The sequence below is a fragment of the Streptomyces sp. NPDC052299 genome (assembly GCF_040679335.1).
Lineage (GTDB): Bacteria > Actinomycetota > Actinomycetes > Streptomycetales > Streptomycetaceae > Streptomyces.
On sequence record NZ_JBFAUP010000005.1, the window covers coordinates 280,902 to 338,065 of the forward strand.

General features: G+C 72.3%; 48 protein-coding genes (1 of these 48 only partly in view). 15 read left to right on the forward strand and 33 right to left on the reverse strand.

Annotated elements, in window-relative coordinates; all coding sequences use genetic code 11:
- Window positions 1-2,424, reverse strand: the 5' portion of a protein-coding gene (gene ppdK / locus AB0L33_RS11185) for a pyruvate, phosphate dikinase (RefSeq protein ID WP_365679925.1). Its footprint begins 288 nt before the window's first position; 2,424 of the gene's 2,712 nt are visible here — the first part of the coding sequence; its start codon is at window positions 2,422-2,424; its stop codon lies off the left edge, out of view.
- A gap of 418 nt (window positions 2,425-2,842) precedes the next feature.
- Window positions 2,843-3,991, reverse strand: coding sequence for a tRNA dihydrouridine synthase DusB (dusB, locus tag AB0L33_RS11190; protein WP_365679927.1), 1,149 nt, complete (start codon window positions 3,989-3,991; stop codon window positions 2,843-2,845).
- A gap of 141 nt (window positions 3,992-4,132) precedes the next feature.
- On the opposite strand from dusB, the gene bla reads away from it, so the two are divergent.
- Together bla and AB0L33_RS11200 are read left to right on the forward strand one after the other, a co-directional pair.
- Window positions 4,133-5,053, forward strand: a complete 921-nt coding sequence (bla, locus tag AB0L33_RS11195) for a class A beta-lactamase (protein WP_365679929.1) — start codon at window positions 4,133-4,135, stop codon at window positions 5,051-5,053.
- Between the two features lie 15 nt (window positions 5,054-5,068).
- The gene (locus AB0L33_RS11200) at window positions 5,069-6,550 is read left to right on the forward strand and encodes an MFS transporter (RefSeq protein ID WP_365679931.1); all 1,482 of its coding nucleotides are present in this window, start codon (window positions 5,069-5,071) and stop codon (window positions 6,548-6,550) included.
- Here the strand turns inward: AB0L33_RS11200 and AB0L33_RS11205 are convergent.
- Window positions 6,520-7,410 (reverse strand): helix-turn-helix domain-containing protein, encoded by an 891-nt coding sequence (locus AB0L33_RS11205; protein WP_365679933.1) that lies wholly within the window; start codon window positions 7,408-7,410, stop codon window positions 6,520-6,522. The two genes, AB0L33_RS11200 and AB0L33_RS11205, sit on opposite strands and share 31 nt — an antisense overlap.
- 166 nt (window positions 7,411-7,576) lie before the next feature.
- Here AB0L33_RS11205 and AB0L33_RS11210 point away from each other — a divergent pair, with 166 nt between their 5' ends.
- Window positions 7,577-8,998 carry an MFS transporter gene (locus AB0L33_RS11210; protein WP_365680142.1) on the forward strand — a complete coding sequence of 474 codons (1,422 nt, stop codon included), beginning with the start codon at window positions 7,577-7,579 and terminating at the stop codon, window positions 8,996-8,998.
- A 76-nt stretch (window positions 8,999-9,074) separates the two neighbouring features.
- Here AB0L33_RS11210 and AB0L33_RS11215 read toward each other — a convergent pair whose 3' ends face one another.
- Window positions 9,075-9,302 (reverse strand): DUF6243 family protein, encoded by a 228-nt coding sequence (locus AB0L33_RS11215; protein ID WP_365679936.1) that lies wholly within the window; start codon window positions 9,300-9,302, stop codon window positions 9,075-9,077.
- 245 nt (window positions 9,303-9,547) lie between these two features.
- Complete coding sequence (locus AB0L33_RS11220; protein WP_365679938.1) at window positions 9,548-10,930, reverse strand: glycine--tRNA ligase; 1,383 nt, start codon at window positions 10,928-10,930, stop codon at window positions 9,548-9,550.
- Between the two features lie 143 nt (window positions 10,931-11,073).
- On the opposite strand from AB0L33_RS11220, the gene AB0L33_RS11225 reads away from it, so the two are divergent.
- The 4 genes from AB0L33_RS11225 (at window position 11,074) to AB0L33_RS11240 (ending at window position 14,280) form a co-directional block, all read left to right on the forward strand.
- Entirely contained in the window at window positions 11,074-12,027 is a 954-nt protein-coding gene (locus AB0L33_RS11225) for a metal ABC transporter substrate-binding protein (RefSeq protein ID WP_365679941.1), read from the forward strand.
- Window positions 12,028-12,101: 74 nt separating this feature from the next.
- Window positions 12,102-12,884, forward strand: coding sequence for a metal ABC transporter ATP-binding protein (locus AB0L33_RS11230; protein WP_365679943.1), 783 nt, complete (start codon window positions 12,102-12,104; stop codon window positions 12,882-12,884).
- Between the two features lie 2 nt (window positions 12,885-12,886).
- A complete protein-coding gene (locus tag AB0L33_RS11235; RefSeq protein WP_365679945.1) occupies window positions 12,887-13,780 on the forward strand; it encodes a metal ABC transporter permease in 894 nt (297 codons plus the stop codon).
- A gap of 65 nt (window positions 13,781-13,845) precedes the next feature.
- The gene (locus AB0L33_RS11240) at window positions 13,846-14,280 is read left to right on the forward strand and encodes a Fur family transcriptional regulator (RefSeq protein ID WP_365679946.1); all 435 of its coding nucleotides are present in this window, start codon (window positions 13,846-13,848) and stop codon (window positions 14,278-14,280) included.
- Between the two features lie 39 nt (window positions 14,281-14,319).
- On the opposite strand, the gene AB0L33_RS11245 is transcribed toward AB0L33_RS11240, so the two are convergent.
- From AB0L33_RS11245 to leuA, 7 genes are all read right to left on the reverse strand, one after another.
- A complete protein-coding gene (locus AB0L33_RS11245; RefSeq protein ID WP_073965271.1) occupies window positions 14,320-15,138 on the reverse strand; it encodes an isoprenyl transferase in 819 nt (272 codons plus the stop codon).
- 19 nt (window positions 15,139-15,157) lie between these two features.
- Window positions 15,158-15,904, reverse strand: coding sequence for a DNA repair protein RecO (recO, locus tag AB0L33_RS11250; protein ID WP_073965270.1), 747 nt, complete (start codon window positions 15,902-15,904; stop codon window positions 15,158-15,160).
- 59 nt (window positions 15,905-15,963) lie between these two features.
- Window positions 15,964-16,635: a response regulator transcription factor gene (locus AB0L33_RS11255; RefSeq protein WP_365679949.1), complete on the reverse strand. Its 672-nt coding sequence runs from the start codon at window positions 16,633-16,635 to the stop codon at window positions 15,964-15,966.
- The gene (locus tag AB0L33_RS11260; protein ID WP_365679951.1) at window positions 16,632-17,939 is read right to left on the reverse strand and encodes a histidine kinase; all 1,308 of its coding nucleotides are present in this window, start codon (window positions 17,937-17,939) and stop codon (window positions 16,632-16,634) included. Before AB0L33_RS11260 ends, AB0L33_RS11255 begins: the two co-directional genes overlap by 4 nt.
- Window positions 17,940-17,971: 32 nt before the next feature.
- Entirely contained in the window at window positions 17,972-20,077 is a 2,106-nt protein-coding gene (locus AB0L33_RS11265) for an MMPL family transporter (protein WP_365679953.1), read from the reverse strand.
- Window positions 20,078-20,226: 149 nt separating this feature from the next.
- Window positions 20,227-20,904, reverse strand: coding sequence for a TerB family tellurite resistance protein (locus tag AB0L33_RS11270; protein WP_361018401.1), 678 nt, complete (start codon window positions 20,902-20,904; stop codon window positions 20,227-20,229).
- A 209-nt stretch (window positions 20,905-21,113) separates the two neighbouring features.
- Window positions 21,114-22,901 (reverse strand): 2-isopropylmalate synthase, encoded by a 1,788-nt coding sequence (gene leuA / locus AB0L33_RS11275; RefSeq protein WP_365679955.1) that lies wholly within the window; start codon window positions 22,899-22,901, stop codon window positions 21,114-21,116.
- A 315-nt stretch (window positions 22,902-23,216) separates the two neighbouring features.
- Between leuA and AB0L33_RS11280 the strand changes: the two genes are divergently transcribed.
- Both AB0L33_RS11280 and AB0L33_RS11285 read left to right on the forward strand, forming a co-directional pair.
- Window positions 23,217-24,293 carry a M4 family metallopeptidase gene (locus tag AB0L33_RS11280; RefSeq protein WP_365679956.1) on the forward strand — a complete coding sequence of 359 codons (1,077 nt, stop codon included), beginning with the start codon at window positions 23,217-23,219 and terminating at the stop codon, window positions 24,291-24,293.
- Between the two features lie 25 nt (window positions 24,294-24,318).
- Window positions 24,319-24,585 carry a protealysin inhibitor emfourin gene (locus AB0L33_RS11285; protein WP_365679957.1) on the forward strand — a complete coding sequence of 89 codons (267 nt, stop codon included), beginning with the start codon at window positions 24,319-24,321 and terminating at the stop codon, window positions 24,583-24,585.
- A gap of 25 nt (window positions 24,586-24,610) precedes the next feature.
- Here the strand turns inward: AB0L33_RS11285 and era are convergent, their stop codons facing one another.
- From era to AB0L33_RS11320, 7 genes are all read right to left on the reverse strand, one after another.
- Window positions 24,611-25,585, reverse strand: coding sequence for a GTPase Era (era, locus tag AB0L33_RS11290; RefSeq protein ID WP_365679958.1), 975 nt, complete (start codon window positions 25,583-25,585; stop codon window positions 24,611-24,613).
- A 92-nt stretch (window positions 25,586-25,677) separates the two neighbouring features.
- Complete coding sequence (locus tag AB0L33_RS11295; protein WP_018103262.1) at window positions 25,678-26,040, reverse strand: cytidine deaminase; 363 nt, start codon at window positions 26,038-26,040, stop codon at window positions 25,678-25,680.
- A 61-nt stretch (window positions 26,041-26,101) separates the two neighbouring features.
- Entirely contained in the window at window positions 26,102-26,455 is a 354-nt protein-coding gene (locus tag AB0L33_RS11300) for an MmcQ/YjbR family DNA-binding protein (RefSeq protein WP_265544456.1), read from the reverse strand.
- Entirely contained in the window at window positions 26,452-27,747 is a 1,296-nt protein-coding gene (locus AB0L33_RS11305; protein ID WP_365679959.1) for a hemolysin family protein, read from the reverse strand. The genes AB0L33_RS11300 and AB0L33_RS11305 overlap by 4 nt, the downstream gene beginning before the upstream one ends.
- Entirely contained in the window at window positions 27,744-28,241 is a 498-nt protein-coding gene (ybeY, locus tag AB0L33_RS11310) for an rRNA maturation RNase YbeY (RefSeq protein WP_365679960.1), read from the reverse strand. The genes AB0L33_RS11305 and ybeY overlap by 4 nt, the downstream gene beginning before the upstream one ends.
- Before the next feature lie 9 nt (window positions 28,242-28,250).
- Entirely contained in the window at window positions 28,251-29,303 is a 1,053-nt protein-coding gene (locus tag AB0L33_RS11315; RefSeq protein WP_365679962.1) for a PhoH family protein, read from the reverse strand.
- Window positions 29,304-29,424: 121 nt separating this feature from the next.
- A complete protein-coding gene (locus AB0L33_RS11320) occupies window positions 29,425-30,531 on the reverse strand; it encodes a PfkB family carbohydrate kinase (RefSeq protein ID WP_365679964.1) in 1,107 nt (368 codons plus the stop codon).
- A gap of 303 nt (window positions 30,532-30,834) precedes the next feature.
- On the opposite strand from AB0L33_RS11320, the gene AB0L33_RS11325 reads away from it, so the two are divergent.
- Window positions 30,835-32,187 (forward strand): MFS transporter, encoded by a 1,353-nt coding sequence (locus tag AB0L33_RS11325; protein ID WP_365679966.1) that lies wholly within the window; start codon window positions 30,835-30,837, stop codon window positions 32,185-32,187.
- On the opposite strand, the gene AB0L33_RS11330 is transcribed toward AB0L33_RS11325, so the two are convergent.
- From AB0L33_RS11330 to hrcA, 9 genes are all read right to left on the reverse strand, one after another.
- Complete coding sequence (locus AB0L33_RS11330) at window positions 32,151-33,143, reverse strand: adenosine deaminase (protein ID WP_365679967.1); 993 nt, start codon at window positions 33,141-33,143, stop codon at window positions 32,151-32,153. The two genes, AB0L33_RS11325 and AB0L33_RS11330, sit on opposite strands and share 37 nt — an antisense overlap.
- A 26-nt stretch (window positions 33,144-33,169) precedes the next feature.
- Window positions 33,170-34,078: a ribonuclease Z gene (locus tag AB0L33_RS11335; RefSeq protein WP_365680144.1), complete on the reverse strand. Its 909-nt coding sequence runs from the start codon at window positions 34,076-34,078 to the stop codon at window positions 33,170-33,172.
- Window positions 34,078-34,437 (reverse strand): histidine triad nucleotide-binding protein, encoded by a 360-nt coding sequence (locus AB0L33_RS11340; protein WP_329025086.1) that lies wholly within the window; start codon window positions 34,435-34,437, stop codon window positions 34,078-34,080. Before AB0L33_RS11340 ends, AB0L33_RS11335 begins: the two co-directional genes overlap by 1 nt.
- Before the next feature lie 277 nt (window positions 34,438-34,714).
- On the reverse strand, window positions 34,715-37,933 hold the full coding sequence (locus AB0L33_RS11345) for a PDZ domain-containing protein (RefSeq protein WP_365679969.1): 3,219 nt from the start codon (window positions 37,931-37,933) through the stop codon (window positions 34,715-34,717).
- Between the two features lie 123 nt (window positions 37,934-38,056).
- Window positions 38,057-38,467 (reverse strand): hypothetical protein, encoded by a 411-nt coding sequence (locus AB0L33_RS11350; protein WP_365680146.1) that lies wholly within the window; start codon window positions 38,465-38,467, stop codon window positions 38,057-38,059.
- A 192-nt stretch (window positions 38,468-38,659) separates the two neighbouring features.
- A complete protein-coding gene (locus AB0L33_RS11355) occupies window positions 38,660-39,406 on the reverse strand; it encodes a 16S rRNA (uracil(1498)-N(3))-methyltransferase (protein ID WP_365679971.1) in 747 nt (248 codons plus the stop codon).
- The gene (locus AB0L33_RS11360) at window positions 39,403-40,476 is read right to left on the reverse strand and encodes a nitronate monooxygenase (protein WP_365679973.1); all 1,074 of its coding nucleotides are present in this window, start codon (window positions 40,474-40,476) and stop codon (window positions 39,403-39,405) included. The genes AB0L33_RS11355 and AB0L33_RS11360 overlap by 4 nt, the downstream gene beginning before the upstream one ends.
- A 109-nt stretch (window positions 40,477-40,585) precedes the next feature.
- Window positions 40,586-41,722: a molecular chaperone DnaJ gene (dnaJ, locus tag AB0L33_RS11365; protein WP_365679975.1), complete on the reverse strand. Its 1,137-nt coding sequence runs from the start codon at window positions 41,720-41,722 to the stop codon at window positions 40,586-40,588.
- Window positions 41,723-42,739, reverse strand: a complete 1,017-nt coding sequence (gene hrcA / locus AB0L33_RS11370) for a heat-inducible transcriptional repressor HrcA (protein WP_018103247.1) — start codon at window positions 42,737-42,739, stop codon at window positions 41,723-41,725.
- A gap of 186 nt (window positions 42,740-42,925) precedes the next feature.
- Between hrcA and AB0L33_RS11375 the strand changes: the two genes are divergently transcribed.
- The 3 genes from AB0L33_RS11375 (at window position 42,926) to AB0L33_RS11385 (ending at window position 47,566) form a co-directional block, all read left to right on the forward strand.
- Window positions 42,926-43,648, forward strand: a complete 723-nt coding sequence (locus AB0L33_RS11375; protein WP_365679977.1) for an MBL fold metallo-hydrolase — start codon at window positions 42,926-42,928, stop codon at window positions 43,646-43,648.
- Window positions 43,649-43,757: 109 nt separating this feature from the next.
- Complete coding sequence (locus tag AB0L33_RS11380) at window positions 43,758-44,576, forward strand: DUF3097 domain-containing protein (RefSeq protein ID WP_365679979.1); 819 nt, start codon at window positions 43,758-43,760, stop codon at window positions 44,574-44,576.
- A gap of 116 nt (window positions 44,577-44,692) precedes the next feature.
- The gene (locus AB0L33_RS11385) at window positions 44,693-47,566 is read left to right on the forward strand and encodes a hypothetical protein (protein WP_365679981.1); all 2,874 of its coding nucleotides are present in this window, start codon (window positions 44,693-44,695) and stop codon (window positions 47,564-47,566) included.
- Window positions 47,567-47,627: 61 nt separating this feature from the next.
- Here the strand turns inward: AB0L33_RS11385 and hemW are convergent, their stop codons facing one another.
- The 4 genes from hemW to lepA form a co-directional block, all read right to left on the reverse strand.
- A complete protein-coding gene (hemW, locus tag AB0L33_RS11390) occupies window positions 47,628-48,869 on the reverse strand; it encodes a radical SAM family heme chaperone HemW (protein ID WP_365679983.1) in 1,242 nt (413 codons plus the stop codon).
- A gap of 45 nt (window positions 48,870-48,914) precedes the next feature.
- The gene (locus AB0L33_RS11395; protein ID WP_365680148.1) at window positions 48,915-50,807 is read right to left on the reverse strand and encodes an ATP-binding SpoIIE family protein phosphatase; all 1,893 of its coding nucleotides are present in this window, start codon (window positions 50,805-50,807) and stop codon (window positions 48,915-48,917) included.
- Window positions 50,808-51,027: 220 nt separating this feature from the next.
- Window positions 51,028-52,917, reverse strand: a complete 1,890-nt coding sequence (locus tag AB0L33_RS11400) for a long-chain fatty acid--CoA ligase (RefSeq protein WP_365679985.1) — start codon at window positions 52,915-52,917, stop codon at window positions 51,028-51,030.
- 215 nt (window positions 52,918-53,132) lie between these two features.
- Window positions 53,133-55,007, reverse strand: coding sequence for a translation elongation factor 4 (lepA, locus tag AB0L33_RS11405; protein ID WP_365679987.1), 1,875 nt, complete (start codon window positions 55,005-55,007; stop codon window positions 53,133-53,135).
- Between the two features lie 214 nt (window positions 55,008-55,221).
- On the opposite strand from lepA, the gene rpsT reads away from it, so the two are divergent.
- Complete coding sequence (rpsT, locus tag AB0L33_RS11410; protein WP_018103239.1) at window positions 55,222-55,488, forward strand: 30S ribosomal protein S20; 267 nt, start codon at window positions 55,222-55,224, stop codon at window positions 55,486-55,488.
- 349 nt (window positions 55,489-55,837) lie between these two features.
- Here rpsT and holA read toward each other — a convergent pair whose 3' ends face one another.
- Window positions 55,838-56,833 (reverse strand): DNA polymerase III subunit delta, encoded by a 996-nt coding sequence (gene holA, locus AB0L33_RS11415; RefSeq protein ID WP_365679989.1) that lies wholly within the window; start codon window positions 56,831-56,833, stop codon window positions 55,838-55,840.
- A gap of 83 nt (window positions 56,834-56,916) precedes the next feature.
- Here holA and AB0L33_RS11420 point away from each other — a divergent pair, with 83 nt between their 5' ends.
- Entirely contained in the window at window positions 56,917-57,162 is a 246-nt protein-coding gene (locus AB0L33_RS11420) for a hypothetical protein (protein ID WP_073965243.1), read from the forward strand.
- Window positions 57,163-57,164 lie beyond the last annotated feature (2 nt).

Sequence of the window (57,164 nt, forward strand, 5' to 3'; positions counted from 1 at the left end):
GGACGCCTCCACGTCGTCGCGGGAGAAGCCCCACACCGTCTGGGTCAGGTCGTTGGTGCCGAAGGAGAAGAACTCCGCCGCCTCCGCGATCTGCCCGGCGGTCAGCGCGGCGCGCGGCAGCTCGATCATGGTGCCGATCTTCAGCCCGAGGTCGGTGCCGGTGGCGGCCTGGACCTCGGCGATGACCAGGTCCGCCTCCTCGCGGACGATCTCCAGCTCCTGGACCGTGCCGACGAGCGGGATCATGATCTCGGCGCGGGGGTCACCCTTGGCGTTCTTGCGGGCGGCCGCCGCCTCGGCGATGGCCCGCACCTGCATGGCGAACAGGCCGGGGATGACCAGTCCGAGGCGCACCCCGCGCAGCCCCAGCATCGGGTTCTGCTCGTGCAGCTTGTGCACGGCCTGGAGGAGCCTGAGGTCGTTCTCGTTGGCGTCCTTGCGGGCCTCGGCGAGGGCCACGCGCACCGAGAGCTCCGTGATGTCCGGCAGGAACTCGTGCAGCGGCGGGTCGAGGAGCCGGACGGTGACCGGCAGCCCGTCCATCGCCTCGAACAGCTCGACGAAGTCCGCCTTCTGGAGCGGGAGCAGCTGCTCCAGGGCGGTCTCGCGCTCCTGGTCGGTGTCGGCCAGGATCAGCTTCTCGACCATCTCGCGGCGCTCGCCGAGGAACATGTGCTCGGTGCGGCAGAGGCCGATGCCCTGGGCGCCGAAGCGGCGGGCGCGCAGGGCGTCCTCCGCGCTGTCCGCGTTGGCCCGCACCCGCAGCCGGCGCACCCGGTCCGCGTACGCCATGATCCGGTGCACGGCGGCGACCAGCTCGTCGGCGTCGTCGGCGCCCGCGTGCATCCGGCCCTCGAAGTACTCGACCACCGGGGACGGCACGACGGGGACCTCACCGAGGTACACCTTGCCGGTGGAGCCGTCGACGGAGACGATGTCGCCCTCCTCCACGACGATGTCCCCGACCGTCAGGCGCCGGCGCTTGGTGTCGACCTCGATCTCCTCCGCGCCGCAGACACAGGTCTTGCCCATGCCCCGGGCGACGACGGCGGCGTGCGAGGTCTTCCCGCCGCGCGAGGTGAGGATGCCCTCGGCGGCGATCATGCCGTCCAGGTCGTCCGGGTTGGTCTCGCGGCGGATCAGGATGACCTTCTCGCCGGACCGGGACCACTTGACGGCAGTGTACGAGTCGAAGACCGCCTTGCCGACCGCCGCACCGGGCGAGGCGGCGATGCCCCGGCCGAGCCGCCGGGTCTTCGCGGTGTCGTCGAAGCGCGGGAACATCAGCTGGGCGAGCTGGGCGCCGTTGACCCGCTGCAGGGCCTCGGCCTCGTCGATGAGCCCCTGGTCCACGAGCTGGGTCGCGATGCGGAAGGCGGCACCGGCGGTGCGCTTGCCGACCCGGGTCTGGAGCATCCACAGGTGGCCGCGCTCGATGGTGAACTCGATGTCGCAGAGGTCCTTGTAGTGGGTCTCCAGCGTCTCCATGATCTTCAGCAGCTGGTCGTACGACTGCTTGTCGATCGTCTCCAGCTCGGCGAGCGGCACGGTGTTGCGGATGCCCGCGACGACGTCCTCGCCCTGCGCGTTCTGGAGGTAGTCGCCGTAGACGCCCTGGTGGCCGCTGGCCGGGTCACGGGTGAAGGCGACGCCCGTGCCGGAGTCGGGGCCGAGGTTGCCGAAGACCATCGAGCAGACGTTGACGGCGGTGCCGAGGTCGCCGGGGATGCGCTCCTGGCGGCGGTAGAGCTTGGCCCGGTCGGTGTTCCACGAGTCGAAGACCGCCTTTATGGCCAGGTCCATCTGCTCGCGCGCGTCCTGCGGGAAGTCGCGGCCCGCGTCGCGGGCGACGATCTTCTTGAACTCCTTGACCAGCTTCTTCAGGTCGCCCGCGTCCAGATCCACGTCGACCTTGACGCCCTTGGCCTCCTTCGCGGCCTCCAGCGCCTCCTCGAAGAGTTCGCCGTCCACCCCGAGGACCGTCTTGCCGAACATCTGGATCAGCCGGCGGTAGGAGTCCCACGCGAACCGCTCGTCCCCGGCCTGGGCGGCGAGGCCCACCACGGAGGCGTCGGAGAGGCCGATGTTGAGGACGGTGTCCATCATCCCGGGCATCGAGAACTTGGCGCCGGAGCGCACGGAGACCAGCAGCGGGTCGTCGGCCTGGCCGAGCTTCTTGCCCATCCGCGCCTCCAGCGCGTCGAGGTGCGCACTCACCTCGTCGCGGAGGGCGGCCGGCTCCTCACCGCTGTCCAGGTAGACCTTGCACGCCTCGGTGGTGATGGTGAAGCCGGGCGGGACGGGGAGCCCGAGGTTGGTCATCTCGGCGAGGTTGGCCCCCTTCCCGCCGAGGAGGTCCTTCAGATCCTTGTTGCCTTCGGTGAAGTCGTAGACGAACTTCTGCACATCTTTGTTTTCCGACACGGTCTCGACTCCTCGAAGACGCGGTGGCTGCCCTGACGGCGAGGAACATACCCAGATCGAAGGTGCCTGGGTACGTCCGCTTGCGCGTCGTACGGCCGTAACCACCCGTCCGCCAGCAGATCGAAAGTCGGCTGTCCGAAAGGCATTCGGAATGGCGCGTTCAGGAGTCGTACGCAGGATGACGCAGCGCGCACCGGAACCCCTGCTTCGGTGGCTGAAAGTGATCGAAGCGTCGATCGGTCAAAGTACGGCCGAGTGGCACCCAGTGCCACCCTTTGAGAAGTGCAGCCCCGAATTTCACGCTCATCTGAGCGCGCAGCGTCTCAAGGTGGCGAGAATCACTCGATAGAGGGGCCGCTCGGATGAGCGAAAAACACGTGTGGGGGGCACTGAGTGCCCCCCACACGTCGGTCGCTTCTCAGCCCCCGGAGGTGTCCAGCTCCGCGTCGGCGCTGACGCCCGCGCAGTTGTACGGGTCCTTCAGCCAGCCGTCCGGGAGAGCCACCCGGTTGTTGCCGGAGGTGCGGCCGCGCGGGCCGTCGGCGCCGTCCGGCCAGGGCTGGTCGAGGTCCAGCTCCTGGAGCTGGGAGCCCAGCTCCTCCAGCGAGGAGGTGATCGCCAGCTTCTTCCGCATCTCGGAGCCGACCGCGAAGCCCTTGAGGTACCAGGCGACGTGCTTGCGGAAGTCGATCACTCCCCGCGCCTCGTCGCCGATCCACTCCCCCAGCAGGGTCGCGTGGCGCAGCATCACGTCGGCGACGGTGCGCAGCGTCGGCGCCTGCCGGGTCCCGGTGCCCTCGAACGCGCTGACCAGGTCGCCGAAGAGCCAGGGGCGGCCGAGGCAGCCGCGTCCCACGACCACGCCGTCGCAGCCGGTCTCGCGCATCATGCGCAGGGCGTCGTCCGCGCACCAGATGTCGCCGTTGCCGAGCACCGGGATCTCCGGGACGTGCTCCTTGAGCCGGGCGATGGCGTCCCAGTCGGCCGTGCCGCCGTAGTGCTGGGCGGTGGTCCTGCCGTGCAGCGCGACCGCCGTGACGCCCTCCTCGACGGCGATCCGGCCGGCGTCGAGGTAGGTGAGGTGGTCGTCGTCGATGCCCTTGCGCATCTTGATCGTGACGGGCAGGTCCCCGGCCCGGGAGACCGCCTCGTGCAGGATCGCGCGCAGCAGCGGCCGCTTGTACGGGAGGGCCGAGCCGCCGCCCTTGCGGGTGACCTTGGGGACGGGGCAGCCGAAGTTGAGGTCGATGTGGTCGGCGAGGTTCTCGTCGACGATCATGCTGACCGCCTTGCCGACCGTGTCCGGGTCCACTCCGTACAGCTGGATCGAGCGCGGGGTCTCGGACGCGTCGAAGTGGATGAGCTGCATGGTCTTCTCGTTGCGCTCGACCAGGGCCCTCGTCGTGATCATCTCGCTGACGAACAGGCCCTTGCCGCCCGAGAACTCCCGGCACAGCGTGCGGAAGGGGGCGTTGGTGATACCGGCCATGGGGGCGAGGACCACCGGCGGCTGCACGGTGTGCGGGCCGATGCGGAGCAGCGGGGGCGAGGGGGCGAGCGTGGTCATGGCCCCATTGTCCCGTACGCCGATGACTGCTCCCCGGGGCGTCGCGCCCCGCCGGGCCCGGGGAAAGCGGCGGCGTTGTCGGACCCGCCCCGTAGCGTGGGGTTTCCGGCGCGAAGCCGGTGGACCAAGGAGACGAAGCTCATGACGACGACCTCTTCCCCCTTAGCCCTCGGCTCCCCCAGCCGTCGCGGACTGCTCGCGCTCGGTGCCGCGGGCGCGCTGCTCGTCGGCGCGGCGGGGACCGCCCGCGCGGCGACCGGATCCGCGACGGCCCGGCTGCGCGAGCTGGAGCGGACGCACGGGGCCCGCGTCGGCGCCTTCGCGTACAACGTGGCCACCGGGGTCGCGGTGCGGCACCGGGCGGACGAGCGCTTCCCGATGCTGTCCACCTTCAAGACGCTCGCCGCGGCGGCCGTCCTGCGGGACCTGGACCGGGACGGCGAGGTGCTGGAGAAGGTGATCCACTACACGAAGGCGGACTGCGTGTCCGATTCGCCGGTCACCGACACCCCGGAGCACCTCGCGAGCGGGCTGAGCGTCGCCCGCCTCTGCGACGCCGCGATCGGCGACAGCGACAACACCGCGGCCAACCTGCTGCTGCGCGAGCTGGGCGGCCCGGCCGCCGTCACCCGCTTCGCGCGCTCCCTGGGCGACCGTGTGACCCGGCTGGACCGCTGGGAGCCCGAGCTGAACAGCGCCGAGCCGGGCCGGGTCACCGACACCACGACCCCGTCCGCGCTCGCCCGCGACTACGCCCGGCTCGTCCTGGGGGACGTGCTGGAGCGCCGGGACCGCGCACTGCTGACCCACTGGCTGCTGAACTGCCGGACGAGCGGTACGCGGTTCCGGGCCGGGCTGCCGCCGGAGTGGACGGTGGCCGACAAGACGGGCGGCGGCTCGTACGGCTCGTGCAACGACGTGGGCGTCGCGTGGACGCCGGAGGGCGTGCCGGTGGTCCTGGCGGTGCTGACGACGAAGCCGGCGGGCGCCTCCGACGCGGCGGGCGACCACCCGCTGGTGCGGGACGCGGCGGAGGCCCTGGCGGCGACAGTCGTTAGTTAGTCGTACTATCGATGAATGCCTGAGCTCAGCCACCGGCGGCGGATGCTGGTGCTGGCGATCTGCTGCATGAGCCTGCTGATCGTCAGCCTCGACACCACCGCCCTGAACGTCGCCCTGCCCGCCATGCGCCGGGAGCTGGACGCCAGCGTCGCGGGGATGCAGTGGACGATCGACGCGTACACGCTCGTCCTCGCCTCCCTGCTGATGCTCGCCGGTTCCACCGCCGACCGGATCGGCCGGCGGAAGGTCTTCATGGCCGGCCTGGTCCTCTTCACCCTGGGATCGGCGCTCTGCTCGCTGGCGCCGAACCTGGAGGCGCTCATCGCCTTCCGGATGGTGCAGGCCGTGGGCGGCTCGATGCTCAATCCGGTCGCGATGTCGATCATCACCAACACCTTCACCGACCCCCGCGAGCGCGCCCGTGCGATCGGGGTCTGGGGCGGGGTCGTCGGCATCTCGATGGCGGCGGGGCCGGTGGTCGGCGGCGGCCTGGTCGACTCGGTCGGCTGGCGGTCGATCTTCTGGGTCAACCTCCCGGTGGGCCTCGCCGCCCTGCTGCTGACCTGGCGTTACGTCCCCGAGTCGCGCGCCCACCGGGCCCGCCGCCCGGACCCGCTGGGCCAGCTCCTGGTGATCACGCTGCTCGGCTCGCTGACGTACGCGATCATCGAGGCCCCGCAGAAGGGGTGGACCTCCGGAGAGATCCTGCTCTTCGCGGGGCTCGCGGCGGCGGCCCTCGTGGGCCTGCTGGTGTACGAGCCCCGGCGGGCCGATCCGCTGATCGATCTGCGGTTCTTCCGCAGCGTGCCGTTCAGCGGCGCCACGATCATCGCGGTCAGCGCCTTCGCCGCGCTCGGCGGCTTCCTCTTCCTCAACACGCTCTACCTCCAGGACGTCCGGGGCCTGAGCGCACTGGACGCCGGGCTCTACACGCTGCCGATGGCGGCCGTGGTGTGCCTGCTCTCCCCGCTGTCCGGGCGGCTCGTGGCCAGTCGCGGTCCGCGCGTCCCGCTGCTGATCGCGGGCGGCGCGATGGCGCTGAGCGGGCTGATGCTGGCGGCGTTCGACGCGGAGACCGGGACGGTCTCGATGTTCGCCGCGTACGTGCTGTTCGGCCTGGGCTTCGGCTCGGTGAACGCGCCCATCACCAATACCGCGGTCTCCGGCATGCCCCGTTCCCAGGCGGGCGTGGCGGCCGCCGTCGCCTCCACCAGCCGGCAGATCGGGCAGACCCTCGGGGTGGCCGTGATCGGCGCGGTCCTGGCGGCGGGCATGGCGGACCCGGGCGGCGCGGACGGCTTCGTGGCGGCGAGCCGGCCCGGCTGGTGGATCGTCACCGGCTGCGGGCTCGCCGTCCTGCTGATCGGCGCCCTGAGCAGCGGGCGCCGGGCCCGTTCCACCGCCCGCCGGACGGCGGAACGGCTGGCGGAGCCGGTGGCGGCACCAGCGGCCGGGGACCCGGCCGCTCAGTCCTCGGCGGCGCGCACCAGTTCCTGAAGGCGCGCCAGCCGCTCGTACGTCTCGTCGTCCCGGGGCGGGTAGCTGACCAGGCGCGGCCCGGCCGAGGGGCCGAGCCAGAGGTCGGTGGCCTCCACGCGGAGCAGGCCCACCCAGGCGTTACGGAAGACCTTGGACCGGCTGCCCGCCCCGACGACTTCGTGCCGGGCCCAGTTCTCGCGGAACTCCTCCGAGGCCGCCTCCAGGCGCCCCAGCAGCTCCTTCCAGGCGGGCTCGGCGAGGTGTTCCGCCATCGCCGCGCGGAACTTGGCGGTGATGTAGCGGGTGACCTCGGCGGTGTCCATGACCGAGGCCCGCCACTGCTCGTTGGTGTGGGCGAGCAGCATGACGTTGCGGTCCTCGGGGGCCACCTCCTCCAGGTCGCAGAGCAGCCGCCCGTACGTGCGGTTGTGGGCGAGGATGTCGTACCGGCTGTTCTGCACGCAGGCGGGGATCGGCTCCAGCTGCCGCAGCATGGTCCGCAGCGCCTGGGTGAGGTGCGGGCAGTCCGCGCCGGGGGCCGGGTCGATGGCCGCGGCGAGCGAGAAGAGGTGACTGCGCTCGCTGCGGTCCAGGAGCAGGGCGCGGGCGAGGGCGTCGAGGACCTGGGGCGAGACCTGGATGTCCCGGGCCTGTTCGAGCCAGGTGTACCAGGTGACGCCGACGGCGGAGAGCTGGGCGACCTCCTCGCGGCGCAGCCCCGGGGTGCGCCGGCGGCGGCCCCGGACGAGACCGACCTGCTCGGGGGTGATCCGTTCGCGGCGGCTGCGCAGGAAGTTCGCCAGCTCGTGCCGCCGGATGTCGGGCTCGCTCGCGCCGGGGGCGGCCGGCTGCGTCAGGGGCGTCGCCATCGTCGTCATTCCTCCAGGGTGCGGGCCCGGTACGGGCTCCGGGCGGCTGGTGCCTGGTGGTCCTTGTACCAGGATAAGGACACTCTGGTACCAGGCTGCGGGCGGAGCGATCGTCGTTGACGTGAGTGAATCCTCTGTACGGACGTCAACGGCAGCCGCCACCGCCGCCTCCCCGGTGGTGCGGCACGACCATCCCGCCCCGGTGCTCGGCACGCTGGGGCTGTTCACCGTGCTGCTGGGCGCGGCCCTTCCCCTGATCGACTTCTTCATCGTCAACGTGGCCCTGCCCACCATCGACCACGACCTGGCGGCGGGCCCGGCCCTGCTGGAACTGGTCGTCGCGGGCTACGGCCTCGCGTACGCCGTGCTGCTGGTCCTCGGCGGGCGGCTCGGTGACATGGCGGGCCGGCGCCGGCTCTTCCTGGCCGGGATCGCGGCCTTCGGGCTCACCTCGCTGGCCTGCGGGCTCGCCCCGACCGCCTGGACCCTGGTCGGGGCGCGGGTGGCGCAGGGCGCGTCGGCCGCGCTGATGCTGCCGCAGGTCCTCGCCACCATCCAGGCGGCCACCTCCGGCCACCGCAGGGCCCGGGCGATGAGCCTGTACGGGGCGACGGCCGGGCTCTCCATGGTCGCGGGCCAGATCCTGGGCGGGGCGCTGGTCGCCGCCGCACCGCTGTCCTCGGTGTTCGGCGAGAGCGCGGGCTGGCGGTCGGTGTTCCTGGTCAACGTGCCCGTCGCGGCGCTGGGTCTGGTGCTGGCGGCGCGCGCGGTCCCGGAGACGCGGGCGGACCGCCCCGCGCCCGTCGACGTACCGGGCACGCTGCTGCTCGCGGTGTCGCTGCTGACGCTGCTGGCCCCGCTCACCGAGGGCCGGGCGGCGGGCTGGCCGCTGTGGACCTGGGTGTCCCTCGCGCTGTTCCCGTTCGCCGCGGCGGCGTTCTACCGGGTGGAGCGGCGGGCGGACCGGCGCGGGCTGATTCCGCTGGTGCCGCCGAGCCTGCTGCGCCTGGAGTCGCTGCGGCGCGGCCTTGCCCTGGTGGTGCCGTTCTCGGTGGGCTTCGGCGGCTTCATGTTCGTCATCGCGGTCGCGCTCCAGCAGGGCCTGGAGCTGGGCCCGGCGCTGTCCGGCCTGTCGATGGCGCCGATGGCGGTGGCCTTCTTCGTGGCCTCGCTGGCCGGTCCCCGGCTGGTGCGGCGGTACGGCAGCCGGGTCGTGACGGCCGGCGGGCTGATCCAGGCGGTGGGCGTGGCGGTGCTCGCGCTCAGCGTGTGGCGGGGCTGGCCGGACCTGGGCATGGCGGGCCTGCTGCCCGGCATGGCGGTCGCCGGTTTCGGTCAGGGCCTCCAACTGCCCGTCATCTTCCGCATCATCCTGTCGGACGTGCCGCCGGAGCGGGCCGGGGTGGGCGGCGGTGTGATGACGACGACCCAGCAGGCGACGCTGACCCTGGGCGTGGCGACGCTCGGCTCGCTGTTCCTGGCCCTGGTGCCGGGGTCGGGGATGCGGGACGCCCTGATCGTGACGCTGCTGGTCCAGCTGGCGGCGGTCGCCCTGACGACCGCGCTGAGCCTGCGGCTGCCGCGCACGGTGGCATAGGGGCGGCGGCCGGAAGCGCGAGGGCCCCGGCGGACGGACCTGGTGGTCCGCCCGCCGGGGCCCTGAGGGCTTGGCGTCAGCTCTGCTCGGGGGCCTCCGGGGCCTGCGCCTCGTCGGCCTCGGCGGTGTCGGGCTCGGTGCCGGCGGCCCGCTCCCGCATCTTGCGGAGCAGCTCCTGCTTCTGGTCGGCGGCCGCCCTGCGGTCGGCGGCCTCTCCGGCGGGGCCGGCACCCTGCGCCCCGGCGCGGGACAGCTTCTTGCGCTGTCCGCCGACGCCGAGGAGGTTGTTGCGGCTCTTGGCCATGGGGTTCTCCCAATGTGTGGTCTCGGTGAGGTCTCTCGCGACCTCGGATCGATCCGGGGGGCGGCGGGTGGTCGGGCCCGCCGCGCTCTCACTCGTAGATCTGGAAGAACGAATACATGGGCAGGACGGTACCCATACCGGGCGCCCGGCTCACCCGGTTTTCCGCTCTCCGGCCTCCGGACGCACGAGGCCCCCGGTTCCGCGGCGGGCGCGGAAGCGGGGGCCTCGTCCAGCGGGTGCGGGCGTCAGCAGCCGAGCAGGCGGGAGGCGAGGTAGCCCTGGATCTGGTCCAGGGAGACGCGCTCCTGCTTCATCGTGTCGCGCTCGCGGACGGTGACCGCGTTGTCGTCCAGGGTGTCGAAGTCGACGGTGACGCAGAACGGCGTACCGATCTCGTCCTGGCGGCGGTAGCGGCGGCCGATGGCGCCGGCGTCGTCGAACTCGATGTTCCAGTTCTGCCGGAGGTCGGCGGCGAGGCCCTTGGCCTTCGGCGAGAGCTGGGGGTTGCGGGAGAGCGGGAGCACCGCGACCTTGACCGGCGCCAGGCGCGGGTCGAGGCGCATCACGGCGCGCTTCTCCATGACGCCCTTGGCGTTCGGCGCCTCGTCCTCGCTGTACGCGTCGAGGAGGAAGGCCAGCAGCGAACGGCCGACACCGGCGGCGGGCTCGATGACGTACGGGGTGTAGCGCTCGCTCTTCTCCTGGTCGAAGAAGGAGAGGTCCGTGCCCGACGCCTTGGAGTGGGCGGTGAGGTCGTAGTCGGTGCGGTTGGCGACGCCCTCCAGCTCGCCCCACTCGCTGCCGCCGAAGCGGAAGCGGTACTCGATGTCAGCGGTGCGCTTGGAGTAGTGGGAGAGCTTCTCCTGCGGGTGCTCGAACCACCGCATGTTCTCCTCGCGCAGGCCGAGACCGGTGTACCAGTTCCAGCGCTGTTCCATCCAGTACTCCTGCCACTGCTCGTCCTCGCCCGGCTTGACGAAGAACTCCATCTCCATCTGCTCGAACTCGCGCGTGCGGAAGATGAAGTTGCCCGGAGTGATCTCGTTGCGGAAGGACTTGCCCATCTGCGCGATGCCGAACGGGGGCTTCTTGCGCGCGGTGGTCAGCACCTGGGAGAAGTTGGTGAAGATGCCCTGGGCGGTCTCGGGGCGCAGATAGGCGACCGAGCCGGAGTCCTGGGTCGGACCGAGGTGCGTGGAGAGCAGGCCGGAGAACTGCTTGGGCTCGGTGAAGGTGCCCTTGTTGCCGCAGTTGGGGCAGTTGAGGTCGGCGAGGCCGTTGGCGGGCGCCTTGCCGTGCTTCTCCTCGTACGCCTCCTCCAGGTGGTCCGCGCGGTAGCGCTTGTGGCAGGAGGTGCACTCGGTCAACGGGTCCGAGAACGTGGCGACGTGGCCGGAGGCCACCCACACCTCGGGGGCCAGGATGACCGACGAGTCGATGCCGACGACGTCCTCGCGCGAGGTGACCATGTAGCGCCACCACTGGCGCTTGAGGTTCTCCTTGAGCTCGACGCCCAGCGGCCCGTAGTCCCAGGCGGCCTTCTGACCACCGTAGATCTCGCTGCAGGGGTAGACGAAGCCACGGCGCTTGCTCAGGCTGACGATGGTGTCGATCTTGTCGGCGGCCACGGTGCTCTCTTCATTACGACGGAACGGGCGGGCGAAGGGCCCAGATTACCGGCGGCGCCTCCCCTTCGATCAAATCGGTACCGGTCCCGTTCGCGAACCCCGCTTGTTGACAATCGTTTCCAGTTTTGTTGAAAATGAGTGTCATGAACATACGCCGCCTCATACCGGCCGTCGCCGTCACCGGCGCGGTCGCGCTCGGCCTCACCGCCGTCACCGCCTGCTCCTCGTCCGACAGCTCCGACCACAAGAGCGACGGCAGGCTGGACGTGGTGGCGTCCTTCTATCCGATGCAGTTCCTGGCCGAGCGCATAGGCGGCGACCACGTCTCGGTCACCACCCTCACCAAGCCCGGCGTGGAGCCCCACGACCTGGAGCTCAGCCCCCGGCAGACCGGCAGGCTCAGCGACGCGGACTTCATCCTCTACCTCAAGGGCCTCCAGCCCGCCGTCGACGAGGCCATCAAGCAGTCCGGCGCCTCCCACACCCTCGACGCCGCGACGCTGACCACGCTGGAGGACCACGGCACCGAGACCGGCGGCGAGGAGCACGGCCACGAGCACGAGGGCGACGAGGCCGGCGCCGACCCGCACATCTGGCTGGACCCGGTGAAGTACACCGAGGTCGCCAAGGGCGTCGGCAAGTCCCTGGAGAAGACCGACCCGGACCACGCCGCGGACTACCGCGAGAACACCGACGCCCTGGTCGAGGAGCTGGGCGCGCTCGACACCGCGTACCGGACCGGGCTGAAGAACACGGCGACGAAGACGTTCATCACCACGCACTCCGCCTTCGGCTACCTCGCCGAGCGCTACGGCCTCACCCAGGAGGGCATCGCCGGCATCGACCCCGAGGCCGAGCCCAGCCCCGCCCGCATCAGCGCCCTGCACTCCATCGCCGAGGAGAAGAACGTCACGACCGTCTTCTTCGAGACGCTCGCCAGTGACAAGACCGCGAAGACCGTCGCCCGCGACACCGGCCTCAAGACCGACGTCCTGGACCCGCTGGAGGGAATCACCGACAGCTCCAAGGGCGATGACTACATCGGGGTCATGAAGTCCAACCTCGCCGCCCTGCGCTCGGCGCTCGGCGCGAAGTGAGCGACGACCCCACCGCACCCGGCGATCCCACCGCACCCGCCGGCCCGAACCGCGCAGCAGCACCGGAGGCGCTCATGCCCGAGCCCCAGTACCCCACCCGCGAACCCGTGATCGCCGTACGCGACGCCACCGCAACGCTGGGCGCGCGCCCCGTGCTGCGCGGCGTCGACCTGACCGTGCGCCCGGGCGAGGTCGTCGCCCTGCTCGGCGCCAACGGCTCCGGCAAGTCCACCGCGGTCCGCTCCGTCATCGGCCAGGTCCCCCTGACCGGCGGCACCGTCGAGCTCTTCGGCACCCCCCTGCGCCGCTTCCGCGACTGGGCCCGGGTCGGCTACGTACCGCAGCGCACCACGGCGGCCGGCGGCGTGCCCGCCACGATCCGCGAGGTCGTCTCCGCCGGGCGGCTCTCCCGCGCCCGGCTGGGCCTCCTCCGCAAGGCCGACCGCGCCGCCGTCGACCGGGCCATCGAGCTCGTCGGCCTCGCCGACCGCGCGAAGGACTCGGTGAACGCCCTCTCCGGCGGCCAGCACCAGCGCGTGCTGATCGCCCGTGCGCTCGCCGCCGAACCGGAGCTCCTGATCATGGACGAGCCGATGGCGGGCGTGGACCTGGCCAGCCAGGAGATCCTGGCCGCCACCCTGCGCGAGCAGGTCGCCGCCGGCGCCACCGTGCTCCTCGTCCTGCACGAGCTGGGCCCGCTGGAGCCCCTGATCGACCGGGCGGTCGTCCTGCGCGACGGCTGCGTCCTGCACGACGGGCCGCCCCCGAAGGCCGTCGGGCAGCACGCGCTGCCCGGCCACGACCACGTACACCCCCACGCGGCTTCCGAGCCCGTCCGGACGGGACTGCTGAGCTGATCATGGAATTCCTCGACCCTCCCTTCATGCAGCGCGCCCTGCTCGCCGCCATGCTGGTCGGCGTCATCGCGCCCGCCGTCGGCATCTATCTCGTGCAGCGCCGGCAGGCCCTGATGGGCGACGGCATCGGCCACATCGCGATGACCGGCGTCGGCCTCGGCTTCCTGCTCTCCACCAGCCCGGTCTGGATGGCCACCGCCGTCGCCGTCGCGGGCGCGGTCGTCATGGAGCTGATCCGCTGGTACGGCCGCACCCGCGGCGACATCGCGCTGGCCATGCTCTTCTACGGGGGCATGGCGGGCGGCGTCCTGCTGATCAACCTCTCCGACACCGGCTCGAACGCCAACCTGACCTCGTACCTCTTCGGCTCGCTGTCCACGGTCTCCTCCGAGGACATCACCGCGATCTCGCTGCTCGCCGCGTTCGTGCTGCTGGTGACGGTGGGGCTGCGGCGGCAGCTGTTCGCCGTCAGCCAGGACGAGGAGTTCGCCCGGGTGACGGGTCTGCCGGTGCGGCTGCTGAACCTGCTCGTCGCGGTCACCGCCGCCGTGACCGTGACGGTCGCGATGCGGGTCGTGGGGCTGCTGCTGGTCAGCGCCCTGATGGTGGTCCCGGTCGCCGCCGCGCAGCAGATCACCCGGTCCTTCAAGGTGACGTTCGTGCTCTCCGTCGTCATCGGCGTCGGCGTCACCCTGTCCGGCACCATCACCTCGTACTACCAGGACGTCCCGCCCGGCGCGACGATCGTGCTGATGGCCATCGGCGTCTTCGTCGTCCTGACGCTGCTCGCGGCCCCGCTCGCCCGCCGCCGCGCCCGGCGCGGCGAGACCGAGGCGGAGCGGTGCACCCTGGAAGTACCGGGGGCCCGCCCGGCACCGGACGACGTCCGAGTCTGAACCCCCGGAAGGGGCGGGCTGGCACAATGGCCCGACAGATGTACGGGCGACACGAGGAGGCTCCTGTGGCGACGGCGCCGATCAGTGGTACGAACGCGGCTCCGGTACGCGGCCGCTCGACCCGGCAGCGCGCGGCCGTCGCGGCGGCGCTGGACGAGGTGGACGAGTTCCGCAGCGCTCAGGAGCTGCACGACGTCCTCAAGCACCGGGGGGACTCCGTCGGCCTGACGACGGTCTACCGCACGCTCCAGTCCCTCGCGGACGCCGGTGAGGTGGACGTCCTGCGCACCACGGAGGGCGAGTCCGTCTACCGGCGCTGCTCGACCGGCGAGCACCACCACCACCTGGTCTGCCGCGTCTGCGGCAAGGCGGTCGAGGTCGAGGGCCCCGTGGTCGAGCAGTGGGCGGAGACCATCGCCAGCCAGCACGGCTTCGTCAACGTGGCGCACACGGTCGAGGTCTTCGGCACCTGCGCGGACTGCGCGGGCGGCGAGAAGTGACGAGCGGGCCGGCGGGGACACCCCCGTCGGCCCTTCCGTTCAGCTCCCCGAGGCCGCGACCTCCTCGGCGCCCCCGAACCGGCGGTCGCGCTGGGCGAATTCCAGACAGGCGCGCCACAGGTCGCGGCGGTCGAAGTCGGGCCACAGCACGTCCTGGAAGACCATCTCGGCGTAAGCGCTCTGCCAGATCAGGTAGTTCGAGGTGCGCTGCTCGCCGCTGGGCCGCACGAAGAGGTCCACGTCCGGCATGTCCGGGTAGTAGATGTACTTCGCGAACGTCTTCTCGTTGACCTTCGACGGGTCGAGCCGCCCGGCGGCGACGTCCTGGGCGATCCGCTGCGCGGCGTCCGCGATCTCGGCCCGGCCGCCGTAGTTGACGCAGAAGTACAGCGTCATCCTGTCGTTGTCCTTGGTCTGCTCCTGGGCGACCTGGAGCTCCTGGACGACGGACTTCCACAGCTTGGGCATGCGCCCCACCCAGCGGATGCGGATGCCGAGCTCGTCCATCTCGTCACGGCGGCGGCGGATGACGTCCCGGTTGAAGTTCATCAGGAACTTCACCTCCTCCGGGGACCGCTTCCAGTTCTCCGTGGAGAAGGCGTACAGCGAGAGGTTCTTGACGCCCATCTCGATGCAGCCCTTGAGCACGTCCATGACGACGCCCTCGCCGACCTTGTGTCCCTCGGTGCGCGGCAGGCCGCGCTCCTTGGCCCAGCGGCCGTTGCCGTCCATCACGATGGCGACGTGCTTGGGCACCAGCTCACCGGGGATCTTCGGGGGCACGGCACCGGACGGGTGCGGCTCCGGGGTCTTGTAGTCGCGCCGGTTACGGCCGCCGAGCATCCCGCGTACTGCCATGAGCTTCAGTCTCCCTGTGTCACTTCTCTACGTACCGCAGTGAACGCAGCCCGCGCTCCAGATGCCAGTGCAGATAGGCGGACACCAGCCCGCTCCCCTCCCTGACATGACGCGCCTCGCACGCGTCCGCCGTCTCCCAGTCGCCGGTGAGCAGGGCGCTCAGCAGGGCGACGGCCTCAGCCGAGGGTACGACGCTGCCGGGCACCCGGCAGTCGCCGCATACGACTCCGCCCGCCGCCACCGAGAAGAAACGGTTGGGGCCCGGCAGTCCGCAGCGGGCGCAGTCGTCGAAGCTGGGGGCGTAGCCGTTGACCGCGAGGGAGCGCAGCAGGAAGGCGTCCAGGATGAGATGCGGCTCGTGCTCCCCCCGGGCCAGCGTGCGCAGCCCGCCCACCAGCAGCAGATACTGCTGGACCGCGGGCTCGCCCTCGTGGTCGGTGAAGCGCTCGGCGGTCTCCAGCATCGCGGTCCCGGCGGTGTAGCGCCCGTAGTCCGTGACGATCCCGCCGCCGTACGGGGCGATCGTCTCGCTCTGGGTGCACAGCGGCAGCCCGCGCCCGACCAGCTCGCTGCCCCGCGCGAAGAACTGCACGTCCACGTGGGAGAACGGTTCGAGACGGGCGCCGAACTTCGACTTGGTGCGCCGCACCCCGCGTGCGACGGCCCGCACCCGGCCGTGGCCCCGGGTCAGTATCGTGATGATCCGGTCGGCCTCGCCCAGCTTCTGCGTGCGCAGCACCACGCCGTCGTCCCGGAACAAGCTCATGCGTCCCATTGTCCGGTACGCCACCGACACCCGGGGCCCGCCCCTGCGAGGCGGCCCGGTCAGCCGCCCCCGGCGGGCACCACGAGCCCCGACTCGTAGGCGGCGATGACCAGCTGGGCCCGGTCCCGGGCGCCCAGCTTGCCCATGATCCGGCTGACGTGGGTCTTGGCGGTGAGCGGGCTGAGGCCCAGGCTCTCGGCGATCCCGGTGTTGTTGAGGCCGCGCGCGACCAGGGCCAGCACCTGGCACTCCCGCTCGGAGAGCATGCCGAGGCCCTCGGGCCCGGGCCCGGCGGGAGCGCTCGGAGCGCTGAGCACCCGGGCGATGAGGCGGGCGGTCGGGCCGGGCGACAGCAGGGAGTCCCCGGCCGCGACGGTCCTGATCGCGGCCAGCAGGTCGGCGGGCCGGGTGTCCTTGACCAGGAAGCCGGAGGCACCGGCGCGCAGCGCCTCGACGATGTGGTCGTCGGTGTCGTAGGTCGTGAGGACCAGCACCTTCACCCCGGCCAGGTCCTCGTCGGCGGCGATCCGGCGGGTGGCCTCGATGCCGTCGAGCTCCGGCATCCGGATGTCCATGACGACGAGGTCGGCCCGGGCCGAGCGGGCGAGCGCGACCGCTTCCAGACCGGTGGCGGCCTCGCCGACCACCTCCATCTCCGGATCGGAGCCGACGAGCATCGCGAAGGCCGCCCGGACGAGCGTCTGATCGTCCGCGAGCAGTACCCGGATCATGAGGTGGTCTCCGTCTCCCGTGCCGATACGTGTTCACGCGCGTCCGTGCCTCGTCCGTCCGGCCGGTTTCCCGGGGGCTCGGCCGGGAGGGGCAGCAGGGCCGACACCTCGAAGCCGCCGCCGGGGCGGGGGCCCGCCGTGAGGGTGCCGCCCGTGGAGCGGGCGCGTTCCCGCATTCCGACGATCCCGAACCCGGACGCGGTGCCGTCCTCCACCGGACCGGTGCCGTCGTCGGTGACCGTGACCCGCAGCGCCCCGGCCGCCGGGGCGACGACGACGCGCACCCGGACCCCGGCGCCCGCGTGGCGCACCGCGTTGGTCAGGGACTCCTGGACGATCCGGTAGGCGGCCGCCCCGACGGCCGGCACGAGGCGGCCCGGCGGGACGCCGGTGTCGAGCTCGACCCGCGCCCCGGCCGCCTCGGCGGCCCGTACGAGGCCGGGCAGGGCGGCCAGGTCCGGCAGCGGGCCCTCGGCGTCCGCTCCGTCGCCGTCCGGGCCGGTGGAGCGCAGCACCTGGAGGGTGGTCCGGAGCTCCGCCCTGGCCTCCCGGCAGGTGTCGGCGATGTCGTCCAGCGCGGCGGCCACGGCCCGCCGGTCGAGCCGTTCCGGGTCGACGGTCAGGATGTGCGAGGCGACCGAGGTCCGCACCCCGATGACGGTGATGCTGTGCGCGAGGAGGTCGTGCAGATCGCGGGCGATCCGCAGCCGCTCCTCCGCGACCCGGCGGGCCGCCTCCTCCTCCCTGGTCCGCTCGGCACGTTCGGCGCGCTCCAGCACCGAGGCGACGTACTGGCGGTAGATGCGCACGTCGACCCCGCAGAACAGCACCGCGACGATCCACCCGGAGATCCGCAGCAGTTCGAGCCCGTCGTGCGCGCTGAGGGCGAGGACCACCGTCACCATCACGGAGGTGACGCCGATGCCGACGGCCAGGGTGCGCAGCGGGCGGCCGGTGACGGCCACCGTGTAGAGCACGATCCAGGTCTGCGGCATCGGCGCCGTGTGGAGGTTGTCGGCGCCGTGGTAGAGCGCCAGCAGCGGCACCATGGCGAGCAGGACCCGCACCGGGGCGCGCCGCCGCCACACGAGCGGTACGGTGCTGCCCAGGAGCAGGGCCCAGCCCGCCGCCCCCATACTCCCGGCGCCCCCGGCGGCCAGCGCGAGGACGGTGGAGAGCACCGCGGCGGCCGCGGCGATCAGGGCGTCGTTGCGCGTCCGGTGCGGCGCCTGCATCGGGTCGCGGTTGACGACGGCCAGGATGCGGTCGCGGCGGCTCGTGGCGGGGGTGTGGGCTGGGGGCACGTCGCCATCCTCGGGTACGGGGCGGGGCGCTGTCACGGGGCCGCTACGAGTTCCGGTTCGCGGGGCTCGGCGGCGGGGGCGGGGGCGGGGCGGCTGAGCGCACCGGGCCACCAGATCCTGCGCTGGAGCGCCACGCTCGCCGATGTCACCAGGTAGGTGCGGACCAGGAAGGTGTCGAGGAGGACGCCGACGGCGATCACGAAGCCCATCTCGACCAGGGCCGTCATCGGCATGTTCACCAGGACGGCGAAGGTGGCGGCGAGTACGAGCCCGGCCGACGCGATGACCCCGCCGGTGGTGCGCAGGCCGGTGAGCGCCGCCTCGGTGGGCTCCGCGCCGCGCCTGGCCTCCTCGCGGACCCGGTGCATCAGGAAGATGCCGTAGTCGACGCCCAGGGCCACCAGGAAGACGAAGGAGAGCAGGGGCAGCCCGGGGTCGGTTCCCTCGAGGCCGAGGAGCGGTCCGAAGAGCAGTCCGCCGATGCCGAGGGACGCGCCCCAGACCGCGACGACGGCGGCGACGAGCAGCAGGGGCGCGACGAGGCTGCGCAGGAGGGCGATCAGGATGAGGAGGACGGAGAGCAGGACGAGCGGGACTATGGTCCTCAGGTCCCGGGTGCCGGCCTTCTCCAGGTCCATCTGCTGGGCGCTGGGCCCGCCGACGTGGCTGCCGGGAAGGCGTTCGCGCAGGGCGAGGATGGTGGCCCGCTCGGCGGCCGATTCCGGGGCGGCCTCCGGGGTGACGGAGAGCTCGGTCCAGCCGCCGCCGCTGCGGCCGCGCTCGGCGGCCACGACTCCGTCGGTGGTACGGGCCAGGGCCAGCGCGCCCGGGACCTCGTCGGTGGGCGTGGTCACGATGACGGGCCGGCTGGAGCGGCCGGGGTAGGCGTCGGCGAGGGTCCTCATCGCGGTGACCGAATCCGGCTTCGTGGTGAAGGAGTCCTCCAACTTGAGGTTGCCGGGCAGCTGGAACACCCCGAGCGACAGCGCGCCCAGCAGCACCCCGCCGGTGACGAGGACCGCGACCGGACGGCGCCCGGCGGAGCCGCCCATGGCCGCGAAGAGCGAACGACGGCGGCGCGGCTCGGAACCGTACACGGGCACGAGCGGCCAGAAGACCCGGCGCCCCAGCAGGACCAGAACGGCCGGCAGCAGCGTCAGCATCGCCAGGAGGGCGCACAGCACGCCCACGGCCGCGATCGGGCCCATCCCCCGGCTGCTGGTGAGGTCGGCGGCCAGCAGGCACAGCAGTCCCGCGGCGACGGTCCCGGAGGAGGCGAGGACGGCCGGTCCGCAGCCGCGCAGCGCCGCCGCCATCGCGTCGCCGGGGTCTTCGGCGCGGGTCAGCTCCTCGCGGTAGCGCGAGACGAGCAGCAGGGCGTAGTCGGTTCCGGCGCCGAAGACGAGGATGGTCATCACGGCGGAGCTCTGGCCGGTGACGGTGACGTCGAAGCCCTGGTTCATCGCGTGGACGACGGCCATGGACAAGGCGTCGGCGAGGCCCGCGACGACGAGCGGCACCAGCCACAGCAGCGGGCTGCGGTAGATGAGGATCAGCAGCAGCGCCACGACGCCGACGGTCGTGTAGAGCAGCGGTCCGCCCAGCGAGCCGTAGACCTTCTTCGCGTCCACGTCCATCGCCCCGGGCCCGCCGACCTCGACGCCCAGCCCCCCGCCGCCGCGCACGGTCTCGCGGACGTCGTCCACGAACGCGGAGCGGGCCTCGTCGTCCTGGCCCGGCTCCGTCGTGGAGACCGGGTACATCAGCGTGGTGCCGTCCTTCGAGGGCACGGCGCGCGGGGGCGCGGTGAGGGTGTGGCCGCTCGCCACTTCGGCGGTCTGCCGGGCCGCGAGCGCCCGGTCGGCGGCGGTGAGGCCGCCGTCGCGGTGGTAGACGAGGACGAGGTCGGTGGACTCGCCGCCGGGCAGGACGTCCTGGATCTTCGCGACCTGGGTGGAGTCGGCGCTCGCCGGGAGGTAGTCGACGGCCCGGTTGACCTGTACGTCCCCCAGTTTGCCCGCGAACGGTCCGGCGACGGCCATGACGGCGGCCCAGAGGGCGACGACCGCCCAGGGCAGCAGCCGCCACCGGCTCACCGTTCGTGTGCGTCTGCCGCTGTCCTGTTCCTCGGTCCTCATGGGAGGCCCCCTTCCGTACGGGTGTCCGGTCGTGTCCAGACTCCCGTCGGGGCGGGGGAACTTCGTCGCGCCAGGGGCCGAATTCCCGGCTACTGCAGGGGTGGGCGCGGCGGGCCCGTTACTCCCTGGGGAGTACCGGGCGGGGTGGATCAGGAGGGCGTACGCGCCGCCTCGGCGAGCAGCCGGGCGGTGTCCTCGGCGCGCAGCCTCAGCGCCCCGCCGACGGTGGTCAGCACCTCGCGCTCGGCGGTGCTGTACGCGCCGTCGGCGAGGGCGATCCGGGCGCCCTGGAGCAGAATCGATTCGCGCCCGGTGGGGGCGAGGTGCGGGGCGAGCGGTTCCAGCGCCTCGTGCAGCTCGATGGCGAGGGCCGCGCCGCACGCCTCGGCCGCCGGGTCGAACGCGGAACCCTGGCCGATGTCGGCGGAGAGCACCTCGACCACGGTGGCGAGCTGCTCGGGCGTGCAGTCCTCGAACCCGGCGCCGCGCACGGTCTCGGCGGCGCTCTCCAGGACCGTACGGGAGGTGCTGCCGCCTGCCGCGAGGACGCCGAGCGCCACGGTGTGCACGGCGTCCCTGAGCATCGCGGAGAAGCGGGTGGTGGTGGGGTGGTCGAGCGCTTCCGGGTCGAAGTGCTGGTGGCAGGCGGCGCATTCGACCACCGGGTCCGTGGTGCCGCGCCGCAGCAGGGGCACGCCCAGCACGGCGAAGCGGCGACGGCCGGTGAGGCGGCGGTAGTTGCGGTCACCGCCGCAGCCGGGGCAGAAGAACTCCCCGTCCCCGGTGGTGTCCCACAGCGTACGGATGCCGCAGATACGCAGCTTCATGGCGCGTTGTCCCAGGGCTGACCGCACGTCGCACACCTCCGTAACACTCCGGCAACACTGCCGTGTCGACGTGATGTTAACCACATCCCCGTGGTGCCGTCAGCACCCCGCCTGTCACAACCGCCAGGAAATTGGCCGAACCCCGCCCCCCGGAAACGGGTGGGCGGGGTTCGTGGACCGTACGACTCCGGGCCCTTTCGGGCGCCGGGTCAGCGGGTGGCGCGGTTGACGGCGGAGACGACCGCCTTCAGGGACGCGCGGGTGGTGTTGGCGTCGATGCCGATGCCCCACAGCACCTTTCCGTCGATGGCGCACTCGATGTACGAGGCCGCCTGCGCGCTCGCGCCCTCGCTCATGGTGTGCTCGGTGTAGTCCAGCAGCCGGGCGTCGATGCCGATGGCCTGCAGCGCTTCGAAGAACGCGGAGATCGGGCCGTTGCCGGTGCCGGTCAGCAGGGTGTCGGCGCCGTCCACGGTCGCCTCGACGGTGATCGTGTCGCGGCCGTCGGAGCCGGTCGTGCTCTGGCCGGAGCGGATCTGGACGCGGCCCCAGGCGTTGTCCGGGTTGGGCAGGTACTCGTCCTGGAAGACGCTCCAGATCTGCGTCGGCGTGACCTCGCCGCCCTCGGCGTCGGTCTTGGCCTGAATGATCCGGGAGAACTCGATCTGCATCCGGCGGGGCAGGTCCAGCTTGTGGTCGTTCTTCAGGACGTACGCGATGCCGCCCTTGCCGGACTGCGAGTTGACGCGGATGACCGCCTCGTAGGAGCGGCCGACGTCCTTCGGGTCGATCGGCAGGTACGGAACCGCCCACTCGATGTCGTCCACGGTCTTGCCCTGGGCGGCCGCGTCGGCCTCCATGGCGTCGAAGCCCTTCTTGATGGCGTCCTGGTGGGAGCCGGAGAAGGCGGTGTAGACCAGGTCGCCCGCGTAGGGGTGGCGCGGGTGGACCTCCATCTGGTTGCAGTACTCGCTGGTGCGGCGGATCTCATCGATCTGCGAGAAGTCGATCTGCGGGTCGACGCCCTGCGAGAACAGGTTCATGCCCAGGGTCACCAGGTCGACGTTGCCGGTCCGCTCGCCCTGGCCGAACAGGCAGCCCTCGATCCGGTCCGCCCCGGCCATCAGGGCCAGCTCGGCAGCGGCGACGGCGGTACCGCGGTCGTTGTGCGGGTGGACGGACAGGCAGACGAACTCGCGGCGCGACAGGTTGCGCGACATCCACTCGAACCGGTCCGCGTGCGTGGACGGCGTCGAACGCTCCACGGTGGCGGGCAGGTTCAGGATGATCTCGCGCCCCTCCTCGGGCTGCCAGACGTCACAGACCGCCTCGCAGACCTCCAGGGCGAAGTCCAGCTCGGTGTCGGTGAAGATCTCGGGGCTGTACTGGTAGCCGAAGATCGTCTCGTCGCCCAGGATCTTGTCGGCGTACTCCATGACCAGCCGGGTGCCGTCCACCGCGATCTGCTTGACCTCCTCGCGGGAGCCGCGGAAGACCACGCGGCGGAAGGTCGGGGCGGTCGCGTTGTACAGGTGGACGGTGGCCCGGCGCGCGCCGCGCAGCGACTCCACGGTCCGCTCGATCAGTTCCTCGCGGGCCTGCGTCAGGACGGAGATCGTCACGTCCTCGGGGATCGCGCCCTCTTCGATGATGGAGCGGACGAAGGCGAAGTCGGTCTCGCCGGAGGACGGGAAGCCGACCTCGATCTCCTTGTAGCCCATGCGTACGAGCAGGTCGAACATCTCGCGCTTGCGGGCCGGCGACATCGGGTCGATCAGGGCCTGGTTGCCGTCACGCAGGTCGGTGGAGAGCCAGCGGGGCGCCTTCGTGATGCGCTTCTCGGGCCAGGTGCGGTCGGGGATGTCGACTGCCTCGTAGCGGCCGTACTTGTGGACCGGCATCCCGGACGGCTTCTGCAGCACCGTGGCGTTGGTGATCGGCGTGGGCCGGCCGACGGCGTGCGAGGCGGGGGTCTGGGCGGGGTTCACTTCGGTCATGGCGCAGGGCTCCTCGGGTGTCCTTCTCCGGGACGGCCGACTGTGTTACTGCAACACCAGACTCCGCGGGGAGGGGGTCGGCCTCGACTACAGGCCCTCGCCGCGGCAGCTAAGAAGAAGCAGCCCGAAACGCATGATGCGTCGAGACTAGCCGAGGGGCGCCCGAGACGTGGGTGCCGTTTCAGTATGCGGGATCGGCAGCCGCCCTTACCCGTACGGGACGGCCTAAACGCCCAACAGTGACCAATCACTCCATTTCATCAACCGCGGTTGCAACCAGTGACTTGATGCTCACTTACTGCCACAGTCGTAGGTATGCAGCCTCGTTCACAGCAGGGGTTCCACCCCGTCTTCTGCACCATCGTCCCGCCCCACGTCCTCGACAAGCTGTCCCAGTCCGACGACCCCGTCCTCGCCGATCCGGCCCGCCGCACCCTGGAGGCCGACGCGGCCCGCCGCACCCGGCGCCAGGTGACGACCGCCGCCCGGCCCACCACCCCCGCCGAGCCGGACGACGAGGGCGCCACCAAGCCCCGCCGCACGCTCTACGACTGCCGCCACGGCACGGACCTGCCGGGCACCAAGGTCCGCGGCGAGGGGGAGAAGCCCACGAAGGACGCCAGCGTCAACCGCGCGTACGCCGGCCTGGGCGCCACCTTCGATCTCCTGCTCACCGCCTACGGCCGACGCTCCATCGACGGCCAGGGACTCCCGCTGATCGGGTCCGTCCACTACGACGAGAAGTACAACAACGCCTTCTGGGACGGCGAACAGATGGTCTTCGGAGACGGGGACGGGGAGATCTTCCTCGACTTCACCGTCGCCCTCGACGTGATCGCCCACGAGCTGGCCCACGGCCTCACGCAGTACACGGCCAACCTGAGCTACTACGGCCAGTCCGGCGCGCTCAACGAGTCGGTCTCGGACGTCTTCGGCTCCCTCGTGAAGCAGTACTCCCTGGGGCAGACCGCCGACCAGGCGGACTGGCTGATCGGCGAGGGGCTGCTCGCGCCCCGGGTCCAGGGCGTGGCGCTGCGCTCGATGAAGGCGCCCGGCACCGCGTACGACGACGACGTGCTCGGCAAGGACCCCCAGCCGGCGTCGATGGACGACTACGTCCACACCGGCGACGACAACGGCGGGGTCCACCTCAACTCCGGCATCCCCAACCGCGCGTTCTACCTCCTGGCCACCGCGCTCGGCGGCAATTCCTGGGAGCGGGCGGGCCAGCTCTGGTTCGATGTGCTCACAGGTGGTGAACTTGCGGTGGACGCGGAGTTCGCGGACTTCGCCCGGCTGACCGTGGCGGCGGCGCGCAGCCGCTTCGGCGAGGGCGACGAGGTGGAGGCCGTCCTCAAGGCATGGTCGGAGGTGGGCGTTCCGACCGACTGAAGCGTTTCCCCGGGAGGGACATCACATGCGGATCCGGGTGAGCAGGACCGGCGGCTTCGCCGGCATCGCGCTCCACCGCGAGGTCGACACCTCCGGGCGGGCCGATGCCCAGGAGTGGGAGGCCCTGGCCGGCTCGGCGCTCGCCGACGGCCAGGCCGCCGCGCCGCGGGGCGTCCCGGACGGCTTCAGCTACCGGATAACGGTCGACGGTACGACCGTGCACTGCGCGGACCCCCGCCTGAGCGAGGCCCAGCGCGCCCTGATCTCACGCGTCCTGAAGGAGGGCGCGTGAGACGGGGCGGAGCGTGAAGGACGGCTCAGAACCCGAGCTTCCGCAGTTGCTTCGGGTCGCGCTGCCAGTCCTTGGCGACCTTGACGTGCAGGTCGAGGTAGACGGGAGTGCCGAGCAGGGCCTCGATGTGCTTGCGGGACTTCGTGCCGACGTCCTTCAGCCGCTTGCCCTTCGGGCCGATGATGATGCCCTTCTGACTCGGGCGCTCGATGTAGACGTTGGCGTGGATGTCCAGCAGCGGCTTGTCCGCCGGCCGGTCCTCGCGCGGCAGCATCTCCTCCACGACGACCGCGATGGAGTGCGGCAGCTCGTCGCGCACGCCTTCGAGGGCCGCCTCGCGGATCAGCTCCGCGACCATCACCATCTCCGGCTCGTCGGTGAGGTCGCCCTCGGGGTAGAGCGGCGGGCCCTCGGGCAGGAGCGGGGCGATCAGGTCGGAGAGCAGGTCGACCTGCTGGTCCTTGACGGCCGAGACCGGGATGATCTCCGCCCACTCGAAGCCCAGCTCCTCGCCGAGCCGGGAGACGGCCAGCAGCTGTTCGGCGAGCTGCTTGGAGTCGACCAGGTCGGTCTTGGTGATGATCGCGATCTTGGGCGTCTTCCTGATGCCCGCGAGCTCCTTGACGATGTACTTGTCGCCGGGGCCGAGCTTCTGGTCGGCGGGCAGGCAGAAGCCGATCACGTCGACCTCGGCCCAGGTGGTGCGCACGACGTCGTTCAGCCGCTCCCCCAGCAGGGTGCGCGGCTTGTGGAGCCCGGGGGTGTCGACCAGGATCAGCTGGGCGTCCGGCCGGTGCACGATGCCGCGCACGGTGTGCCGGGTCGTCTGCGGCCGGTTGGAGGTGATGGCCACCTTCCGCCCGACCAGAGCGTTCGTCAGGGTGGACTTGCCCGCGTTGGGGCGGCCCACGAAGCAGGCGAAGCCGGCCCGGTGGGGGGCGGGGTTCTCGGCCTGCCGCGCGGCGGCTTCAGGGTTAGGTCGAACGCTCATGGCGCCCATTGTCCCCGATCCCGGGAGCGCCGGGGCACCGAGGCGTCCGCGACGGCCTCCGGGCCCGGGCCGGACGGCCCCGGGCCCCGCCCCGTACGCGGTCAGCCGGCCGTGACGCTGAGCCGGAGCTGTCCGTCAGGACCGGCGAGCAGCACCGGTGTGCCGGCCCCGCCCAGGTCCCGTACGGCGGCCCGGTCCTCGTCGGAGGGGGCGTCCGCCTCGGAGACGATCGCGGCGGCCTCCAGGGACTTCGCCCCACTGGCCACCGCCATCGCGACGGCCGTCCGCAGCGCGCTGAGCTTCAGCGACTCCAGCTCCACGGTCCCGGCCACATAGGTGCGTCCGGTCTCGTCCCGGACGGCCGCGCCCTCGGGGACGCCGTTGCGGGCGCGGGCGCTGCGCGCCAGGGTGACGATCTTGCGGTCCTCGGCGCCGAGGTCGGTGGTGCCGGTGCTCTCAGTCATGTGCCGAGCATACGAAGCCCGGCGCGGACCGGGGCGGGCGGGAGCCCCGGCCGGGTGCGCCTCAGGGGCGGTCGAGCCGCAGCCGCTCGGCCTTCGGCAGCCCGGCCACCACCAGGTCGTAGCTGTCCTCGATCAGCTCGCGCAGCTTGGCGTCGGGCAGTCCGGAGACGGTGACGGTGTTCCAGTGGCGCTTGTTCATGTGCCAGCCGGGCACCACCGCCTCGTACTCCTCGCGCAGCCGCACCGCCTCGTCGGGGTCGCACTTGAGGTTCACCGTCAGTGGCCGGGCGTCCAGCGCGCTGAGCGCGAACATCTTGCCGAGCACCTTGAAGACGGACGCCTCGGGCCCGAACGGGAACTCCTCGGCGCTCGCGTTGAAGCTCAGGCAGAAGGCCCTCAGCTGCTGCGGGGTCATTCCGGCGTCTCCTCCTCCTCGGGAGCCACCGGCTCCACCAGCACCGTGACGATCTTGTTGCGCCGGCCCGCCGGGGACTCCGCGGTCAGCCTCAGCCGCCGCCCGTCGGGCAGTTCGACCTCCGAGGACGCGCCGGCGATCGGAACCCGGCCCAGCGCCTTCGCGAGGAGCCCGCCGACCGTCTCCACGTCCTCGTCGTCGTATTCGTCCAGGCCGAACAGCTCGCCGAGGTCGCCGATGTCGAGCCGGGCGGTGACCCGGAAGCAGCCGTTCTCCAGCTCCTGGACGGGCGGCAGCTCACGGTCGTACTCGTCGGTGATCTCGCCGACGATCTCTTCCAGGATGTCCTCGATGGTGACGATGCCCGCCGTGCCGCCGTACTCGTCGATCACGACGGCGACGTGGCTGCGTTCCTGCTGCATCTCGCGCAGCAGGTCGCCTGCGTTCTTCGTGTCCGGCACGAACGAGGCGGGGCGCATCGCGGTGGAGACAGGATCGGCCTCCGAGTCCCGGTTGATGTGCGTCTTGCGGACCAGGTCCTTGAGGTAGACGATCCCGACGACGTCGTCCTCGTTCTCGCCGGTGACCGGTATCCGGGAGAAGCCGGAGCGCAGGGCGAGGGTGAGCGCCTGACGGATCGTCTTGTAGCGCTCGATGCAGACGAGGTCGGTGCGCGGGACCATCACCTCGCGCACGAGCGTGTCGCCGAGCTCGAAGACGGAGTGCACCATGCGGCGCTCCTCGTCCTCGATCAGTGACTCCTGCTCGGCGAGGTCCACCATGGCCCGCAGCTCGGCCTCGCTGGCGAACGGGCCCTTGCGGAATCCCTTGCCGGGCGTCAGCGCGTTGCCGATGAGGATCAGCAGCTGCGGGATGGGCCCCATGATCCGGGCCAGCGGCAGCAGCACGTACGCCGAGGCGGTCGCCGTGTTCAGCGGGTGCTGGCGGCCGATGGTGCGCGGGGAGACGCCGATCGCGACGTAGGAGACGAGGACCATCACGCCGATGGCGACGGCCAGCGCCTCCCAGGTCTCCGGGAACTCCTTGAGGCAGGCGTAGGTGACGAGCACCCCGGCGGCCATCTCGCAGGCCACCCGCACCAGCAGCGCGACGTTGAGATAGCGCGTCGGGTCGGCCGCGACCTGTTCCAGTTTGGCGCTGCCGCGCCGGCCCGAGCGGACCGCCTCGGCGGCCCGGAAGCTCGACGTACGGGCGATGCCCGCCTCGGCGCAGGCCGCCAGCCAGCCGACGACCAGCAGCAGGACGACGCCGAAGATCAGTGGCAGGCTCACGAGACGGTCGGGGCGGGGGACGGACCGGTCAGCCCGCGCTCATCGCGCCAGCCGTCCACGATGGCCGCCTGTAGGCCGAACATCTCGGCCTTCTCGTCCGGCTCCTCGTGGTCGTAGCCCAGCAGGTGCAGCACCCCGTGGACGGTGAGCAGCTGGAGCTCCTCGTCCATGGAGTGCTGGGTCTCGGCTTCCTCGCCCTGCCTCTTGGCGACCTCGGGGCAGAGCACGATGTCACCGAGGAGCCCCTGCGGAGGCTCCTCGTCGTCCTTGGCCGGCGGACGCAGCTCGTCCATCGGGAAGGACATGACATCGGTCGGGCCCGGGAGGTCCATCCACTGGATGTGCAGCTGCTCCATGGCCGCGGAGTCCACCACGATCACCGAGAGCTCGGAGAGCGGGTGGATCCGCATGCGCGCGAGCGCGTAGCGGGCGATGTCGAGGATCGCCTGCTCGTCGACCTCGGTTCCGGACTCGTTGTTGACGTCGATCGACATGGTGCGCTGCTACTGCTTCCCGTTGTGACGGCCGCGGCCCCGATGGCCCCCGCCGTCCTGCTCGCCCTTGCTGTTGTCGTACTTCTCGTACGCGTCGACAATACGGCCGACCAGCTTGTGCCGGACGACATCCTGCGAGGTGAGCCGGGAGAAGTGCACGTCGTCGATGCCCTCCAGGATCTCCTGCACCTGGCGCAGACCGCTCTTGGTCCCCGTCGGCAGGTCGACCTGGGTGATGTCGCCGGTGACGACGATCTTGGAGTCGAAGCCGAGCCGGGTCAGGAACATCTTCATCTGCTCGGCGCTGGTGTTCTGCGCCTCGTCCAGGATGATGAAGGCGTCGTTCAGGGTCCGGCCGCGCATGTACGCGAGGGGCGCGACCTCGATGGTGCCCGCCGCCATCAGGCGCGGGATCGAGTCGGGGTCGAGCATGTCGTGCAGGGCGTCGTAGAGCGGGCGCAGATACGGGTCGATCTTGTCGAACAACGTGCCGGGGAGGAAGCCCAGGCGCTCGCCCGCCTCGACGGCGGGGCGGGTCAGGATGATCCGGCTGACCTGCTTGGACTGGAGGGCCTGGACCGCCTTGGCCATGGCCAGGTAGGTCTTGCCCGTACCGGCGGGGCCGATACCGAAGACGATCGTGTGCTTGTCGATCGCGTCGACGTACCGCTTCTGGTTGAGCGTCTTGGGGCGGATCGTGCGGCCCCGGCTGGAGAGGATGTTCTGCGTCAGCACCTCGGCCGGGGTCTCCGTCCCGTCCGCCTGGCCGTTGTCGGTGGCCTTGAGCATCGCGATCGACCGTTCCACGGCGTCCTCCGTCATCGGCTGCCCGGTGCGGAGCACCAGCACCATCTCGTCGAACAGGCGCTGGATCAGGGCGATGTCCGCCGCGTTGCCCGTCGCGCTTATGTCATTGCCCCGGACGTGGATGTCGGCCGCCGGGAACGCCGCTTCGATCACGCGCAGCAGCGAATCGCCCGCTCCCAGGAGCATCACCATCGGGTGAGCGGCCGGGATGCTGATGTGGGCACGCGCCTGCGGCTGTGTGGGTGACTGAGTCATGGGCCGGCCCTCGGGCCTGCGCATACCTCCTGTTGCAGGGTCCTCGCCGCTCGAGAACCTCGTGTCCCTCAAGCCTACGACTCCGCACTGACAACACCAGAGGTTTTACGGGGCGGTGGGGTTACGGACGGAAACCGATCGTGGGCACGGCCCGGCGCAGCGGCCAGGGCCGGGCGGCGGCCGGCAGCAGCTCGTCCAGGAAGGCATAGCGCCGCAGCGCGGCCGGGTCCTGTCCGGCGCAGGTGCGCACCTGCTGCCACCAGGCGGCGATCTCCGCCCAGCCGGGGGCCGAGAGCGAGCCGCCGAACTCCTGGACGGAGAGGGCCGCGGTCAGCCCGGCGAACGCGAGGCGGTCGGCGAGGGGCCAGCCGGCCAGGGTGCCGGTGACGAAGCCGGCCACGAAGACGTCGCCGGCGCCGGTCGGGTCCAGCGCCTCGACCTCGATGGCCGGAACCTGAGCGGCGGCACCGGTGGCGGCGTCGACCGCGTAGGCGCCCTCCGAGCCCAGGGTGACGACGGCGAGCGGTACGCGTTCGGCGAGGGCGTGCGCGGCGGCCCGGGGGCAGTCGGTACGGGTGTAGCGCATCGCCTCCTCGGCGTTGGGCAGGAAGGCGTGGCAGTGCTCCAGGCCGCTCAGGGCGTCCAGGTCCCAGCGCCCGGTCTCGTCCCAGCCGACGTCCCCGAAGATCAGGGCCCCGCGGCGGGCGGCCTCGGCGACCCAGGGTTCGGTGCGGCCGGGCACGAGCGAGGTGACGGCGGCCCGGGCCCTGGGCGGGCAGCGGGGGAAGGCGGGGGCCCCGGGCGAGGCGGTGGTGGGGAGCGAGGGCGCCTCGTGGCCGTGCGAGACCATCGTCCGCTCGCCCTCGTACGCCATGGAGACGGTCACCGGGGAGTGCCAGCCCCGGACCGTGTGCGAGGCGGAGAGGTCGATGCCTTCGCCCTGCGCGAGCGCGTCCCAGCAGTATTCGCCGTAGTGGTCGTCGCCGAACGCGGCGGCCAGCGAGGTGCGCAGGCCGAGGCGGGCGAGCGCGGTCGCCATGTTGGCGACGCCGCCGGGGCTCGATCCCATGCCGCGCGCCCAGGACTCGGTGCCCCGCACGGGGGCGCTGTCCAGGCCGGTGAAGATGATGTCCAGGAAGACCGTGCCGGTGAGGAAGACGTCGCATTCGGGGTCCTGCGGGGCGCGCAGCCCGTCCAGCGGGTCGATCTGCGGAACGTCAGCGTTCACCTTGCACTCCCCGGTCGTGGCGGTTGCGGCCAGTGTGCCCGAAACGCGGCGGTGATGGACGAGTGCGCGCCGTGCGTGTGTTCACGGTCGCTGACCTGCGTAAACATGCGCAGCTACCCATCGGCGAACCCCGTAAACACAAAAGTGGCCCAGATCACAGAACACCGGCTTTCGGTGGGCCGGGAGCACTTGATACAAATTGGCCCGCGAGCACCGTTGGAGACGTACCCGACGGAAGCGCCGATCTCTTCGCATTTCCCCCTCTGCCTTCTGCCGTATCTCGGCATGTCTTCAGGAACGCCCATGTCCTCGCGCCCTCGCGCCGCGTGGCCCCTGGTCGCCGTGTTCACCGCCGGTTACCTCGCCGCCTACCTCCTGCCCACCATCGTGGGACGGCTCTCCGTCTACCTGGGCCTCAGCACGGCTCAGGCCGGGCTCGTCGGCAGTGCGCTGCTGCTGAGCTCGGCCTCCGCCGGCTTCTCCCTGGCGGGGCGCGTGGAGACGTACGGACCGTGCAGACCGGCGCGCGTGGGACTGGTCCTGTGCGCGGTGGGGTACGGCTGTGCCGCGCTGGCCGGCAGCGTGCCGCTGGTGGTCGCGGGCGCGGTGGTCGGCGGCTTCGGTTCCGGTACGGCGACCGCCGTCGCGGCGGCGGGCATCGCCGCCCAGAGCGACCCGCACCGCACCTCGTCCCTGGGCCTGCTGAGCGTCTCGGCGACCGCGGGCGCCCTGTATCTGACGGTCCCGCACCTGGGCGGCGGCCACCGGCTGCCGTTCGCCTCGATCGCCCTGGTCGCGCTCCTGGTCTGGCCGGCCACCTCCCGGCTCGGCGACTCGGCCGCGGCCGGTCCGGCCGTGCCCGCGCAGGGGCGGCTGCCGCACCGCCGGTCCGGGCTGGTACTCGCGGGCGGCATGCTCGTCTGGTCGATGGCGCAGAACGCGCTGTGGGGCGTCAGCAGCCGGATCGGCGTGGACCAGGTCGGGCTGTCCGAGGTGACGATCGGCGCCGTCTTCGCCGCCGCGCTCGGCGCCGGGCTGCTCGGCGTGATGGGCGCCGGAGTGCTGGGCTCGAAGCTGGGGCGCGCGGTCCCGATCGGTGTGGGCACCGCCGTCATCGCGGGGAGCATCGTGCTCAGTTCGTCCGCCGGGAGCCTCGGCTCCTTCGCGACCGGCGAGATCCTGTGGAACACCGTCTACCCGGTGGTCCTGTCGTACCTGATCGGCCTGGCCGCCTCGCTCGACGTACGCGGCCGCTGGGCGGTCCTCGCGGGGTCGGCGTCGTCCGTGGGCGTCGCCTGCGGGCCGGTGCTCGGCAGTGTGCTGTCGGAGGAGGCCGGGTTCCCGGGGATGGGCCTGATCCTGGGCGCGGCGACCCTGCTGGTCGCGCTGCCGGTGACCGCCGTCGCCCTGCACACCGGCGGCCGGCCGCTGGTGCCCGGTTCGGTACGCCGCCGGGGCGGTGCGCCGGCGGCCCTGCTGGCGGTCACCACGGGCGCGGTGCCCGGGGCGGTCCCCAAGCTGGGCGCGCCCGAGCAGGCCGTCGCGGAGATCAGCATCCCGGCCCTGCGCCGCAGGCGCCTCGGCAGGAACGCGTTCCGGACGGCCGGCCCGGAGGGCGGTCAGTCGAACGCGTACGCCTCGACCTCGGACAGGTAGCGCGCCCTGCGCTCCTCGTCGTGGTCGAGGAAGGCCGCCCGGAAGCTGTTGCGGGCCAGGGTGCGCAGCTGTTCGCGGTCCAGGCCGAGCGCTTCGTGGACGGCGTGGAAGGTGTCTCCGACGTACCCGCCGAAGTAGGCGGGGTCGTCGGAGTTCACCGTGCAGAGCAGCCCGGCCTCCAGCATCGCGGGCAGCGGGTGCTGCTCCAGGGTGTCGACCGCGCGCAGCCGTACGTTGGACAGCGGGCACAGCGTGAGCGGGACGCGCTCCGCGACCAGCCGCTTCACGAGGTCCGGGTCCTCCATGCAGCGCAGCCCGTGGTCGATGCGCTCCACGCCGAGGACGTCGAGCGCCTCGCGGATGTACGCGGGCGGCCCCTCCTCGCCCGCGTGGGCGACCTTGCGCAGGCCGAGCTCCCCGGCCCGTTCGTACACCTCGCGGAACTTCGCGGGCGGGTGGCCGACCTCGGCGGAGTCGAGGCCGACGGCGCTGATCCGGTGCATGTGCGGCCGGGCCGCCTCCAGGGTCTCCAGGGCCGATTCGGCGGACTGGTCGCGCAGGAAGCACATGATCAGCTGGGTGGAGACGCCGTGCCTCTCCTCGCTGCGCTCCAGCGCCCGGCCCAGCCCCTCGACCACGGTGGCGATGGGCACGCCGCGCGCGGTGTGGGCCTGGGGGTCGAAGAAGATCTCGGCGTGGCGGACGCCCTGGGCGGCGGCGCGCGCGAGGTAGGCGTCGGCCAGCTCGGCGAAGTCGTCCTCGGTCCGCAGCACGGTCATCAGGGCGTAGTAGAGGTCCAGGAAGCTCTGGAGGTCCTCGAAGAGGTACGCGGTGCGCAGGGCCTCGGTGTCCGCGTAGGGCAGGGTCAGGCCGTTGCGCGCGGCGAGCGCGAAGGCCAGTTCCGGTTCGAGGGTCCCCTCGATGTGGAGGTGGAGTTCGGCTTTGGGGAGGTGCACGGTGTTCTCAATCGTCTGGGGTGGTGCTACGCGTTCCGGCTGGGGAGCGGTACGCGGGTGAGGTCCTGGGCGACGGTCAGTTCGCCCTCGTAGCCGGCCGCCCGGGCCTCTGCCTCGAACGCCTCCGGCTCCGGATAGCGCTGGGAGAAGTGCGTCAGGACGAGGTGGCGCACGTCCGCCTCCCGGGCGACCCGGGCCGCCTGGGCGGCGGTCAGGTGGCCGTGGTCGGCGGCCAGCTTCCGGTCCGCGTCGAGGAACGTCGACTCGATGACCAGCATGTCGCAGCCCTCGGCGAGGGCGTGGACCCCGTCGCAGAGCCTGGTGTCCATGATGAAGGCGAACCGCTGTCCGCGCCTGTGCTCGGACACGTCGGCGAGCGTGACCCCGCCGAGGGCGCCCTCGCGCTGGAGGCGTCCGACGTCCGGCCCCTTGATGCCGTGCTCGGCGAGCTTCGCGGGCAGCATCCGCCGCCCGTCGGGCTCGGTGAGCCGGTAGCCGTACGACTCGACGGGGTGCGAGAGCCGGTGACTGTCGAGCGTGTACGCCGCGGTGGTGGCCAGCGGTCCGTCGGCGGCGACGGGGGCCTCGGTCAACCGCACGGTCTCGCGGTAGGCGGTGGCGTACCGCAGCCGGTCGAAGAAGCGCTGCCCGCTCGCCGGGTAGTGGGCGGTCACCGGGTGCGGGACCTGGTCGAGGTTGATCCGCTGGATCACCCCGGCCAGGCCCAGCGAGTGGTCGCCGTGGAAGTGCGTGACGCAGATCCGGTTGATGTCGTGCGCGGCGACCCCGGCCCGCAGCATCTGGCGCTGGGTGCCCTCGCCGGGGTCGAAGAGGATGCCCTCGCCGTCCCAGCGCAGCAGATAGCCGTTGTGGTTGCGGTGCCGTGTCGGGACCTGACTGGCGGTCCCGAGCACGACGAGTTCGCGGGCGGACATTATCCGGGCGGCCATTCCAGGCCCCGGCCGCCCAGGACGTGCGCGTGCGCGTGGAACACGGTCTGGCCGGCGCCGGCGCCGGTGTTGAACACGACCCGGTAACCCGTGCCGTCGATCTTCTCGTCGGCGGCGACGTTGCCCGCCTCGCACAACACGTCGGCGAGCACCTGCGGTTCGGCGGCGCCGAGGGACGCGGCGTCCGGGTAGTGCAGGCGCGGGATGACGAGTACGTGGGTGGGGGCCTGGGGGTTGATGTCGCGGAACGCGACGGTGGTGTCGGTCTCGCGGACGAGGGTGGCCGGGATCTCCCCCGAGACGATCTTGCAGAACAGGCAGTCGGGCTGCGGTTCTCCTGCCATTCGCTTACGCGCTCCTTGGTCTGGGTGATCCGTTGGACCCAGCCTATCCGGGCGCCCCCGGGCCGGACGCCTTTCGGGGGCGCTGCCCCCGGACCCCCGCTCCTCAAGCGCCGGAGGGGCTTGATCTTGCCGCTGCCGTCACGGACGTGCGGCGACGGGGCAAAGTTCAGCCCCGCCGGCGTTTGAGGCGCGGGGTCCGGGGCGGAGCCCCGGTTTCGGGAAGGGGCGGGGTGGGGACCGGCCCGCCGCAGGCGCACCCGCCTCCACCCCGCCGAGGTCAGCCCTCGCGACCCGGCAGCTCCGGTGCCACCTTGGCCGGCACCCGCTCCAGCGACTCCAGCGCGATCCGGATCGCCTCGTCCAGCTGGGGGTCACGCCCCTCGGCGTGATCCCGCGGCGTCATCACGACCTCCACGTCCGGGTCCACGCCGTGGTTCTCCACGCCCCACCCGTACCCCTCCAGCCAGAACGCGTACTTCGGCTGCGTGACCAGCGTCCCGTCCACCAGCCGGTACCGGCTGTCGATGCCGACCACGCCGCCCCACGTCCGCACCCCGACCACGGGGCCGATCTTCAGCGCCTTGATCGCCGCGTTCACGATGTCGCCGTCGGACCCGGAGAACTCGTTCGCCACGGCCACCACCGGCCCGCGCGGCGCGTCGCCCGGGTAGCTCGCGGGGCGCATGCCGCGCGGCAGGTCCCAGCCGACGATGCGGCGGGCCAGCTTCTCGACCACGAGCTGCGAGGTGTGGCCGCCCCGGTTCTCCCGGACGTCCACGACCAGGCCCTCGCGCGCCATCTCGGTACGCAGGTCGCGGTGGATCTGGGCCCAGCCGCCGCCGACCATGTCCGGGACGTGGAGGTAGCCGAGGCGCCCCCCGGACCGCTCGTGCACGTACGCCCGCCGGCCGGCGACCCACGCGTGGTAGCGCAGGGCCTCCTCGTCGCCGACGGGAACGACGACGACGTGGCGCCGGTCGCCCCCGTCGGCCGGGGAGACCGTCAGCTCGACGGGCTTGCCGGCCGAGCCGGTGAGCAGCGGCGCGGGCCCGGTCAGCGGATCGACCGGGTGCCCGTCGACGGCCAGGATCGCGTCGCCGGCCCGGACCGCGACGCCCGGCGCGGCGAGCGGCGAGCGGGCGGCCGGGTCGGACGTCTCGGAGGGCAGCACGCGGTCGATGCGCCAGCTGCCGTCCTCCGCGCGGGAGAGGTCCGCCCCGAGCAGCCCCTGCCGGGCCGCGTCGTCGCGCCATCCGCCGGGCGGGGTGACGTAGGCGTGCGAGGTGCCCAGCTCGCCCTGGACCTCCCAGAGCAGGTCCATGAGGTCGTCGTGGGTCGCGACGCGCTCCAGGACCGGGCGGTAGCGGTCGAGGACCCCGTCCCAGTCGACGCCGCCCATGTCGGGGCGCCAGAAGTTGTCCCGCATGACGCGCCCGGCCTCGTCGTACATCTGGCGCCACTCGGCGGCCGGGTCGAGGGTGCGGCGGATGCGGGAGAGGTCGACCGTGACGGCGTCGTCGTGGTCGTCGTCGCCCACCGGCACCCGGCTGTCGGAGGGGACGACGGACAGCTTGCCGTGGTGGACGATCGCCAGCCGCTTCCCGTCGCCGCTGACCGCGAAACGGCTGACGTCCGAGGACAGTTCCTCGCAGCGCAGCTTCTCCAGGTCGTACCGCTCCAGGACGGTGTCCGGGCGGCGGGCGTCCGGACCGGCCCCGCTGGTGCCGAGGACCCCGGTGAGCGGGTGGCGCAGCCAGAGCAGCCCGTCCCGCGCGGTGCGCAGCGAGGAGTAGACGGCGGCCTCGACGGGAAGGGGCACGATCCGGTCGGCGAGGCCGTCCAGGTCGATGCGGGTGATGGGGAGCGCGGTGGGGTTGTCCTCGCCGTCGCCGCCCTTCTCCTTCTCGGTGGGGCGGCCGTGCAGCTGCGGTCCGAACGGGGAGGGCGTCGTCGCCGCGAGGGTGAGCAGGTGGGGCCGGCAGGAGCCGATGAACGCCATGTCGAAGACGTGGGCGTCGTAGACCGGGTCGAAGGCGCGCTCGGAGAGGAAGGCCAGGTGCTTTCCGTCGGCGGTGAAGGCGGGCGCGAAGTCCCGGAACCGCAGGGGCGTCGCCTCGGAGACCGACAGGTCGGCGATGTGCGCCAGCTTGAGCTGGCTGAGCGGCTCGGGGCCGGGGTGCGACCAGGCGAGCCAGGCTGAGTCGGGCGACCAGGCGAGGCCGGAGGCGTCGCCGTTCTCGCTGCGGTCCACCTCGTGGATCTCGCCGCTCTCCCGTTCGACGATCAGCACCCGCCCGTCGTGCGCGGCGACCGCGAACCGGCTGCCGTCGGGGGCGGGGGCGAGGTCCAAAACGCGGCCCAGCCGGCCGGCCGCGAGGCGGCGGGGCGCGGCGCCGGGGGCGGTGCCGGTGGCGGGGGCGATCTCCAGCGCGTCGTCGCCCTCGGCGTCGGTGACCCACACGACGTGCTGGTCTCCGTCGGCCTGGAAGGTGCGCGGCAGCCTGGCCCGTACGCCGGGCTCGGCGGCGAGCGCGCGGGCCGGGCCCTCGCGGTGGGTGACCCAGTGCACGGCGCCCCGCGACAGGACGGCGCTGCCCCGGCCGGTGCGGTCGGGCGAGGCGCTGGTCAGGTGGCTGTCGGCGTGCAGCGGGTAGGGCTGGAGGTCGGCGCGCTGGCCGCCCAGCAGGACCTCGACGCGGCGGGGCTCGTCGCCCTCCAGGCCGTCCAGGAGCCAGAGTTCACCGGCCGAGGCGTAGGCGACCCGGGTGCCGTCGGTGGTGGCCTGGCGCGCGTAGAAGCCGTCGAGGGGGGTGTGCCTGCGCAGGCCGGTGCCGTCGGGCAGCGAGGAGTAGAGGGCGCCGGTGCCCTCGTGGTCGGAGAGGAACGCGATGCGCTCCCCCACCCACATCGGGCACTCGATGTTGCCGTCGAGGTCCTCGTGGACGCGGACGAACTCCAGCGGGTCGTCCTCCGCCGCGATCCAGAGCTTGCCGGCGGTGCCGCCCCGGTAGCGCTTCCAGCTGGCGGCCTCGCGGCCCATGGTGGCCGAGAGCAGCAGGACGCGTCCGCCCGGTCCGTACGCGAGGGAGCCGACGGGGCCGTACGGGAGGGTCCGCGCGGGACCGCCGTCGACCGGGACGGCCCGGGCCCAGCTGCGGCGCAACGAGACCTGGCCCTGGGTACTGGTGACCAGTACGTCGCCCTCGGGGGTCCAGCCGCGCACGGTGGTGCGGGCGTCGCCCCAGTACGTGAGCCGCCGGGAGGGCCCGCCGTCGGCGGGGGCGATGTGCACCTCGGGCGCGCCGTCGCGGGTGGACGTCCAGGCGACGAGGGTGCCGTCGGCAGATATGCGCGGCTGGGTGACGGGACGGTTGTCTGCGCTGACCCGCCACGCCCGGCCACCGTCGAGCGGGGCGAGCCAGACGTCGTCCTCGGCGGTGAAGGCGATCACATCACCCTGGACATGGGGGTACCGGAGGTAGGAAGGCTGTGTCACACGATCACCCTAGGCCGCTGGTGTGCCTGGTGGCAGGGGGTTGGCCGGAGTACGTCGCACGCCGCCGCCGGTGCCCGGGCGGCCCGCGCACCGCGAAACGCGTCAACCGCCGCGACCGCGCCGCTACTTGCCGGGATACGCGGTGACCGTCACCGTCACGGTGGCCGTCGGGCCGTTGCCCGGGCCCGGGGCTCCGGCGGGCGGCGCGGTCGTGGCCGGGGCGCTGCAGTCGCCGAGCAGGGTGGCCCGGAAGACGGCGCGCCCACCGGTCCTGGCGGTCATGTCGCCGCGTACGCACCGGCCTTCGAGCGCGTAGGTCACCTGCCCGTCCAGCGCGATGTCACCCCCGGACTTCGTCTTGCCGTCGCAGCGGACCTCGGCCGCCCTGCGCGTGGCGGCGGGCGCCGTCGAGCGGGCGGCGCCGCCTCCGTCGAGCGCGGCCGTGCAGGTCAGCCAGCGGACCTGGACGCCCTCGTGTTCCAGGGCGCGGGTGGCGGTCCGGTCCGTGGTGAAGGCCACGGACGCGGTGTTCAACGCGCCGGTGGCGTCGCCCGGTTCACAGGCGGTGAGCCCGGTGACGGCGGCCGCGGCGAGGCAGAGCGCGGCTGGAAAACGACGGGCCGCACGATGGCCCCGTGCCCTTGATGTCCCCATACGGGCAGCTTCCCACCGCGTCTGACGAGGCGGTAGACCGTTTCCGGGCACAACCACCCCATCGGGGACGGTTTACGACCAGCGCCCCGTGCGTCCCAGGAGCAGCGCGGTGGCCGCGGTGCCCGCTGTCGAGGTGCGCAGGACCGTGGGGCCGAGGCGGCAGGTGCGGGCTCCGGCGTCGGCGAACGCGGTCAGCTCCTCCGGCGACACACCGCCCTCGGGACCGACGACCAGCACGATCTCGCCCTCGTCGGGCAGGCCGACGGTGGCCAGCGGTTCGCTCGGGTAGTCGCGGTCCTCGTGCAGCACGGCCGCGAAGTCCGCCGCGGCCAGCAGGCCGGCAACCTGCTTGGTGGTGGCCAGGTCCGCCACGTCCGGAAACAGCACCCGGCGCGACTGCTTGCCGGCCTCCCGGGCCGTGGCGCGCCATTTGGCCAGGGACTTGAGGCCGCGATCGCCCTTCCACTGGGTGATGCAGCGCGCCGCCTGCCACGGGACGACCGCGTCGACCCCGGTCTCCGTCATCGTCTCCACGGCGACCTCGCCCCGGTCCCCCTTGGGCAGGGCCTGGACGACGGTGATCCGCAGCGCGGGGCGCGGCTCCTCGTGGACCTGGGCCAGATCGCCGACGACCAGCCGGTCCTTGCCCTCGGCGGCGCGCACGACGCCCTGGGCCCACCGGCCGCGCCCGTCCGTGAGGACGACCTCCTCGCCGGCGCGCAGGCGCTTCACGGAGACGGCATGGCGCCCCTCGGGCCCGTCGAGGACGAACTCGGGGGCGTCCGGCAGGTGTCCGACGACGAAGACGGGTGCCGTCACTGTGCGCTCCTTGTGCTCACTGCCGTCCGTGCGGCGTCCAGTTCCTCGGCGAGCAGCCGGACCAGCCGGCCGGCGGGCAGCTCGCGGGCCATGCGGTGGCCCTGCCCGGCCCACAGCGCCATGCCCTGGGCGTCCCCGACGCGGGCGGCGGCCTTGCGCAGCACGGAGGTCATGTGGTGGACCTGGGGGTAGGCGGCGGGGGCGTACGGTCCGTGCTCGCGCACGAAGCGGTTGACCAGGCCGCGGGCCGGGCGCCCGGAGAACGCCCTGGTCAGGGTGGTCCGGACGAACAGCGGGTTGGTCAGGGCCTGTTTGTGCAGGACGTGGGCGCCGGACTCCGGGCAGGCCAGGAATGCGGTCCCGAGCTGGGCGGCGTCGGCGCCCGCCGCGAGGACGGCGGCGATCTGGGCGCCGCGCATCAGGCCGCCGGCGGCGACGACCGGTATCTGCACGGTCTCGCGGACCTGGGCGACCAGGCTCAGCAGCCCGGTCCCGCCGTCCTCGGTCGCCGGGTCGTCGTGGAACGTGGAGCGGTGGCCGCCCGCCTCGGTGCCCTGGGCGCAGACGGCGTCGGCCCCGGCCCACTCGGCGGCCTGGGCCTCCTCCGGCGAGGTGACCGTGACGACGGTGTACGTACCGGCCGCCGCGAAGGCGTCGAGCGTGTCGCGCGAGGGGCAGCCGAAGGTGAAGGAGACGACCGGGACCGGGGCGTCGAGGAGGACGGCGAGCTTGTCCTCGTAGCCGTCGTCGCCGGGGACGTCCGGGTCGCCGAGGGCGGTCTCGTAACCGGTGGCCTCGCCCGCGAGCCGACGGCGGTAGTCCTCCAGCGCGGCCGGGTCCGCCGGTTCGCACTGGGGCATGAAGAGGTTGACGCCGAAGGGCTGCCCGGTCAGGGCGCGCACCTGCCGGATCTCGTCGCGCAGGGCGTCCGCCGTCTTGTAGCCCGCGGCCAGGAAGCCGAGTGCGCCCGCCTCGGAGACGGCGGCGGCGAGCTGCGGGCAGGACGGACCGCCGGCCATGGGGGCCTGCACGAGGGGATGACGGCAGAGAGCGGTCAGCGCGGAGGGCATGACCGCATCGTGTCATGTCCTTCCTGTCCCGTGATGCCCGCCCCGCGACAGGGCCGGGCCGCGCGCGGTACGGACCCGGGCTCCGGGTCCGGACCGCGCGGGCAAGCCGTCAGCGGCCGTTGAAGGCGTCCTTCAGGCGGGAGAACAGGCCCTGCTGGCCCGGCTGGAACTGGCCGGTGGGCCGCTCCTCGCCGCGCAGCTTGGCCAGTTCGCGCAGGAGGCGTTCCTGCTCGGGGTCGAGCTTGACCGGGGTGGTCACCTCGACGTGCACGATGAGGTCGCCGCGCCCGCCGCCCCGCAGGTGGGTGATGCCGCGCCCGTGCAGCGGGACGGACTGGCCGGACTGGGTGCCCGGCCGGATGTCGACCTCTTCGAGGCCGTCCAGCGTCTCCAGCGGCACCTTGGTGCCGAGGGCCGCCGCCGTCATGGGGATCGTGACCGTGCAGTGCAGGTCGTCGCCGCGGCGCTGGAACACCGCGTGCGGCAGCTCGTGGATCTCGACGTAGAGGTCCCCGGCGGGGCCGCCGCCGGGGCCGACCTCGCCCTCGCCCGCGAGCTGGATGCGGGTGCCGTTGTCGACGCCCGCGGGGATCTTCACGGTCAGCGTGCGCCGCGAGCGGATGCGGCCGTCACCGGCGCACTCCGGGCACGGGGTCGGCACCACCGTACCGAAGCCCTGGCACTGGGGGCAGGGCCGCGAGGTCATGACCTGGCCGAGGAAGGACCGGGTGACCTGGGAGACCTCACCGCGGCCGCGGCACATGTCGCAGGTCTGCGCCGAGGTGCCGGGGGCCGCGCCCTCGCCGCTGCACGTGGTGCAGACGACGGCGGTGTCGACCTGGATGTCCTTGGTGGTGCCGAAGGCCGCCTCGGTGAGGTCGATCTCCAGCCGGATCATGGCGTCCTGGCCGCGCCGGGTGCGCGAGCGGGGCCCGCGCTGCGACGACGTACCGAAGAACGCGTCCATGATGTCGGAGAAGTTGCCGAAGCCGCCCTGGCCGAAACCGCCCGCACCGGCGCCGCCGGACTGCGAGAGCGGGTCCCCGCCGAGGTCGTAGACCTGCTTCTTCTGCGCGTCCGACAGGACCTCGTAAGCGGCGTTGATCTCCTTGAACCGCTCCTGGGTCTTCGGATCGGGGTTGACGTCCGGGTGCAGCTCGCGGGCGAGCCTCCGGAATGCCTTCTTGATCTCGTCCTGGGAAGCGTCGCGGCGCACGCCGAGTACGGCGTAGTAGTCCGTGGCCACTTACGACTCCGCCAGGATCTGTCCGACGTAACGTGCCACTGCGCGTACCGCTCCCATCGTTCCGGGGTAGTCCATGCGGGTCGGTCCGACCACGCCGAGTTTGGCGACTGCCTCGTCGCCCGAACCGTAGCCGACCGCGACGACGGACGTGGAGTTGAGCCCCTCGTGGGCGTTCTCGTGCCCGATGCGTACGGTCATGCCCGAGTCCTTGGCCTCGCCGAGCAGCTTCAGCAGCACGACCTGCTCCTCCAGTGCTTCGAGCACCGGCCGGATCATCACAGGGAAGTCGTGTCCGAAGCGGGTGAGGTTGGAGGTGCCGCCGATCATCAGCCGCTCCTCCGTCTCCTCGACGAGCGTTTCGAGCAGGATCGAGAGGACGGTGGACACGGTTCCCCGGTCCTCGCTCTCGAAGGATTCCGGCAGGTCCTGCACCAGCTGCGGGACATCGGCGAACCGGCGCCCCACCACCCGGCTGTTGAGCCGGGCCCGCAGATCGGCGAGCGAGGTCTCGCCGAACGGTGCCGGGCAGTCCACCAGCCGCTGTTCGACCCGGCCGGTGTCCGTGATCAGCACGAGCATCAGCCGCGCCGGGGCCAGGGACAGCAGCTCCACGTGCCGCACCGTCGAACGGGTCAGCGAGGGGTACTGCACGACGGCGACCTGCCGGGTCAGCTGCGCGAGCAGCCGTACGGTGCGGCCCACCACGTCGTCCAGGTCGACCGCGCCGTCGAGGAAGTTCTGAATGGCGCGGCGCTCGGGCGAGGAGAGGGGCTTGACGCCCGCCAGCTTGTCCACGAAGAGCCGGTAGCCCTTGTCCGTCGGGATGCGCCCGGCGCTGGTGTGCGGCTGGGCGATGAAGCCCTCCTCCTCCAGCACCGCCATGTCGTTGCGGACGGTCGCCGGGGAGACCCCCAGCTTGTGCCGCTCCGTGAGCGCCTTGGAGCCGACGGGCTCCTCGGTCCCGACGTAGTCCTGGACGATCGCGCGCAGCACTTCGAGTCTGCGTTCGCTGAGCATCGCGCGCACACCTCCAGCTGTCCACGTCGGTGGCTCCCGGGCCGTTCCCGGGATTCCTCCTGGCACTCGGTGCGTACGAGTGCCAGCGATCCCCGGCCAGTGTACGGCGACGGGGTGGTGCCCTAGCAAGGCCGACCGGCCGCCGTGCCGCCCGACCGCGCAGGTCGCTGCCGATAGCGTCGCCGCATGGATGTCTCTTGGGAAGACTTCGGATGGGAGCGGCTGGGTCACGGAACCGGCCGTCGGCGCCTTCCGGTCTGGGACGCGACGGCCCTGCTGGTGGCCGGTGCGGACGGAGTGCTGCTCTGCGACACCGGTGCGTCACTGCGCGAGGGGGTGGAACTGCGTCTCCAGGCCGAGGCGCTGCTCGGCCGGAGGGTGACGCACATCGCACTGACCCACCCCCATTTCGACCATGTGCTGGGCACGGCCGCCTTCGCCGGGGCACGGGTGTACGGCGCCGAGGGCACGGCGGAGCTGCTGCGGCGGGGGGCCGCCGAGCTGTACGCGGACGCGGTGGCCCAGGGACTGCCCGAGGCGGACGCGGCCGAGTCCGCCGACGTGCTGGTGGCTCCGCGCCACGAGGTGCGCGGCGAGCTGACGGTGGACCTGGGCGGCGGACGGGAGGCGGTCCTGGTGAACGTGGGCGCGGCGCACAGCGGCCACGACCTGGCGGTGCTGGTCCCGGGCTCCCCGGCGCTGGTGTTCTGCGGCGACCTGGTCGAGGAGTCCGGCGAGCCGCAGGCGGGCCCGGACGCCGGCCCGGCGCGCTGGCCGGCCGCGCTGGACCGGCTGCTGGAGCTCGGCGGGGACGACGCGCTGTACGTGCCGGGGCACGGGGCGGTGGTGGACGCGGCGTTCGTCCGGGCGCAGCGGGAGGCGCTGGCGCGGCGGTTCGGGGCGTCGTAGCGCGTCGCGGGGGCTGCCGGGGTTCGACCGCGTCCCGGCCGGGAAGACGGACGGCCGGAGGGCCACCCGGCTCGGCGTGTCGTGGGCCTTCCCCGCTTATCGTCGTGCGATGCGCAGCTACCAGCCCGATCTGACCCCGCCGTGGAAGAAGTCCGCCCCCGCGCCGGAGGTGCCCGCCGAGACCGATCTGGTCGTGGAGGAGGCCGTCACCGGTTTCTGCGGCGCGGTCGTCCGGTGCGAGAAGACCGCCGAGGGGCCGACGGTGACCCTGGAGGACCGGTTCGGCAAGCACCGGGTCTTCCCGATGGCGCCGCGCGGTTTCCTGCTGGAGGGCCGGGTCGTCACGCTGGTGCGCCCGTCGGCCGGGGGTCCGGTGCGGCCCACGCGTACGGCCTCCGGGTCGGTGGCGGTGCCCGGGGCGCGGGCGCGGGTGGCGCGGGCCGGGCGGATCTACGTGGAGGGGCGGCACGACGCGGAGCTGGTCGAGCGGGTCTGGGGCGACGACCTGCGCATCGAGGGCGTGGTCGTGGAGTACCTGGAGGGCATCGACGACCTGCCGGCGATCGTCCGGGAGTTCGCGCCCGCGCCGGACGCCCGCCTCGGCGTGCTGGTCGACCATCTGGTGCCCGGCTCCAAGGAGTCCCGGATCGCGGCCCGGGTTTCGGACGGCAACGTGCTCGTGGTCGGGCACCCGTACATCGACGTGTGGGAGGCCGTGAAGCCGGCGTCGGTGGGGATCGCCGGGTGGCCGGTGGTGCCGCGCGGGCAGGACTGGAAGACGGGCGTGTGCCGGGCGCTGGGGTGGCCGGAGAACACCGGAGCCGCCTGGCAGCGCATCCTGTCCTCGGTCCGCTCCTACCGGGACCTTCAGCCCGAACTCCTGGGCCGCGTCGAGGAATTGATCGATTTCGTCACTCTTCCGGACTGATGTCCGGCAAGCCTTCCCGTCGATCCGGCACCGATCCGGACAACTGCCTGCGCATCGCACACATCATCGGTTATTGAGGGGGCCAGGCTCTTTTCGCGAGGGAAGGCACGGGGGCGATGGCACGCGAGGTCTGGCGGGACACGGCGGAGAACGAGGCGGCCTCCGCCGTCTTCCACTTCGTGCAGCAGCTCATCGACGGCTACCGCGACAACCGGCCCGTGATGCCCCTGGTGGTCCTCCAGGCCGCCGACGCCGACGTGCCGGCGGACGTGGACGCCCGGGTCGAGCAGATCGTGCGCCAGGTCCACCGGGCCAACCTGCCGCGCCGCGTCCCCCTGAGACTGCTCGACGGGCGCGGCGACACCCCGTACGACGCGGCGCTCGACATGGTCCGCACGCTGACCGAGAAGCCGTGGGAGACCCGGGGCGGATCGCAGTACAAGCCGTTCGCCTTCCCCCGCTCCCGGCTGCTCGGCGCCATCGAGCAGGCCACCGAGGCCGTGCTGCGGGACCCGGAGCCGGGCTGCACCCGGGACCGCCGCGACGAGCGCATCCTGGAGGAGCTGAGCGCGCTGCGCTGGCGGGCCGGACGGCGCGGCCGGGGCACGTGGTGGACCGCGTTCCGTGAGTCGGTGCGGCCGGAGACGTTCGTGGGGGCCGTGGTCATCGCGGTCCTGGGCGTGCTGCTCGGCGAGATCGGCTGGCTGCCGACCGTGCTGGTGGCCGTGGGGGCGGTCCTCGGGCTCGCGGTGGTCCGGCTGGTGACGACGTCGGCGCCGCCGCTGCTGTGGCTGCGCCGGGCCAGCAGGTGGTTCGCCACCACCTCCTCGCTGGCCGCCGCCAGCACCGGCTACCCCTCGGACGGCTGGTCCCGGCTCTCGCCCAGCGGTTCGTGGCGGGTGATCCGGGCGCGCGCCGCGGTGGTCGCGGGGCGGGTGGCCGACGCGGCGGCGGGCGACGAGCGGTCCCGCCAGTTCCACCTGGAGCTGAGGGTCCAGGCGCTGCTGGAGGACCTGCGCAACAACTACCGGCCGCACGCGCCGGACTGGCGGCGCGGCAAGCGGACCGTGCCGCCGGTGGTCTTCCTGCCGAGGGCCGTCCAGAGCAACGGCGGCGTCCAGCTGATCAACGCCGTCAACAACGTCCGCTCCCGGCGCAGCGAGGTCGATCCGCTGCTGCTCCTGGCCTCGCTGCCGGCGGCCGAGATCCTGCGGCACACCCCGCCGCTGCCGCCGGACCCGCCGCCGGTGCACACGGGTGCGGCGCGGGCGCGGTACGAGGACTGGGTCGGCCATCTCAGCGTGGGCCAGTCCCCCTCGGGCACGGCCACGCCCGCCTGGGTGCTGCGGCTGCCGCTGTCGACGGCCCAGCTGACCCATGAGCACGCGCACGCGCAGCTGTCCACGCAACGGGTGCGCAGGACGTGGGTGTGGTGGGTGATGTCGCGGACGACGGTCGCCTGTCTGGTGGCCGGCGCGCTGCTGGGCACGATGCTGCTGAGCAATCACCTGGCGAACCGTTACTGCCACGGTCCGCTCACGGACGTCGACACGGACTCGGTGCGGCTGGCGGGGCCGGGCGGCGGGGACAAGGAGTGCATCGGCGTGGCGACGTCCGCCCGGGTGCGCTTCGCGGAGGGCAACGGCCTGGAGCTCGACGGGGCGGGGGCGGGGGTCACCTTCGACCGGATCGAGCGGGCGGTGTCCGAGGAGAACGACTCGATCGAAACGGGCGACAAGTACGTCACGCTGATCTACGCGGGGCCGTTCACCGCCCCGTCCCCGGAGCGCACCCGCAAGGCCCTGGAAGAGCTGACCGGCGTCTACCTCTACCAGCACCACACCAACACGCTGGACTTCTCCGTGAAGCTGCGGGTGCTGACCGCCAACGGCGGGCAGGACATGCTCCAGCAGATCCCCGCGGTGAAGAAGATCATCGAGGTGGCCGAAAGGGACCCTTCGGTCGTCGGCGTGGTCGGGCTCGGCCGCGACACCACCGACAGCCCGGAGGCCACCGCGCTCCTTCAGCGGGCGGGCCTGCCCGTGGTGGACACCACCAACTCGGGCGGCTATCTGGCGACGGACTACTCCAACTACTTCGGTCTGGCGGCCACCGACCAGGAGCAGGCGGACGCCCTCGGCCTCGTCGCGAGGCAGGTGGCCGCCAAGGTGCACAGCGGACGCAAGCCCCGGGCCCTGGTCCTGTCGCGCAAGCTCGGCAACAACGACAAGGACCGCTACACGCTGGAGCAGCAGGAGGTGGGCGACGCGATGCTGAGGAAGTCGGGCTTCGAGGTGTCGGACCCCGTGGAGTACGACCTCGGGCGCCGCAGCAGCGCCGACCTGGACCGGCCGGTGCAGCGGATCTGCGCGGCGGACCCGGCGCCGGACGCGCTGTACTTCGCGGGCCGGGTCGAGGACGTCGCCAACCTGATGAGCCGGCTCGCCCACAGCTGTTCGCGCCGCCCCATCACCGTCTTCACGGGCGACGACCTGACCAAGGCCCGGCTCGACGCCAGCACGGACACCACGAAGAACGTCACCCTGTACCACTCGGCCCTCGCCCCGATGAGCCGCGGCCGCGCCGACGGCTTCTACGAGGAGTCGCACCGGGCGCTCGGAAAGCTGCTGCCCGAGGGCGTGACGCTTCCCCGCCTGCCGGAGTCGAAGCCGTACGAGGACCCGCTCTTCGCGAGCGGCCAGTCTGTGATGTCGTACAGCGCCACGGCCGCGCTGTACGACGCGGCGAGCCACGGCGACGCGGTGAACAGCGCGGCGGAGACCTGGGCGAACCTGTACGCGGTGAACCTGCGGACGATGCCCACGGGGACGATCACCTTCCGCGGCTTCATCCCGTACGAGGCCCAGGCGGGCCACGGTCTGGACGTCGTGCAGATCACCTACCCGGACGGCCGGAGCCGCGCCCGGATCATCTGCGGCCGGGCGGCGGGGGCGCGGGCGCTGACACCGGCGGGCTGCCCGCTGAAGTGAGCACCGCGTGCCCGGGGGCGTGCGGCTCGGACCGTCGTACGCCCCCGAGTGCGCGCCGTGCTCAGTCGACCAGGTCGCGCACCACCGCGTCGGCCAGCAGCCGCCCGCGCAGCGTCAGCACGGCCCGCCCGTCGGCGAACGGCGCCGGTTCCAGGAGCCCGTCGTCCACCGCCCGGCGGGCCGCGGCGAGGCCGGCGGGGGCCAGCAGGGAGAGCGGGCAGCCGTCCACGAGCCGCAGTTCCAGCAGGATGCGCTCGACGCGGCGGTCCTCGGCGGACAGGATCTCGCGCCCGGCCCCCGGCGACCGCCCCTCGGCGAGCGCCTGCGCGTACGCCCCCGGGTGCTTCACGTTCCACCAGCGCACGCCTCCGACGTGGCTGTGCGCCCCCGGTCCGGCCCCCCACCAGTCGGCGCCCCGCCAGTACAGCTCGTTGTGCAGGCAGCGGCCCTCGGGAGTGCGGGCCCAGTTCGACACCTCGTACCACGAGTAGCCGGCGGCGGCCATCGCCTCGTCCGCGATGAGGTAGCGGTCGGCGTGCGCGTCGTCGTCGGTCATCGGGATCTCGCCGCGCTTGATGCGGCGGGCGAGACCGGTGCCCTCCTCCACGATCAGCGCGTACGCGGAGACGTGGTCGGGCCCGGCGCCGATGGCCGCGTCCAGGGACGCGCGCCAGTCGTCGTCGGACTCGCCGGGGGTGCCGTAGATCAGGTCCAGATTGATGTGCTCGAAGCCGGCCGCCCGCGCCTCGGCCACGCACGCCTCGGGCCGGCCCGGGGTGTGGGTGCGGTCGAGAATCTTCAGGACGTGCTGCCGGGCGCTCTGCATGCCGAAGGAGATCCGGTTGAAGCCGCCCTCGCGCAGCTCGGCCAGGTAGGCGGGGTCCACGGACTCCGGATTGGCCTCGGTGGTGATCTCGGCGTCGTCGGCGAGCCCGAACTCCTCGCGGATCGCCGCCAGCATCCGGACCAGGTCGGCGGCGGCCAGCAGGGTCGGCGTGCCGCCGCCGACGAAGACCGTGCGGACCGGGCGCGGGTCGTCGCCGAGGACCTTGCGGGCCTGGCGGATCTCGCCGGTCAGGTGCGCGGCGTAGTTGTCGCGGGAGGCCAGCGCACCGCCGGAACCGCGCAGCTCGGTCGCGGTGTAGGTGTTGAAGTCGCAGTAGCCGCAGCGGGTCGCGCAGTACGGCACGTGCAGGTAGAAGCCGAGCGGGCGGGCGGCTGCGCCTTCCAGGGCGTGACGGGGCAGCGCCCCGTCGTCGGGCACGGGTTCACCATCGGGCAGTACGGAAGGCATACCGCCCATTGTCGCGCGCCGCCCGGCGAACGGACGCCACGCCCCGGACGGGCGCTACTCGGCCTGGAGCACGAGCAGGGCCAGGTCGTCGTCCGGCGGGCGTTCGGCGAAGTCGTGCACGGCGTGCTTGATGCGCTCCGCGATCTCCTCCGCGTTCAGCCCCGCACACCCGGAGAGCGCCTTCGCCAGCCCGTCCCCGTCGTCGAACATCAGGGCGCCCGAGCGCCGCTCCGTGACCCCGTCGGTGACGCAGAGCAGGCTGTCGCCGGGCGCCAGGTCGAAGCTCTGAGTCTCGTAGACGGCATCGTCCATCAGCCCCAGCAGCAATTGCGGCTCGGCGGCCGGCCGCACGGTGCCGTCCGGGCGCAGCAGCAGCGGCAGCGGGTGCCCGGCGCTGGCCAGGGTGCAGCGGGCGCCGCCGCCGGGCAGCGGCACCAGCTCCCCGTACAGCAGGGACAGGAAGCGGGACTGCCCGCCGTTGTCCGCGGAGTGCTGGCCCCCGGCGGCGGCGACCATGAGCGCGGCGGCCTCGGCGGCCTCCATGGCGTCGTCCAGGAGCAGCCGGTTGAGCCGGACCAGGACCTCGTCGGCCTGAAAGCCCTCGCGGGCCAGCAGGCGCAGCCAGGGGCGGGCGAGGCCGGTGACGACGGCGGCCTCGGGGCCGCTGCCCTGGACGTCGCCGAGTACGAAGCACCAGCGGTCGCCGGGGCACGGGAAGATGTCGTAGAAGTCACCGCCAACGACGCCGTCGTCGCTCGGTTCGTAGACGAGGGAGCTGGCCACCCCCGGTATCTCGGCGACCTTGCTGGGCAGCAGTCCGCGCTGGAGGATGCGGCTGATGGTGGCCTGCCGGGTGTAGGCGCGGGCGGCGCCCACGGCGAGGCCGACCCGGCGCACGAAGTCCTCGATGAGGGCCGTCAGCTCGTCGGGCAGCCGATCGGTGGACTCACGGCCCATGAGCACGGCTCCGAGGGGACGGCCGCCCGATGTGATCCGGTACGCGAAGGCGACGCCCTCCTCCTCGTCCGGCGGTTCGCCGTCCTCCCCGCTGCCGGGCCACGGCATCGAGACGGCGCCGGTGCCGACGCGCTCGGGCAGCCGCAGCGGGTCGCCCTCCAGCAGGGCGCGCAGCGTCCCGGTCCGCTCCTCGTCCACGTGCCACACCTTGGCGAGGCGGGGCACGGCCGCGGGGCCGCCGCTCTCGGGCTCCAGCCAGATCGCGCACCAGTCGGCGAGACGGGGAACGAGTAACTGTCCGGCGAGGGCCGCCACGATGTCCTCGTCCAGCTGCCCGGCCAGCAGGTCGGACGCCTCGGCGAGGAAGGAGAGCGCCCCGCGCCCGGCCCAGTCCCCGTCGTCGCGGGCGGTGCGCCGGGCGGTGGGGGCGAGCAGTTCGGCGGCGCGCAGTCCGCGGTCGAGCCCGGTCTCGCCGCGCCCCTCGGGGAACGGGTTCCAGTCGTCCACGGGCAGGCGGGCCCAGACGGTCTTCGTACCGGTGCGGTAGGTGATGCCCCAGCGCTCGGCGAGGGCGGCGACGATGTCCAGACCGCGCCCGTAGTCGGCGGGCTCGCCCACGCCCTCGGAGCTGTGCGCGTGGTCGCCGCGGACCGTGCGGCCGGGGTGGTGGTCGGAGACCTCCAGGACCAGGGCGGCCTCCTCGTCCTCAGTGGCCTCCTCCAGCCGGAAGAGCAGTTCGACGGCGGTGCCCGCGTGGACGACGGCGTTGGTCACCAGCTCGCTGACGATCATCGCGGCGTCGTCGGACAGCCGCTCGCTGAACCCGACCGCGGCGGGCAGGCCGAGCCCGGTCCACTCGTCCAGCGCGGCGGTGACGAACCGCCGGGCCGCCGCGGGCGCGAGGAGATTGCCGGGCAGGCTGGTCCGGGCGACCGGCTGTGTGCCTGTGGCGGCGGTGGTTCCGGGACGCTGCACGATGTCCCGCTGCAAGGGAATGGACCCCACAGGGCGGCTCCTGACCTGTTCTCGCTCTGCCTGTTTCTCCGTGATGCGCCGCTGACGACACGGACAGAGTGACAGATCGGCCCTTCGCATACGCGCCGAGTTACCGAAGTGGGTGGTCAAGACGTTGCGGTGAGAACGCGCCGACCCCCCGCGCCGGAGTGCGCGGGGGGCTTTCGGGGGCGTGCGCAGGTGCCGCGGGCGCGGGTCAGGCCTCGCGGGAACCCGCGTACATCTCCTCGATCAGGTCCTTGTAGGTACGCTCCACGACCGGCCGCTTCAACTTCAGGCTGGGCGTGACCTCGCCGTGCTCGATGTCGAGGTCACGCGGGAGCAGCCGGAACTTCTTGATGGTCTGCCAGCGCTGCAGGCCCTCGTTGAGCCGCTTCACGTAGCCGTCGATCAGCTCGACGGTCTTCGGGGAGGCCACGACGTCGGCGTACGACTTGCCCTCCATGCCGTTCTCGGCGGCCCAGCCGAGGATGGTGGGCTCGTCCAGGGCGATCAGCGCGGTGCAGAAGTTACGGTCCGCGCCGTGCACCAGGATGTTGGAGACGAACGGGCACACCGCCTTGAACTGGCCCTCCACCTCGGCGGGCGCGATGTACTTGCCGCCGGACGTCTTGATCAGGTCCTTCTTGCGGTCGGTGATCCGGAGGTAGCCGTCCACGGAGAGCTCGCCGATGTCGCCGGTGTGGAACCAGCCGTCGGCCTCCAGCACCTCGGCGGTCTTGTCCGGCAGCCCCTGGTAGCCCTGCATGATGCCGGGACCGCGCAGCAGGATCTCGCCGTCGTCGGCGATCCGCACCTCGGTGCCGGGCAGCGGTTTGCCGACCGTGCCGGTGCGGTAGCTCTCGCCGGGGTTGACGAAGGAGGCGGCGCTCGACTCGGTGAGGCCGTAGCCCTCCAGGATGTGGATGCCGGCGCCGGAGAAGAAGAGCCCGATGTCGGGGGCGAGCGCGGCGGAGCCTGAGACGCAGGCGCGGAGCCGGCCGCCGAACGCCTCGCGGATCTTGGCGAAGACGAGCGCGTCGGCGACCTTGTGCTTGCTGCCGAGCGCGAAGGGCACGGACGCCTTGCCGGTGCGCCGGAAGTTGTCCTGAGAGACCCGGGCGTACTCGCGTGCGACACCTGCCGCCCACTGGAAGATCTTGTACTTGGCGGCGCCGCCCGCGCGCGCCTTGGCCGCGACCCCGTTGTAGACCTTCTCGAAGATGCGCGGCACGGCGGCCATGTAGGTCGGCTGGACGACCGGCAGGTTCTCGATGATCTTGTCGACACGGCCGTCGACGGCGGTGACGTGCCCGACCTCGATCTGCCCGGAGGTGAGGACCTTGCCGAAGACGTGGGCGAGCGGCAGCCAGAGGTACTGGACGTCGTCCTTGGTGATCAGCCCCGTGGAGACGGTGGCCTTGGCCATGTACGACCAGTTGTCGTGCGGCAGCCGTACGCCCTTGGGGCGGCCGGTGGTGCCCGAGGTGTAGATGAGGGTCGCCAGCTGGTCGGAGGTGATGGCGTCGACGCGCTCGCGGACCGCCTCCGGGTTCTTCGCCAGGTGCTCGGCGCCCAGGGCCTCCAGCTCGGCCAGGGTGAGCACCCAGCCCTCGGGGTCGCCCTCGGCCGGACCGGCGCCCTCCGCGTCGATGACCACGACATGGGCCAGGTTCGGGAGCTCGGCGCGGCGCTCACGGGCCTTGGCCAGCTGGACGGCGTCCTCGGCGATCAGGACCCGGCTCTCGGAGTCGGCGAGGATGAACGCCGACTCCTCGGCGTTGGTGGAGGGGTAGACCGTGGTGGTCGCGGCGCCCGCGCACATGACGCCGAGGTCGACGAGGATCCACTCGACCCGGGTGGAGGAGGCGAGGGCGACGCGCTCCTCCGGGTTCACGCCGAGCGCGATCAGCCCGGCGGCGACGGCGTACACCCGTTCGGCGGCCTGCGCCCAGCTGAGCGACTTCCACTCGTCGGGGCCCTCGCCGCCGGCCGGGGGCACGGGGTAGCGGTAGGCCTCCCCGTCCGGGGTGGCCGCCACCCGGTCGATGAAGAGGGTCGCCACGGAGGGCGGACGGTTATCGATCATGGTCTGTGTGTCGCTCACGACATCCTCCGGGCCTGCGGCGGTGGTGCTTGCGGCTGTCTGCGTCTGCGTGCTGCGATCCCGCTTGCTTAACTGGCGAGTAACTAAGAAGTCGTGATCAGGGTAGAGCGCCCGCGCGCCCCGCGTAAGAGGCAATCGGACGCCGCTTGATAACGAACGGGCCCCCGTGTCACAGCGCGGCTGCGACACGGGGGCCCTTCGTCTGCCTGCGGGGACTACTTCTTGGCCTTGGCGTCCCCGGCGGACTCGTCGGTCGACAGCACGGCGATGAACGCGTCCTGCGGCACCTCCACGTTGCCGACCATCTTCATCCGCTTCTTTCCTTCCTTCTGCTTCTCCAGCAGCTTGCGCTTACGGGAGATGTCGCCGCCGTAGCACTTGGCGAGGACGTCCTTGCGGATGGCGCGGACGGTCTCGCGGGCGATGACCCGGGAGCCGATGGCCGCCTGGATCGGCACCTCGAAGTTCTGCCGGGGGATGAGCTTCTGCAGCTTGGCGACGAGGCGTACACCGTACGCGTACGCCTTGTCCTTGTGCGTGACCGCGGAGAACGCGTCGACCTTGTCGCCGTGCAGCAGGATGTCGACCTTGACGAGCTGGGCCGACTGCTCGCCGGTGGGCTCGTAGTCGAGGGAGGCGTAACCCCGGGTCTTGGACTTGAGCTGGTCGAAGAAGTCGAAGACGATCTCCGCGAGCGGCAGCGTGTAGCGGATCTCGACGCGGTCCTCGGAGAGGTAGTCCATGCCGAGGAGGGTGCCGCGGCGCTGCTGGCACAGCTCCATGATCGCGCCGATGAACTCGCTGGGCGCCAGGACCGTGGCCCGGACGACCGGCTCGTGCACCTTGTCGATCTTGCCCTCGGGGAATTCACTCGGGTTGGTGACGGTGTGCTCGGTCCCGTCCTCCATTTCGACCCGGTAGACCACGTTGGGCGCGGTGGCGATCAGGTCGAGGCCGAACTCGCGCTCCAGCCGCTCGCGGACCACGTCCAGGTGGAGCAGGCCGAGGAAGCCGACGCGGAAGCCGAAGCCGAGCGCCGCGGAGGTCTCCGGCTCGTACACCAGGGCGGCGTCGTTGAGCTGGAGCTTGTCCAGGGCCTCGCGCAGGTCCGGGTAGTCCGAGCCGTCCAGCGGGTAGAGCCCGGAGAACACCATCGGCTTGGGGTCCTTGTAACCACCCAGCGCCTCGGTCGCGCCGTTGTTCAGCGAGGTGATCGTGTCACCGACCTTGGACTGCCGGACGTCCTTCACGCCGGTGATGATGTAGCCGACCTCGCCGACGCCGATGCCGTCGGAGGGCGTCATCTCCGGCGAGGAGACACCGATCTCCAGCAGCTCGTGGGTGGCGCCGGTCGACATCATCCGGATCCGCTCGCGCTTGTTGAGCGAGCCGTCCACGACACGGACGTACGTGACGACGCCCCGGTACGAGTCGTAGACCGAGTCGAAGATCATCGCGCGGGCGGGCGCGTCGGCGTCGCCGACGGGCGCCGGGATGTCCCGGACGACGCGGTCGAGCAGCGCGTCCACACCCATGCCGGTCTTGGCGGAGACCTTGAGCACGTCCTCCGGCTGGCAGCCGATGAGCGTGGCCAGTTCCTCCGAGAACTTCTCGGGCTGGGCGGCCGGCAGGTCGATCTTGTTGAGCACCGGGACGATGGTGAGGTCGTTCTCCATCGCCAGGTAGAGGTTGGCCAGGGTCTGGGCCTCGATGCCCTGCGCGGCGTCGACCAGCAGGATCGTGCCCTCGCAGGCGGCCAGCGACCGGGAGACCTCGTAGGTGAAGTCGACGTGGCCCGGCGTGTCGATCATGTTGAGGACATGGGTGCTGCCCTGGCCCTCACCGGTGGTCGGCGCCCAGGGCAGCCGGACCGCCTGGGACTTGATGGTGATGCCGCGCTCGCGCTCGATGTCCATCCGGTCGAGGTACTGAGCGCGCATCTGCCGCTGGTCGACCACTCCGGTCAGCTGGAGCATCCGGTCGGCAAGGGTCGACTTGCCGTGGTCGATGTGCGCGATGATGCAGAAGTTGCGGATCAGCGCCGGGTCGGTACGGCTCGGCTCGGGCACGTGGAGAGGAGTCGCGGGCACGCAGGGTCCTGATTCTTGAGACGCCGGACGCCGTGTCTCGGGTCGGTTCGGGTCGGGGCGGATCTGTACGTAGCCTCCATCGTCCCACGCCTGCGGGGCGGCGACCGGTTTGGGCCGGTCGGACCCCTCCTGCTACCGTGGAGAGCTGTGCCATGTGGCTCTCGGGCCGCACGGACACACATCGAAGATCCAACGAACCTGAAAAGGCTCTTTCGTGGCGAACATCAAGTCCCAGATCAAGCGGAACAAGACGAACGAGAAGGCGCGCCTGCGCAACAAGGCCGTCAAGTCGTCGCTCAAGACCGCGATCCGCAAGGCCCGCGAGGCCGTCGCCGCCGGCGACGTCGAGAAGGCCACCGTCGCCGTGCGCGCCGCGTCCCGTCAGCTGGACAAGGCCGTCTCGAAGGGTGTCATCCACAAGAACGCCGCCGCCAACAAGAAGTCGGCGCTGGCCTCCAAGGCTGCCACCCTCCAGGGCTGAGCGATCTGATCCCACCGCCGGAACGGACCAAGCGGGCCCTCTACCCCGCTCCTGCCCGGCCCCCGCGCCGCACACCGAACCTGCGTTCGCCACGCGGGTGCGGCGCACCCAGCTCGAACCCGAGGCCCCGCGGTCCTTTCCCCAGGACAGCGGGGCCTTCGGCGTGGGCGGCCCAAGGCCGACCCGGCAACCCAGCGCGTGGGGTACTTGCGGACGCATCGACCGCGCGTCCGAGGCCCGCCCGGCGAAACCCAGCCCGTCCGGCGATTGAGGACGCCTGAAAGGCAGGTCCAAGCCCGTCCGGCGATTGAGGACAACCGCGGCCGCACAGGGCCCCCGCCGCACCGCACTACCGCGGGCTACGCCCGCCCCGGGCCGCACCCGCCACGGCCACCACCGCCTTCTCCAACGCGTACTCGGGGTCGTCCCCGCCCCCCTTCACCCCCGCGTCCGCCTCCGCGACCGCCCGCAGCGCCACGGCGACACCGTCCGGCGTCCACCCCCGCATCTGCTGCCGCACCCGGTCGATCTTCCACGGCGGCATCCCCAGCTCACGGGCGAGGTCCGCCGGCCGCCCCCCGCGCGCCGAGGACAGCTTGCCGATCGCCCGGACCCCTTGCGCCAGCGCGCTGGTGATCAGGACGGGCGCCACCCCCGTGGACAGCGACCAGCGCAGGGCTTCCAGGGCCTCCGCCGCCCGCCCCTCGACCGCCCGGTCGGCGACCGTGAAGCTCGATGCCTCGGCCCGCCCCGTGTAGTAGCGCCCGACGACCGCCTCGTCGATCGTGCCCTCGATGTCCGCGACGAGCTGCGACACCGCGCTCGCCAGCTCCCGCAGGTCGCTCCCGATGGAGTCGACCAGCGCCTGGCACGCCTCGGGCGTCGCGGACCGCCCGAGCGCGCGGAACTCGCCCCGCACGAAGGACAGCCGCTCGGCCGGCTTCGTCGTCTTCGGGCACGCGACCTCGCGGGCCCCTGCCTTACGGGCCGCGTCGAGCAGCCCCTTGCCCTTGGCACCGCCCGCGTGCAGCAGGACGAGGGTGATCTCCTCGACCGGGTCGTCCAGATACTTCTTGACGTCCTTGACCGTGTCCGCGCTCAGATCCTGCGCGTTGCGCACGATGACGACCTTGCGCTCGGCGAACAGCGAGGGGCTGGTCAGCTCGGCCAGCGTGCCCGGCTGGAGCTGGTCGGGGGTGAGGTCCCGGACGTCCGTGTCGGCGTCAGCGGCGCGCGTGGCCGCCACCACCTGCTGCACGGCTCGGTCGAGGAGCAGGTCCTCCTGCCCCACGGCGAGCGTGAGCGGGGCGAGCGGATCGTCGCTGGAATTCTTTCTGGTGGCCATCGCCGTCCAGCATCCCACGGGCCGCTGACAGCCCGGTCCCGGCCGCGTCCGCCGCCCCCTCCCCCGTATCCGAGAATGAGCACGTGAGCGATGAGAGACACGTGCTGGTGCTGCCCGACCGCGATGCCGCCGAGGAGGCGGCGGAGGAACTCGCCGACCGCTTCGGCGTCACCGACGAACCGCAGCTCGTGCGGGACGCGCTGGCCGGCGAGGACGACGCCGAGGACGCCCAGTGGCTGGTCGTCGTGGAAGACCCGGACCACCGTCTCGACCCGGCGGCGCTCGACGCGTTCGCGGCGGAGTACGAGGGGTGGCTGGAGGCACCGTAGGA

Excerpts from the sequence above, each read along its gene's own strand:
- AB0L33_RS11340 (WP_329025086.1), bottom strand. The coding sequence starts at position 34,437 with ATGGCAGGAGAACCGCAGCCCGACTGCCTGTTCTGCAAGATCGTCTCG.
- AB0L33_RS11285 (WP_365679957.1), top strand. The coding sequence starts at position 24,319 with ATGCGGATCCGGGTGAGCAGGACCGGCGGCTTCGCCGGCATCGCGCTC.
- AB0L33_RS11335 (WP_365680144.1), bottom strand. The coding sequence starts at position 34,078 with ATGTCCGCCCGCGAACTCGTCGTGCTCGGGACCGCCAGTCAGGTCCCG.
- AB0L33_RS11375 (WP_365679977.1), top strand. The coding sequence starts at position 42,926 with ATGGATGTCTCTTGGGAAGACTTCGGATGGGAGCGGCTGGGTCACGGA.
- AB0L33_RS11215 (WP_365679936.1), bottom strand. The coding sequence starts at position 9,302 with ATGGCCAAGAGCCGCAACAACCTCCTCGGCGTCGGCGGACAGCGCAAG.
- AB0L33_RS11245 (WP_073965271.1), bottom strand. The coding sequence starts at position 15,138 with ATGGCAGTACGCGGGATGCTCGGCGGCCGTAACCGGCGCGACTACAAG.
- AB0L33_RS11295 (WP_018103262.1), bottom strand. The coding sequence starts at position 26,040 with ATGACTGAGAGCACCGGCACCACCGACCTCGGCGCCGAGGACCGCAAG.
- AB0L33_RS11360 (WP_365679973.1), bottom strand. The coding sequence starts at position 40,476 with ATGCCCTCCGCGCTGACCGCTCTCTGCCGTCATCCCCTCGTGCAGGCC.
- AB0L33_RS11235 (WP_365679945.1), top strand. The coding sequence starts at position 12,887 with ATGGAATTCCTCGACCCTCCCTTCATGCAGCGCGCCCTGCTCGCCGCC.
- AB0L33_RS11380 (WP_365679979.1), top strand. The coding sequence starts at position 43,758 with ATGCGCAGCTACCAGCCCGATCTGACCCCGCCGTGGAAGAAGTCCGCC.
- AB0L33_RS11325 (WP_365679966.1), top strand. The coding sequence starts at position 30,835 with ATGTCCTCGCGCCCTCGCGCCGCGTGGCCCCTGGTCGCCGTGTTCACC.
- hrcA (WP_018103247.1), bottom strand. The coding sequence starts at position 42,739 with ATGCTCAGCGAACGCAGACTCGAAGTGCTGCGCGCGATCGTCCAGGAC.
- AB0L33_RS11200 (WP_365679931.1), top strand. The coding sequence starts at position 5,069 with ATGCCTGAGCTCAGCCACCGGCGGCGGATGCTGGTGCTGGCGATCTGC.
- recO (WP_073965270.1), bottom strand. The coding sequence starts at position 15,904 with ATGAGCTTGTTCCGGGACGACGGCGTGGTGCTGCGCACGCAGAAGCTG.
- ybeY (WP_365679960.1), bottom strand. The coding sequence starts at position 28,241 with ATGTCGATCGACGTCAACAACGAGTCCGGAACCGAGGTCGACGAGCAG.
- AB0L33_RS11265 (WP_365679953.1), bottom strand. The coding sequence starts at position 20,077 with ATGAGGACCGAGGAACAGGACAGCGGCAGACGCACACGAACGGTGAGC.
- AB0L33_RS11230 (WP_365679943.1), top strand. The coding sequence starts at position 12,102 with ATGCCCGAGCCCCAGTACCCCACCCGCGAACCCGTGATCGCCGTACGC.
- dusB (WP_365679927.1), bottom strand. The coding sequence starts at position 3,991 with ATGACCACGCTCGCCCCCTCGCCCCCGCTGCTCCGCATCGGCCCGCAC.
- hemW (WP_365679983.1), bottom strand. The coding sequence starts at position 48,869 with ATGGGCGGTATGCCTTCCGTACTGCCCGATGGTGAACCCGTGCCCGAC.
- AB0L33_RS11315 (WP_365679962.1), bottom strand. The coding sequence starts at position 29,303 with ATGACTCAGTCACCCACACAGCCGCAGGCGCGTGCCCACATCAGCATC.
- AB0L33_RS11205 (WP_365679933.1), bottom strand. The coding sequence starts at position 7,410 with ATGACGACGATGGCGACGCCCCTGACGCAGCCGGCCGCCCCCGGCGCG.
- AB0L33_RS11270 (WP_361018401.1), bottom strand. The coding sequence starts at position 20,904 with ATGAAGCTGCGTATCTGCGGCATCCGTACGCTGTGGGACACCACCGGG.
- era (WP_365679958.1), bottom strand. The coding sequence starts at position 25,585 with ATGGGCGCCATGAGCGTTCGACCTAACCCTGAAGCCGCCGCGCGGCAG.
- AB0L33_RS11385 (WP_365679981.1), top strand. The coding sequence starts at position 44,693 with ATGGCACGCGAGGTCTGGCGGGACACGGCGGAGAACGAGGCGGCCTCC.
- holA (WP_365679989.1), bottom strand. The coding sequence starts at position 56,833 with ATGGCCACCAGAAAGAATTCCAGCGACGATCCGCTCGCCCCGCTCACG.
- AB0L33_RS11300 (WP_265544456.1), bottom strand. The coding sequence starts at position 26,455 with ATGACCCCGCAGCAGCTGAGGGCCTTCTGCCTGAGCTTCAACGCGAGC.
- AB0L33_RS11280 (WP_365679956.1), top strand. The coding sequence starts at position 23,217 with ATGCAGCCTCGTTCACAGCAGGGGTTCCACCCCGTCTTCTGCACCATC.
- leuA (WP_365679955.1), bottom strand. The coding sequence starts at position 22,901 with ATGACCGAAGTGAACCCCGCCCAGACCCCCGCCTCGCACGCCGTCGGC.
- AB0L33_RS11255 (WP_365679949.1), bottom strand. The coding sequence starts at position 16,635 with ATGATCCGGGTACTGCTCGCGGACGATCAGACGCTCGTCCGGGCGGCC.
- bla (WP_365679929.1), top strand. The coding sequence starts at position 4,133 with ATGACGACGACCTCTTCCCCCTTAGCCCTCGGCTCCCCCAGCCGTCGC.
- AB0L33_RS11225 (WP_365679941.1), top strand. The coding sequence starts at position 11,074 with ATGAACATACGCCGCCTCATACCGGCCGTCGCCGTCACCGGCGCGGTC.